The 56,813-nt window shown below is 60.2% G+C and carries 52 protein-coding genes (1 of these 52 running past the window's edge); 23 read left to right on the top strand and 29 right to left on the bottom strand.

Annotated features, from left to right (window positions below):
* The 5 genes from EQV97_RS24245 to EQV97_RS24225 form a co-directional block, all read left to right on the top strand.
* On the top strand, positions 1 to 876 hold the 3' portion of the coding sequence (locus tag EQV97_RS24245; RefSeq protein ID WP_240890223.1) for an ABC transporter substrate-binding protein. Its footprint begins 57 nt before the window's first position; the window shows 876 of its 933 coding nt (coding positions 58-933); the start codon falls outside the window, past its left edge; its stop codon occupies positions 874 to 876.
* Positions 873 to 2,774 carry an ATP-binding protein gene (locus EQV97_RS24240; protein ID WP_122839100.1) on the top strand — a complete coding sequence of 634 codons (1,902 nt, stop codon included), beginning with the start codon at positions 873 to 875 and terminating at the stop codon, positions 2,772 to 2,774. Before EQV97_RS24245 ends, EQV97_RS24240 begins: the two co-directional genes overlap by 4 nt.
* A 248-nt stretch (positions 2,775 to 3,022) precedes the next feature.
* Positions 3,023 to 3,538 carry a 3-hydroxyacyl-[acyl-carrier-protein] dehydratase FabA gene (fabA, locus tag EQV97_RS24235; protein ID WP_010211704.1) on the top strand — a complete coding sequence of 172 codons (516 nt, stop codon included), beginning with the start codon at positions 3,023 to 3,025 and terminating at the stop codon, positions 3,536 to 3,538.
* A gap of 11 nt (positions 3,539 to 3,549) precedes the next feature.
* Positions 3,550 to 4,770: a beta-ketoacyl-ACP synthase I gene (gene fabB, locus EQV97_RS24230; RefSeq protein ID WP_045061767.1), complete on the top strand. Its 1,221-nt coding sequence runs from the start codon at positions 3,550 to 3,552 to the stop codon at positions 4,768 to 4,770.
* 326 nt (positions 4,771 to 5,096) lie between these two features.
* Positions 5,097 to 5,285, top strand: a complete 189-nt coding sequence (locus EQV97_RS24225; protein ID WP_045061768.1) for a hypothetical protein — start codon at positions 5,097 to 5,099, stop codon at positions 5,283 to 5,285.
* A gap of 83 nt (positions 5,286 to 5,368) precedes the next feature.
* Here EQV97_RS24225 and EQV97_RS24220 read toward each other — a convergent pair whose 3' ends face one another.
* The 7 genes from EQV97_RS24220 to EQV97_RS24190 all read right to left on the bottom strand — a co-directional run bounded on the left by EQV97_RS24220 (position 5,369) and on the right by EQV97_RS24190 (position 13,789).
* On the bottom strand, positions 5,369 to 5,911 hold the full coding sequence (locus EQV97_RS24220; protein ID WP_045061769.1) for a DUF2058 domain-containing protein: 543 nt from the start codon (positions 5,909 to 5,911) through the stop codon (positions 5,369 to 5,371).
* A gap of 28 nt (positions 5,912 to 5,939) precedes the next feature.
* Positions 5,940 to 6,773, bottom strand: a complete 834-nt coding sequence (mazG, locus tag EQV97_RS24215; protein WP_122839099.1) for a nucleoside triphosphate pyrophosphohydrolase — start codon at positions 6,771 to 6,773, stop codon at positions 5,940 to 5,942.
* Between the two features lie 143 nt (positions 6,774 to 6,916).
* Complete coding sequence (relA, locus tag EQV97_RS24210; protein WP_045061771.1) at positions 6,917 to 9,160, bottom strand: GTP diphosphokinase; 2,244 nt, start codon at positions 9,158 to 9,160, stop codon at positions 6,917 to 6,919.
* A 74-nt stretch (positions 9,161 to 9,234) separates the two neighbouring features.
* Positions 9,235 to 10,635 (bottom strand): 23S rRNA (uracil(1939)-C(5))-methyltransferase RlmD, encoded by a 1,401-nt coding sequence (gene rlmD, locus EQV97_RS24205; RefSeq protein ID WP_240890222.1) that lies wholly within the window; start codon positions 10,633 to 10,635, stop codon positions 9,235 to 9,237.
* On the bottom strand, positions 10,635 to 11,537 hold the full coding sequence (cysM, locus tag EQV97_RS24200) for a cysteine synthase CysM (protein ID WP_045061773.1): 903 nt from the start codon (positions 11,535 to 11,537) through the stop codon (positions 10,635 to 10,637). Before cysM ends, rlmD begins: the two co-directional genes overlap by 1 nt.
* A gap of 130 nt (positions 11,538 to 11,667) precedes the next feature.
* Complete coding sequence (locus tag EQV97_RS24195; RefSeq protein WP_276614363.1) at positions 11,668 to 13,080, bottom strand: sensor histidine kinase; 1,413 nt, start codon at positions 13,078 to 13,080, stop codon at positions 11,668 to 11,670.
* The gene (locus EQV97_RS24190; protein ID WP_240890221.1) at positions 13,067 to 13,789 is read right to left on the bottom strand and encodes a response regulator transcription factor; all 723 of its coding nucleotides are present in this window, start codon (positions 13,787 to 13,789) and stop codon (positions 13,067 to 13,069) included. Before EQV97_RS24190 ends, EQV97_RS24195 begins: the two co-directional genes overlap by 14 nt.
* Before the next feature lie 216 nt (positions 13,790 to 14,005).
* Between EQV97_RS24190 and EQV97_RS24185 the strand changes: the two genes are divergently transcribed.
* The 4 genes from EQV97_RS24185 to EQV97_RS24170 all read left to right on the top strand — a co-directional run bounded on the left by EQV97_RS24185 (position 14,006) and on the right by EQV97_RS24170 (position 18,695).
* Complete coding sequence (locus EQV97_RS24185) at positions 14,006 to 16,759, top strand: response regulator (RefSeq protein ID WP_122839096.1); 2,754 nt, start codon at positions 14,006 to 14,008, stop codon at positions 16,757 to 16,759.
* A gap of 27 nt (positions 16,760 to 16,786) precedes the next feature.
* On the top strand, positions 16,787 to 17,779 hold the full coding sequence (locus EQV97_RS24180; protein WP_225570867.1) for a 2-hydroxyacid dehydrogenase: 993 nt from the start codon (positions 16,787 to 16,789) through the stop codon (positions 17,777 to 17,779).
* Positions 17,780 to 17,856: 77 nt separating this feature from the next.
* The gene (locus EQV97_RS24175) at positions 17,857 to 18,291 is read left to right on the top strand and encodes a hypothetical protein (protein WP_045061779.1); all 435 of its coding nucleotides are present in this window, start codon (positions 17,857 to 17,859) and stop codon (positions 18,289 to 18,291) included.
* Complete coding sequence (locus tag EQV97_RS24170) at positions 18,291 to 18,695, top strand: META domain-containing protein (protein WP_045061780.1); 405 nt, start codon at positions 18,291 to 18,293, stop codon at positions 18,693 to 18,695. Before EQV97_RS24175 ends, EQV97_RS24170 begins: the two co-directional genes overlap by 1 nt.
* Positions 18,696 to 18,775: 80 nt before the next feature.
* Here EQV97_RS24170 and EQV97_RS24165 read toward each other — a convergent pair whose 3' ends face one another.
* Complete coding sequence (locus tag EQV97_RS24165; RefSeq protein WP_225570868.1) at positions 18,776 to 19,243, bottom strand: TlpA disulfide reductase family protein; 468 nt, start codon at positions 19,241 to 19,243, stop codon at positions 18,776 to 18,778.
* A gap of 114 nt (positions 19,244 to 19,357) precedes the next feature.
* Here EQV97_RS24165 and arsC point away from each other — a divergent pair, with 114 nt between their 5' ends.
* Genes arsC through EQV97_RS24150 form a run of 3 tightly spaced genes read left to right on the top strand, consistent with a single transcriptional unit; the run spans position 19,358 to position 20,731 of the window.
* Positions 19,358 to 19,711, top strand: a complete 354-nt coding sequence (gene arsC / locus EQV97_RS24160) for an arsenate reductase (glutaredoxin) (RefSeq protein WP_122839093.1) — start codon at positions 19,358 to 19,360, stop codon at positions 19,709 to 19,711.
* The gene (gene wrbA, locus EQV97_RS24155) at positions 19,708 to 20,304 is read left to right on the top strand and encodes an NAD(P)H:quinone oxidoreductase (protein WP_045061783.1); all 597 of its coding nucleotides are present in this window, start codon (positions 19,708 to 19,710) and stop codon (positions 20,302 to 20,304) included. Before arsC ends, wrbA begins: the two co-directional genes overlap by 4 nt.
* Position 20,305: 1 nt before the next feature.
* Positions 20,306 to 20,731: a DUF2069 domain-containing protein gene (locus EQV97_RS24150; RefSeq protein WP_045061784.1), complete on the top strand. Its 426-nt coding sequence runs from the start codon at positions 20,306 to 20,308 to the stop codon at positions 20,729 to 20,731.
* A gap of 99 nt (positions 20,732 to 20,830) precedes the next feature.
* On the opposite strand, the gene EQV97_RS24145 is transcribed toward EQV97_RS24150, so the two are convergent.
* A complete protein-coding gene (locus EQV97_RS24145) occupies positions 20,831 to 21,505 on the bottom strand; it encodes a DNA-3-methyladenine glycosylase I (RefSeq protein WP_122839092.1) in 675 nt (224 codons plus the stop codon).
* Positions 21,506 to 21,546: 41 nt separating this feature from the next.
* On the bottom strand, positions 21,547 to 22,371 hold the full coding sequence (ttcA, locus tag EQV97_RS24140) for a tRNA 2-thiocytidine(32) synthetase TtcA (protein WP_122839091.1): 825 nt from the start codon (positions 22,369 to 22,371) through the stop codon (positions 21,547 to 21,549).
* 270 nt (positions 22,372 to 22,641) lie between these two features.
* Between ttcA and EQV97_RS24135 the strand changes: the two genes are divergently transcribed.
* Entirely contained in the window at positions 22,642 to 23,244 is a 603-nt protein-coding gene (locus EQV97_RS24135) for a Yip1 family protein (RefSeq protein ID WP_122839090.1), read from the top strand.
* Between the two features lie 149 nt (positions 23,245 to 23,393).
* A complete protein-coding gene (locus EQV97_RS24130; protein WP_045061788.1) occupies positions 23,394 to 23,888 on the top strand; it encodes a SprT family zinc-dependent metalloprotease in 495 nt (164 codons plus the stop codon).
* A gap of 48 nt (positions 23,889 to 23,936) precedes the next feature.
* Here EQV97_RS24130 and EQV97_RS24125 read toward each other — a convergent pair whose 3' ends face one another.
* Positions 23,937 to 25,118, bottom strand: coding sequence for a CaiB/BaiF CoA-transferase family protein (locus tag EQV97_RS24125; RefSeq protein ID WP_240890220.1), 1,182 nt, complete (start codon positions 25,116 to 25,118; stop codon positions 23,937 to 23,939).
* A gap of 143 nt (positions 25,119 to 25,261) precedes the next feature.
* Positions 25,262 to 26,596, bottom strand: coding sequence for a dicarboxylate/amino acid:cation symporter (locus tag EQV97_RS24120; RefSeq protein ID WP_122839088.1), 1,335 nt, complete (start codon positions 26,594 to 26,596; stop codon positions 25,262 to 25,264).
* Between the two features lie 339 nt (positions 26,597 to 26,935).
* Here EQV97_RS24120 and EQV97_RS24115 point away from each other — a divergent pair, with 339 nt between their 5' ends.
* Complete coding sequence (locus tag EQV97_RS24115; RefSeq protein ID WP_240890219.1) at positions 26,936 to 27,934, top strand: AraC family transcriptional regulator; 999 nt, start codon at positions 26,936 to 26,938, stop codon at positions 27,932 to 27,934.
* 5 nt (positions 27,935 to 27,939) lie between these two features.
* Here the strand turns inward: EQV97_RS24115 and EQV97_RS24110 are convergent, their stop codons facing one another.
* The 3 genes from EQV97_RS24110 to EQV97_RS24100 form a co-directional block, all read right to left on the bottom strand.
* The gene (locus EQV97_RS24110) at positions 27,940 to 29,286 is read right to left on the bottom strand and encodes an ATP-binding protein (RefSeq protein WP_240890218.1); all 1,347 of its coding nucleotides are present in this window, start codon (positions 29,284 to 29,286) and stop codon (positions 27,940 to 27,942) included.
* Positions 29,283 to 29,960 carry a response regulator gene (locus EQV97_RS24105; protein ID WP_240890217.1) on the bottom strand — a complete coding sequence of 226 codons (678 nt, stop codon included), beginning with the start codon at positions 29,958 to 29,960 and terminating at the stop codon, positions 29,283 to 29,285. The genes EQV97_RS24110 and EQV97_RS24105 overlap by 4 nt, the downstream gene beginning before the upstream one ends.
* A 123-nt stretch (positions 29,961 to 30,083) precedes the next feature.
* A complete protein-coding gene (locus tag EQV97_RS24100; RefSeq protein ID WP_122839084.1) occupies positions 30,084 to 30,680 on the bottom strand; it encodes a hypothetical protein in 597 nt (198 codons plus the stop codon).
* A gap of 148 nt (positions 30,681 to 30,828) precedes the next feature.
* Between EQV97_RS24100 and EQV97_RS24095 the strand changes: the two genes are divergently transcribed.
* On the top strand, positions 30,829 to 31,620 hold the full coding sequence (locus EQV97_RS24095) for a dienelactone hydrolase family protein (protein WP_122839083.1): 792 nt from the start codon (positions 30,829 to 30,831) through the stop codon (positions 31,618 to 31,620).
* Between the two features lie 109 nt (positions 31,621 to 31,729).
* Positions 31,730 to 32,455, top strand: coding sequence for a 4'-phosphopantetheinyl transferase superfamily protein (locus tag EQV97_RS24090; RefSeq protein WP_240890216.1), 726 nt, complete (start codon positions 31,730 to 31,732; stop codon positions 32,453 to 32,455).
* A 55-nt stretch (positions 32,456 to 32,510) separates the two neighbouring features.
* On the opposite strand, the gene EQV97_RS24085 is transcribed toward EQV97_RS24090, so the two are convergent.
* From EQV97_RS24085 to EQV97_RS24075, 3 genes are all read right to left on the bottom strand, one after another.
* Positions 32,511 to 34,121, bottom strand: coding sequence for an ATP-binding protein (locus EQV97_RS24085; RefSeq protein WP_122839081.1), 1,611 nt, complete (start codon positions 34,119 to 34,121; stop codon positions 32,511 to 32,513).
* Positions 34,118 to 34,831 carry a response regulator gene (locus tag EQV97_RS24080; RefSeq protein WP_045061798.1) on the bottom strand — a complete coding sequence of 238 codons (714 nt, stop codon included), beginning with the start codon at positions 34,829 to 34,831 and terminating at the stop codon, positions 34,118 to 34,120. Before EQV97_RS24080 ends, EQV97_RS24085 begins: the two co-directional genes overlap by 4 nt.
* A gap of 330 nt (positions 34,832 to 35,161) precedes the next feature.
* Positions 35,162 to 35,425, bottom strand: a complete 264-nt coding sequence (locus tag EQV97_RS24075; protein ID WP_240890215.1) for a hypothetical protein — start codon at positions 35,423 to 35,425, stop codon at positions 35,162 to 35,164.
* A gap of 142 nt (positions 35,426 to 35,567) precedes the next feature.
* On the opposite strand from EQV97_RS24075, the gene EQV97_RS24070 reads away from it, so the two are divergent.
* Positions 35,568 to 38,462, top strand: coding sequence for a ribonucleoside-diphosphate reductase subunit alpha (locus EQV97_RS24070; RefSeq protein ID WP_122839079.1), 2,895 nt, complete (start codon positions 35,568 to 35,570; stop codon positions 38,460 to 38,462).
* 264 nt (positions 38,463 to 38,726) lie between these two features.
* Here EQV97_RS24070 and flgE read toward each other — a convergent pair whose 3' ends face one another.
* The 6 genes from flgE to EQV97_RS24040 all read right to left on the bottom strand — a co-directional run bounded on the left by flgE (position 38,727) and on the right by EQV97_RS24040 (position 43,737).
* The gene (gene flgE / locus EQV97_RS24065; RefSeq protein ID WP_122839078.1) at positions 38,727 to 40,049 is read right to left on the bottom strand and encodes a flagellar hook protein FlgE; all 1,323 of its coding nucleotides are present in this window, start codon (positions 40,047 to 40,049) and stop codon (positions 38,727 to 38,729) included.
* Between the two features lie 31 nt (positions 40,050 to 40,080).
* Entirely contained in the window at positions 40,081 to 40,806 is a 726-nt protein-coding gene (gene flgD, locus EQV97_RS24060) for a flagellar hook assembly protein FlgD (protein ID WP_045061802.1), read from the bottom strand.
* A gap of 15 nt (positions 40,807 to 40,821) precedes the next feature.
* The gene (flgC, locus tag EQV97_RS24055; protein WP_045061803.1) at positions 40,822 to 41,265 is read right to left on the bottom strand and encodes a flagellar basal body rod protein FlgC; all 444 of its coding nucleotides are present in this window, start codon (positions 41,263 to 41,265) and stop codon (positions 40,822 to 40,824) included.
* 3 nt (positions 41,266 to 41,268) lie between these two features.
* On the bottom strand, positions 41,269 to 41,676 hold the full coding sequence (gene flgB, locus EQV97_RS24050) for a flagellar basal body rod protein FlgB (protein WP_045061804.1): 408 nt from the start codon (positions 41,674 to 41,676) through the stop codon (positions 41,269 to 41,271).
* 254 nt (positions 41,677 to 41,930) lie between these two features.
* Positions 41,931 to 42,758, bottom strand: coding sequence for a protein-glutamate O-methyltransferase CheR (cheR, locus tag EQV97_RS24045; RefSeq protein WP_045061805.1), 828 nt, complete (start codon positions 42,756 to 42,758; stop codon positions 41,931 to 41,933).
* 46 nt (positions 42,759 to 42,804) lie between these two features.
* The gene (locus EQV97_RS24040; protein ID WP_045061806.1) at positions 42,805 to 43,737 is read right to left on the bottom strand and encodes a chemotaxis protein CheV; all 933 of its coding nucleotides are present in this window, start codon (positions 43,735 to 43,737) and stop codon (positions 42,805 to 42,807) included.
* Between the two features lie 84 nt (positions 43,738 to 43,821).
* On the opposite strand from EQV97_RS24040, the gene flgA reads away from it, so the two are divergent.
* From flgA to EQV97_RS24020, 4 genes are all read left to right on the top strand, one after another.
* Positions 43,822 to 44,583, top strand: a complete 762-nt coding sequence (gene flgA / locus EQV97_RS24035) for a flagellar basal body P-ring formation chaperone FlgA (RefSeq protein WP_240890214.1) — start codon at positions 43,822 to 43,824, stop codon at positions 44,581 to 44,583.
* A 177-nt stretch (positions 44,584 to 44,760) separates the two neighbouring features.
* Positions 44,761 to 45,087, top strand: coding sequence for a flagellar biosynthesis anti-sigma factor FlgM (gene flgM, locus EQV97_RS24030; RefSeq protein WP_122839076.1), 327 nt, complete (start codon positions 44,761 to 44,763; stop codon positions 45,085 to 45,087).
* A gap of 48 nt (positions 45,088 to 45,135) precedes the next feature.
* Positions 45,136 to 45,603: a flagellar protein FlgN gene (locus EQV97_RS24025; RefSeq protein ID WP_225570874.1), complete on the top strand. Its 468-nt coding sequence runs from the start codon at positions 45,136 to 45,138 to the stop codon at positions 45,601 to 45,603.
* Between the two features lie 92 nt (positions 45,604 to 45,695).
* Positions 45,696 to 46,442: a flagellar brake protein gene (locus EQV97_RS24020; RefSeq protein WP_122839074.1), complete on the top strand. Its 747-nt coding sequence runs from the start codon at positions 45,696 to 45,698 to the stop codon at positions 46,440 to 46,442.
* Between the two features lie 64 nt (positions 46,443 to 46,506).
* On the opposite strand, the gene EQV97_RS24015 is transcribed toward EQV97_RS24020, so the two are convergent.
* From EQV97_RS24015 to EQV97_RS24000, 4 genes are all read right to left on the bottom strand, one after another.
* Positions 46,507 to 47,898 (bottom strand): MFS transporter, encoded by a 1,392-nt coding sequence (locus tag EQV97_RS24015; protein WP_122839073.1) that lies wholly within the window; start codon positions 47,896 to 47,898, stop codon positions 46,507 to 46,509.
* Positions 47,899 to 47,968: 70 nt separating this feature from the next.
* The gene (locus tag EQV97_RS24010; protein WP_163019411.1) at positions 47,969 to 49,210 is read right to left on the bottom strand and encodes a glutamine synthetase family protein; all 1,242 of its coding nucleotides are present in this window, start codon (positions 49,208 to 49,210) and stop codon (positions 47,969 to 47,971) included.
* Positions 49,211 to 49,409: 199 nt separating this feature from the next.
* Positions 49,410 to 50,102, bottom strand: coding sequence for a HAMP domain-containing sensor histidine kinase (locus EQV97_RS24005; RefSeq protein ID WP_225570875.1), 693 nt, complete (start codon positions 50,100 to 50,102; stop codon positions 49,410 to 49,412).
* Entirely contained in the window at positions 50,099 to 51,703 is a 1,605-nt protein-coding gene (locus tag EQV97_RS24000; protein WP_122839070.1) for a tetratricopeptide repeat-containing response regulator, read from the bottom strand. Before EQV97_RS24000 ends, EQV97_RS24005 begins: the two co-directional genes overlap by 4 nt.
* A gap of 207 nt (positions 51,704 to 51,910) precedes the next feature.
* On the opposite strand from EQV97_RS24000, the gene EQV97_RS23995 reads away from it, so the two are divergent.
* Positions 51,911 to 56,044: a CheR family methyltransferase gene (locus tag EQV97_RS23995; RefSeq protein ID WP_240890213.1), complete on the top strand. Its 4,134-nt coding sequence runs from the start codon at positions 51,911 to 51,913 to the stop codon at positions 56,042 to 56,044.
* A 10-nt stretch (positions 56,045 to 56,054) separates the two neighbouring features.
* Here EQV97_RS23995 and EQV97_RS23990 read toward each other — a convergent pair whose 3' ends face one another.
* Positions 56,055 to 56,594 carry a hypothetical protein gene (locus tag EQV97_RS23990; protein ID WP_240890212.1) on the bottom strand — a complete coding sequence of 180 codons (540 nt, stop codon included), beginning with the start codon at positions 56,592 to 56,594 and terminating at the stop codon, positions 56,055 to 56,057.
* Positions 56,595 to 56,813 lie beyond the last annotated feature (219 nt).

The raw sequence follows: 56,813 nt of genomic DNA, 5'->3' as shown, positions 1-56,813 counted from the left end.
TGCCTGGCCATTGGCGGCCTGCTGAACCTGCTGACGGCAAATGCCGCCGATATTCTGCTCACCGGCTCCGACGACAGTCCCGGCATGCGCTCCTTCGCTGCGGCACTGAGCGAGCGGCGGCCGGGCGACCGGGTGCGTTTTGAACCACTGGCCAATCTGCCTGCGCCGGGAAAACTGCCAGGCAACACCCGACTGGTACTGCTCGACCCGCCAAGCCTCGACTGGCGCCTGCAGGATGCCCAAGGCCCGCCCACACTGGTGTTGCGCATCAGTCGTCTGCAGGCACGACAGCGCCTGGGGTCCGCCCTACCCCCGCACCTGAGCCTGCTATGGAGCGATCCGCCCCTTGAACGCCAATTGCGCCTGATCCGCATTCTGTTGCCCCAGGCAAAACGGATCGGCGTGCTCTACGATCAGCACAGTGAGTTCCTGATCAAGGAACTACGCCAGGCTGCGGGCCCCCTGCGCATGGAGATCGTCGCCGAGCACTGGGAAGACATCAACGACAGCCGCCCCCTGCAAAGCCTGTTGAAAAACAGCGACGTATTGCTGGGCCTCGACGATCCGGACCTGTACAACCCCAAGACTGTCAAAAACCTGCTGCTTAGCAGCTATTCACGGCAAATGGCGCTGGTCGGCCCGAACGCCGCCTTCGTCAAGGCGGGCAGCCTCGCCAGCACCTACAGCGACCAGAACGACTGGCTGGCCGTGCTCGACCGGTTGCTCGACCGCTCGCCAGCCACCTGGCCACGCACGCACTATCCCGATCGGTTCAAAGTCCTGAACAACCCGCAGGTTGCTCGTTCATTAGGTATTGAACAGATCAATGAAGCATCTGTCGCAACACAGTTGGCCGAAGGAGTAAGCCGCCCGTGACCTTCCATCGTCGTTGGGACATCAACACCCGCACGCAACTGATCAGCCTCGGCCCTGCCCTGTTGCTGACGCTGCTGTTGATCAGCTTTTTCACCTTCGTGCGCATCCAGGACTTGCGCCAGGAGCTCAATCACACCGGTCAGCTGATTGCCAACCAACTGGCGCCCGCCGCTGAGTATGGCGTCATTTCCGGCAACAACGAGGTGCTCGAAGGCCTGCTTAAAGCCACCCTGGCCACGCCCAATGTGCGTTTCCTTGAAGTCCAGGACAGCGCCAACCGCATCCTGGTGTACGTCGAGCAACCTTCGGAAACCCATAACCGCTCACAGCAGGTCGAGGTGTTCCAGGCCCCCGTACGCCTGCAACGGATCGCGCTCAACAATGATTTCTTCCAGAACAGCCGGGTCGCCAGCATCGCCCCCACCGAGGATTACCTGGGGCGGGTAATCGTCGGCCTGTCGAACGACGCATTCAATCAGCGCCAGCAGGAAATCCTGCTCAAGGCCGCGATCCTGGCATTGTTTGCGCTGCTGTTTACGTTCCTGATCGCCAGGCGCCTGGCAGGCAGCCTGTCGCAACCGATTCGCGACATCGGCAACGCGGTCAAGGCCATCCAGGACGGTGACTACAAGACGCCCCTGCCGATTGTCGATGACACCGAGCTGGGCGCACTGTCCCAGCACATCAACAACCTCGCCAGCGGCCTCGAGCAAGCCAGTCGCGAACAGCACCAGGCAATGGAGCAGTTGATCCAGACGCGCGAAGAAGCGGAAAAGGCCAACAACGCCAAATCCGACTTCCTGGCGATGATGAGCCACGAACTGCGCACCCCGATGAATGGCGTGCTGGGCATGCTGCAGTTGCTCGAAACCACCGAGATGACCGAGGAACAGGTCGAGTATGCAGCGCTTGCTTCGGAGTCCACCGAACACCTGCTCAAGGTGATCAACGACATCCTCGACTTCTCGCGAATCGAGCGGTCGGCGCTGGAACTTGAGCACATCCCGTTCAACCTCGCGGACTTGATCAGCAGTTGCGCCCAGGCATTCCAGCACAGCGCGGCTCAGCGCGGGCTGGAGTTGGCGCTGCTGATTCCCGAAGACATGAAGTCGCTGCAGGTTCAAGGCGACCCGACGCGCATCCGGCAGGTTCTGGTGAACCTGGTCGGCAACGCGCTGAAATTTACCGAGCACGGTCGCGTCAGCATCGAAGCGCAATGGCAATCGCTCGACCATGAGCTGTTGTGGTTCACCTGCACCGTGCGCGACAGCGGCATCGGTATTTCGGCCGAGAGCCTGGAGTTGATGTTCAACGCATTCCAGCAGGCCGACAGCTCCATTTCCCGGCGCTACGGCGGCACCGGGCTGGGCCTGCCGATTGCCCGCACCCTGGCCGAACGCATGGGCGGCACCTTGCGCGCCAGGAGCGAAGAAGGCCTGGGTTCAGTGTTTACCCTGGAAATTCCCCTGGCGCTGTACAAGCAGAAGCTGCCTGTCATCACGCAGCGCCTGCCCGCGGACCAGGGCGGTGGCATGGGACGCAACGTGCTGCTGGTGGAGGACAATCCGGTCAATCAGACCGTCATCGAAGCAATGTTGCGCAGTCTGGGCTTTACTGTCAGCGTCGCCGTCGATGGTGCTCAGGCGGTACGCAGCGCGGAAAGCCTGATGTTCGAGGCCATCCTGATGGACTGCCGCCTGCCGGTCATGGACGGCTACGAGGCCACCCGGGAAATTCGCAAACTGCCCGGCTGCGACAACGTGCCGATCATCGCCCTGACCGCCAACGCCTTGCAGGGCGATCGCGAAGCGTGTTTAACGGCGGGAATGAACGATTACCTGGCCAAGCCCTTCAAACGCAATGACCTACAGCAAATTCTGCAACGTTGGGTGCAGTAGTACAGGCCTTTTGACCATCTGCGACTGGCGTGAAAGGCGAAAGTGCGGCAGTCTTAGGCACCCGAACAGGCCCGAAAAGGGGCTTGAAAAATAATTTCAGTGCACAAGTGTACTTTCATGTCCTTGGTGCTGTGACTTTCACCACAACGCAATAGTCTATGAGTAGGCTGCTGACTCGAGGCATTAAACGCTTCGATCGGCCGGGAAGATTCGCCCCACCTGCCGCATCGGATTATTGAGGAGCTCGCATGACCAAACAAAACGCCTTTACTCGGGAAGACCTGCTGCGCTGCAGTCGCGGTGAGCTGTTCGGCCCAGGTAACGCGCAACTGCCCGCCCCCAACATGCTGATGGTTGATCGAATCACCCACATCAGCGAAGAGGGTGGCAAGTACGGCAAAGGTGAATTGGTCGCCGAGCTGGATATCACTCCGGACCTGTGGTTCTTCGCCTGTCACTTCGAAGGTGATCCGGTGATGCCAGGCTGCCTGGGCCTCGACGCCATGTGGCAACTGGTCGGCTTCTTCCTTGGCTGGCAAGGCCTGCCAGGTCGCGGTCGCGCACTGGGTTCGGGCGAAGTGAAGTTCTTTGGTCAGGTCCTGCCGACCGCGAAGAAAGTTACGTATAACATTCAGATCAAGCGTGTGCTCAAAGGCAAGCTGAACCTGGCCATCGCCGATGGCTCGGTCAGCGTCGACGGCCGCGAGATCTACACCGCCGAAGGCCTTCGGGTCGGCGTATTTACATCCACTGACAACTTCTAAGGGTTATCCGCATGCGCCGCGTCGTTATCACTGGTCTGGGCATCGTTTCGTGCCTGGGCAATGACAAAGAGACCGTCTCCGCTAACCTGCGTGCAAGTCGCCCGGGCATCCGGTTCAACCCGGAATATGCCGAAATGGGTCTGCGTAGCCAGGTTTCCGGCTCCATTGACCTTCCTCTCGAAGAACTGATCGATCGCAAGATCTATCGCTTCGTTGGCCACGCGGCGGCTTACGCCTACCTGGCCATGAAAGACGCCATCGCCGACTCCGGTCTGACCGATGAGCAGGTCTCGAACCCGCGTACCGGCCTGATCGCCGGTTCCGGTGGCGCCTCCACGCTGAACCAGATGGAAGCGCTGGACATTCTGCGCGAGAAAGGCGTGAAGCGCGTCGGCCCGTACCGTGTCACGCGGACCATGAGCAGCACCGTTTCCGCTTGCCTGGCCACCCCGTTCAAGATCAAGGGCCTGAACTACTCCATCGCTTCTGCCTGTGCTACCAGTGCTCATTGCATCGGTACCGCCATGGAACAGATCCAGATGGGCAAGCAGGACATCGTGTTCGCCGGCGGCGGTGAAGAGGAGCACTGGAGCCAGTCGTTCCTGTTCGACGCCATGGGCGCACTGTCCAGCCAGTACAACGAAACCCCGGAAAAAGCTTCCCGTGCCTACGACGCCAAGCGTGACGGTTTTGTCATTGCCGGCGGTGGCGGCATGGTCGTGGTCGAGGAGCTCGAGCACGCTCTGGCGCGCGGCGCGAAGATCTATGCGGAAATCGTCGGCTACGGCGCGACCTCCGACGGCTACGACATGGTCGCTCCGAGCGGCGAAGGCGCCATCCGCTGCATGCAGATGGCCATGTCCACCGTTGACGCCCCGATCGACTACCTGAACACCCACGGCACGTCGACTCCAGTCGGCGACGTCATGGAGATGAAAGGTGTACGTGAAGTGTTCGGCGACAAGGCCCCGGCCATCAGCTCCACCAAGAGCCTGTCGGGTCACTCCCTGGGCGCCGCCGGCGTTCACGAAGCGATCTACTGCATGCTGATGATGGAAGGTAACTTCATGGCGGGCTCGGCCAACATCGACGAACTGGACCCGGAAGTGGCAGACATGCCGATCCTGACCAAGACTCGCGAAGACGCCACCATCAATACCGTGATGAGCAACAGCTTTGGTTTCGGTGGCACCAATGCCACCCTGGTACTGAAGCGCTGGTCGGGCAAGTAATACGCCCTACCGCTGCTGCGCTACACAAAAAACGCCCCGACTGGTTCGGGGCGTTTTTTTGGTTTGGGCGCCGCCATTCCCTGGGAGCGCAGGCTTCGCCAGCTCCTACGGGCTATCGTGGGTCAACACCCTCTTTGAACATGAAGCTTTTGTCATGAAACCAAACGCCCTGCGACTGAATGTCGCGGATTTAAAGGGCTGCAGGGCTTTCTCGATTTTCATGAAAAACTGTTACCCAAATGGCCTGTTTACTTAGCCTGCTATCAAAACTTATAACAGAGACCTGCACATGCCTTGGTGCAGGTAACTGAAATTGGAGCAAGCAGATGACTGTGAAAGTAACTGAACGCGACGATTCACACATGTCCCATGAAGGTGTAGCCGCCGGCATCCGGATCTGGGATGTGCATCAGCAGGACCTGCTGGTCGGCATGTTCCACTCAGAGACCGACGCGCACAACTACAAAGCCGAACTGGAAACACTGGAGCAGCAACGCGAACTTCGTTCCGCCTAGGCGCTGCGCCTGAGTCACTACAGCATTGAAAACGACAAACCCCGCCATGAGCGGGGTTTGTCGTCGTTGGGTGCCCTAACGGCTTACCACATCAAATCGTCAGGGATCTGATAGGCCGCGTATGGATCGTCCTCGGCAGCGACTTCTTCGGTCTGCACATTCATGTAGACGATACGTTGCGGATCCCGCTCCTGGATCTTCAGGGCTGCTTCACGCGGTATGACTTCATAGCCGCCGCCGTGGTGCACGATCGCCAGCGAACCGCTGCTGAGCTTGTTGCGCATCAGCGTATTGACGCAGATCCGCTTGACCTTCTTGTCGTCAACGAAGTTGTAGTAGTCCTCGGTCGTCAACTTGGGCAGGCGCGAGGCTTCGATCAATTGCTTGACCTGTGCGGCACGGGCCTTGGCCTCTACTTTCTCTTGCTGCTGACGATTGAGCTCCTGGTCACGCTTGACCTTTTCGGCCTGCGCCTCCTGGGCCAGGCGCTGCTGGGTATCATCCTGCTCGGCCTGACCTTTATGGACCAGACGCTGCTGCTTCTGCTTTTCTTTGCCGACCTGTTTGGCCTGCTTCTGGTTGACCAGCCCTGCTTTGAGCAACTGGTCGCGAAGGGAAATGCTCATGGTGCTTAGTACTCACTTAGGCAACTGCTCAACCGCAGTTGGGCATATTCTTTTCCTGGCGTTTGGCTTCGCCCCACAAGGCGTCCAACTCTTCGAGGGTGCAATCTTCCATGGGACGGTGGGTGTCGCGCAATGCCTGTTCGATGAATCGGAAGCGTCGTTCGAATTTGCCGTTGGCGCCGCGCAGTGCGGTTTCCGGATCGACCTTGAGGTGGCGCGCCAGATTAACCACGGAAAACAGCAGGTCGCCAACCTCATCGGCCACCGCCGCAGGGTCGTTATCGGCCATGGCCTGGAGCACTTCATCGAGTTCTTCACGAACCTTGTCCAATACCGGCAAGGCGTCCGGCCAGTCGAAACCGACCTGCGCTGCGCGCTTCTGCAATTTTGCCGAACGGGACAGTGCGGGCAACGCGGCAGGCACGTCATCGAGCAGTGACAGCTGCTGGGGCGTCGTGCACTGCTCGGCGCGCTCTTGGGCCTTGATCTCTTCCCAGCGCTGCTTGACCTGTTCCTCGCTCAAGCGCGGAACATCCAGTGGCGCGTACAGATCGCCAGTGGGGAACACGTGGGGATGACGGCGAATCAGCTTGCGGGTGATGCTATCGATGACGCCGGCGAATTCGAAGCGCCCTTCTTCCCGGGCCAGCTGGCTGTAGTAAACCACCTGGAACAGCAAATCCCCCAGCTCACCCTGCAAGTGGTCGAAGTCACCCCGCTCGATGGCATCAGCCACTTCGTAGGCTTCTTCGAGGGTGTGCGGGACGATGCTGGCGTAGGTTTGCCTGATGTCCCAAGGGCAACCGAACTGCGGGTCGCGCAGGCGGCTCATCAGGTGCAGCAGATCTTCAAGTGAATACATCAATCAATCTCTATCCGCTCTTTGTAGGAGCGAGCTTGCTCGCGATGAACATGAGAGCGACGTGTTCATCCAGACAGCACGCGTTATCGTTGACGTCCATCGCGAGCAAGCTCGCTCCTACAGTAAAGAGTCAAGCCCCCAACTCAGGGGGTACGGTTACGCCGGGTTTCGATGATGTTCGGCAACTGGGAAATCCGCCCCAGCAACCGACCCAATGCATCCAGCCCCGGAATCTCGATGGTCAGGGACATCAGTGCGGTGTTGTCCTCTTTGTTCGAGCGGGTATTGACCGCCAGCACGTTGATCCGCTCGTTCAGCAAGACCTGGGACACGTCACGCAGCAGACCGGAACGGTCGTAGGCGCGAATGATGATGTCCACCGGATAGGTGAGCACCGGCACCGGGCCCCAGCTGACCTGGATGATGCGCTCCGGCTCGCGCCCGCCCAGTTGCAGCACCGAGGCACAGTCCTGACGGTGAATGCTCACGCCACGCCCCTGAGTGATGTAACCGACGATGGCATCCCCCGGCAACGGCTGGCAGCAACCGGCCATTTGCGTCATCAGGTTGCCGACGCCCTGGATCTGGATGTCACCGCGCTTGCCCGGTTTGTAGCCGGTGGCTTTGCGCGGGATCAGTTCCAGCTGCTCGTTGCCGCGTTCCGGCTCGACCAGTTGCTGCGCCAGGTTCACCAGTTGCGCCAGGCGCAAATCGCCGGCACCCAGGGCAGCGTACATGTCCTCGGCGGTTTTCATGTTGGCCTTGTCGGCCAGCTTGTCAAAATCCACCGCTGGTAGACCGAGGCGATTGAGTTCGCGTTCGAGCAGGGTTTTACCGGCAGCGACGTTCTGGTCGCGCGCCTGCAATTTGAACCAGTGAACGATTTTCGCCCGCGCCCGCGAAGTGGTCACGTAACCCAGGTTCGGGTTCAGCCAGTCGCGGCTCGGCGTGCCGTGCTTGCTGGTAATGATCTCGACCTGTTCGCCGGTCTGCAGGCTGTAGTTAAGCGGTACGATGCGCCCGTTGATCTTCGCGCCACGGCAGTTGTGACCGATTTCGGTGTGCACGCGGTAGGCGAAGTCCAGCGGCGTCGCGCCCTTGGGCAAGTCGATGGCGTGACCGTCCGGGGTGAAGATGTAGACCCGGTCCGGCTCGATGTCGACCCGCAGCTGCTCGGCCAGACCACCGATATCGCCCAGCTCCTCATGCCACTCGAGCACCTGACGCAGCCAGGAGATTTTCTCTTCGTAGTGATTGGAACCGGACTTGACGTCGGTGCCCTTGTACTTCCAGTGCGCACACACGCCCAGCTCGGCTTCTTCGTGCATGGCGTGGGTGCGGATCTGCACTTCCAGCACCTTGCCCTCGGGGCCGATCACCGCAGTGTGCAGCGAACGGTAGCCGTTCTCTTTCGGGTTGGCAATGTAGTCGTCGAATTCTTTCGGGATGTGCCGCCACAGGGTGTGGACGATGCCCAGCGCGGTGTAGCAATCGCGCATTTCCGGCACCAGCACTCGAACCGCACGCACGTCGTAGATCTGGCTGAACTCCAGGCCTTTGCGCTGCATCTTGCGCCAGATCGAATAGATGTGTTTGGCCCGGCCACTGATGTCGGCATCGACACCGGTCGCCTGCAGCTCGACCTTCAGCTGGTTCATCACGTCGGCGATGAACCGCTCGCGATCCAGCCGGCGCTCGTGCAGCAACTTGGCAATCTGCTTGTACTGATCCGGTTCCAGGTAACGGAAGGACAGGTCCTCCAGCTCCCACTTGATATGGCCGATGCCCAGGCGATGGGCCAGCGGCGCGTAGATGTCGAACACCTCGCGGGCGACCCGGTTGCGTTTCTCGTCGTCAGCGGTTTTCACCGCGCGGATCGCGCAGGTGCGTTCGGCCAGCTTGATCAGTGCCACACGGACGTCGTCGACCATCGCCACCAGCATCTTGCGCAGGTTTTCCACCTGGCCCTGGGTACCCAGCACCAGGGATTGCCGGGGGCTCAGGCTGGCGCTGATCGCCGCCATGCGCAGCACGCCGTCGATGAGCTTGGCGACCACCGGCCCAAACCGCTGGCTGACTGCCGGCAGCTCGATCTGGCCTTCGCGCACGCCGCGGTACAGCACCGCAGCCACCAACGAGTCCTGATCAAGCTTGAGGTCGGCGAGAATTTCGGCGATTTCAAGCCCGGTGCGAAAACTCGACGTGCCTTCGGACCACAGGTTCTTCGCCGCATTGGCCTGTTGCTCGGACGCGCGGGCGAACTCGCACGCTTGCTTCAAGGCTTCGCGATCCAGTGCCAGATCGACACTGACCGCATGATCGAGCCAAGCCTCGAGATTGATACTGCCGTCGGTGTTGATCGGCTGGTGTGCTCTCACCTGTACCATCTTGCTTACCTTCCCTACGACGCAGATTCAATGCGTCAAATCGCTGACCTTTATTGCCGGGTACGCTCGTGGGGCTAATTCGAGCGCTGTACGGGCGGGTCAGTCGGACCAGACGAGCCGTCCTGGCTCGCTTCAAATAACGCCATGGCCTCGACATGTGCCGTCTGAGGAAACATATCGAGAATCCCGGCACGTTTTAACCGGTAGCCCTGCTTGATCAATTCGACCGTGTCACGCGCCAGCGTTGCCGGGTTGCACGACACATACACCAGACGCTTGGCGCCCAGCGCCTTGAGCTTGCGCACGACCTCGTAGGCACCGTCACGCGGTGGGTCCAAGAGTACCGCACAAAAGCCTTCGACTGCCCACTCGGCATCAGTCAAAGGCTGGGATAAATCGGCCTGAAAAAAATGAGTGTTATGCAGATTGTTGCAAGCTGCGTTGGCGGCTGCACGCTCGACCATGGTCTGCACACCCTCCACCGCCACCACTTCGCGTACCACCTTGGCCAATGGCAGGGCAAAGTTGCCCAGGCCACAGAACAGGTCAAGTACCCGCTCATCCGGCTGCGGCTTGAGCCAATCCAGTGCTTGGGCGACCATGGCCTCGTTGACGCCGGCATTGACCTGGACGAAGTCGCCGGGTCGGTAGGCCAGTTCCAGATCCCAGCGCTCCAGGCGATAGCCCAGGGACTGATCGGCATTCACCGGTTGCGGTTCGCCTTCACCCTGCAGCCACAGTTGCGCGCCATGGAAAGCGCAGAACTCCTTGAGAATGGTCAGGTCCGCCTCGGACAACGGCGCCATATGCCGCAGCAGCACCGCCAGCGAGGATCCACTGAACAGTTCGACATGCCCCAGCGCCTGAGGTTTGCTCAAGCGCCGCAACATTTCCGGCAATCGCGTCATGATCGGTTGCAAGGGCTGTACCAGCACCGGACATTCGCTGATTGCAACGATGTCCTGGCTGCCAGCAGCACGGAAACCGACTTCGAGTTTCCTGGCTTTCATGTCCCAACGCACCGCCACTCGGGCGCGACGTCGGTAACCGAATTCCGGACCGCTCAACGGCGCTGCCCACTCCTGAGGTTCGACACCGGCGACCTTGGATAATTGCTCGGCCAGCATGCGTTGTTTCAGTGCAAGCTGTTCGTCATGGGGCAGGTGCTGCACGCTGCAGCCGCCACAGCGACCGAAGTGTGGGCAAGGTGCAGGGCGGCGCAGCTCACTGGCCTGGAACACCCGCTCGGTTCGCGCCTCCACCACCTTGCCGTGAGTACCGAGCACTCGCGCTTCAACTTCTTCACCCGCCAAGGCCCCCAGGACAAACCAGGTGCGACCTTCGAAAAATGCGATCCCGCGGCCGTCATTGGCCAGGCGCTCGATCGTCAGACGCTGCTTCTTGCCCGTCGGGATCTGGGGTGACTTGCTGCCGCCTGTCGGCTGGAAGCGCAGGCCTCTCTCGTGCTTGGCCATCAGTTGGCCGCGTCGAAAATGCCGGTCGACAGGTATCGGTCGCCACGGTCGCAGATGATCGCAACGATCACCGCGTTTTCAACTTCTTTGGACAGGCGCAGCATCGCTGCCACCGCACCGCCCGAGGACACGCCGCAGAAAATGCCTTCTTCACGAGCCAGACGACGGGTCACGTCCTCGGCTTCGGCTTGCGCCATGTCGACGATGCGGTCCACGCGATCAGCCTGGTAGATTTTTGGCAGGTATTCCTGCGGCCAGCGGCGAATACCTGGAATGGCCGAGCCTTCCATGGGTTGCAGGCCGACGATCTGCACGCTGTCGCTCTGCTCTTTGAGGTAGCGCGAAACGCCCATGATGGTGCCGGTGGTGCCCATGGAGCTGACGAAATGGGTAATGGTGCCTTGGGTCTGGCGCCAGATTTCCGGGCCGGTCGTGGTGTAGTGCGCTTCAGGATTGTCGCCGTTGGCGAACTGGTCCAGCACCTTGCCCCGACCTTCGGCTTCCATGCGCTGGGCCAGGTCACGCGCGCCTTCCATGCCTTCTTCCTGGGTTACCAGAATGAGTTCGGCACCGTAGGCGGTCATGGCGGCCTTGCGTTCGGCACTGGAGTTGTCCGGCATGATCAGGATCATCTGGTAACCCTTGATCGCGGCCGCCATCGCCAGCGCGATCCCGGTATTACCCGAAGTCGCCTCGATCAGCGTGTCGCCAGGCTGAATCTGCCCGCGCAATTCGGCACGGGTAATCATCGACAGCGCAGGACGGTCTTTGACCGAACCCGCCGGGTTGTTCCCTTCCAGCTTGAGCAGAAGAGTATTGCTGGTGGCGCCAGGCAGGCGCTGCAAACGAACCAGCGGGGTGTTGCCGACGCAATCGGCGATGGTTGGGTACTGCAATGTCATGGCGTATTCGCAATCCAGACTGCGGGGGCGCCCATCATACCGGCAAACCCGCAAAGGCCATATCACGCAAAGTGCAGTGCTTATGGCTTGTGGGAATAAGGCCGCTATTCAGTTTGCCTCCACACATCATCTAGACGACACAAATCCCCGTGGGAGGGGGCTCGCCCGCGAAGACGGCTGCGCTGCCCGCGCCTTCATCCGCCACCAGTCGCATATTAAGGCGCAAACCAGTCCCGGTATTCTGCGCCCAGATAATTCCGCCCTGGCGCTGCACGGCATTGCGCGCGATGCTCAGGCCCAGGCCGAATCCGCCGTTGCCCGGGCGCGAACCGTCGAGCCGGGTGAAGGGTGAGAAGATTCGCTCAAGATCGGTGTCAGCCACGCCGCCGCCCTGATCCTCCAGCCACAGATGCCAGAAGTTGCCGTCGCGCCGGCCTCCCAGGGTCACCACTGCTCCTTGGGGCGAATGGCGGATGGCGTTGCGCAGGATATTTTCCACCGCCTGGGCCAGGGTGTTGAGGTTGCCACGCACCCAACAGGAGGCATCCACGGTGCACACCAATTGCCCGCTCGGCCAGCAACTCTCGTAGCAGGCATTTTCCGTGAGCATCTCCCACAGTGCCTGAATCTGGATCGCTTCATCGGGCAACGGCGCGCGCTCTGTGTCGAGCCAGGCCAGCTGCAGGGTGTCCTCGACCAGCCGCTGCATGCCATCGACTTCCCGACCGATTCGCTCGCGCAATTGCGCCAGGTCCTGCTCGCTGTCGCTGGCCACCCGCAGGCGGCTCAGGGGCGTACGCAATTCATGGGACAGATCGCGCAGCAGTTGTTGTTGCAGGGCCACTGTGCCCTGCAACCGCTCGGACATGTGATCGAAGGCGCGGCCCAGCTCCCCCAATTCATCCTGTCGATCAGTGGTGCGGCTCGACAGGCGCACGCCCAACTGGTCGGCACGCCAGGCATTGGCCTGTTCATGCAGGTTATTCAGCGGTACGACCAGCAGGCGATACAGCCCGACGCACAGCAGCAAAGTGAACAGCCCGGGAATCACGCCATTGGTGATGACCCGCCAAAACAGCCGATACTGGCCAGGTACAAAACGTTGCGGCAACTCGATCACCAGGCTGCCCGCGGACGAGTCGCCAGGAAAGGGTACTCGCAGCCACGGCAGGCCTTTCTTGTGGATGGGCCAGTCGAGGCCGCGCAGAAAAGTCAGGTGCTGGATCTCTTTGTCCGTCAGCTCCTGGCTGCTTAATGACTGCAGATCCCCACTGATGACGCCGACCCACCCCGCTTCACGCTGGCGCATGCCCTGCAACCAGCTATCGACGCCGGTCTGCTGCCCCTGCTCCCAGGCGCGCTCGGCCTCGGCGGCGTAGCGCGTCAAGGTGCCTCGGGCGTCATCGGAGAGAAACTGATTGCGCTCTTCCATGTAGCGGCCCCAGGACCAGCTCAGCCAGATCATCAGCAAGCAGAACGCCACCAGCAAAAACGCCAGTTTCCAGAACAGCGAATGCCGCCCCGGCAGGTCAGACCACTTCATCAGCAGCACTTAACACATAGCCTTTGCCCCAGACCGTGCGCACTTCGCGTTCCAAATAGTCGATGGCCTTGAGTTTGCGGCGAATCTGGCTGATGTGCATGTCCAGGCTGCGATCGTGGGCGGCATAGCCGCGCTGCAGGACTTGCTGATAAAGGAAGGCCTTGCTCAATACTTCATCGCCGTTGCGGTTCAAGGTTTCCAGCAGGCGGTACTCGCTGCGAGTCAGGCCTGCGGCCCGATCCCGATAGACCACGTCAAAGCAGCCGTCGTCGAACCGCAGGCAGTCGGCCGCAGGCGCAGGGGCGACCGGCGCCGGTCGACGGTCCAGCGCCACCCGCCGCAATATCGCTTCGATACGCACCCGCAACTCCGCCATGCTGAACGGTTTGGGCAGGTAATCATCAGCCCCCAGCCGAAAGCCACTGATGCGATCGGCTTCCGCCCCGAGCGCCGACATCAGCAGCACCGGAGTCGAATGGCTCTCGCGCAACTGGGTCAGCGCCTTGAGCCCGTCCAGGCCTGGCAGCAGAATATCCATCAGCACTACGTCGAAGCGTTGCTCACGCGCCAGGTCCAGCCCCTCCTGGCCGTTTTGGCACCAGGTCACCTGGAAGCCGCTGCGCCCAAGATGCTCGTGCACATAGGCACCAAGAACAAGGTCGTCTTCGATGGAAAGTATGCGCGGATGATCGCTAGAGATGGGAGTCATGAGTATCTGCAAATAATTCTCAGTTGACCGATTATTCAAGATTGCCTCGCCAGGGGCAACACAAGCTTCACTCCGGACCTCAATAGGCTGAGCGGGCCGACGAATGACCGGCACAATTTTTACGGGGATCGGCCGCGAGCAAATCGCTACACTGCGCAGGTGGCGCGTACCGGACGTAAGCGCAGGTCATTAAATCGCTGGATGCAGGAGAGATGCGTGCTCAAGAAACTGGGAATAAAAGGCCGTGTATTGCTGCTGACGCTGTTGCCGACCAGCCTGATGGCACTGGTGCTGGGCGGCTACTTCATCTGGATGCAGCAGTCCGACCTGCAAACCCAGCTGATGCAGCGCGGCGAAATGATCGCCGAGCAACTGGCGCCACTGGTCGCCCCCGCCATGGGGCACCACAACAACGAGCTGCTCGAACGCATCGCCACCCAGTCGCTGGAGCAGCAGGACGTGCGCGCGGTCACCTTCCTCGCCGCCGACCGCACGCCGCTGGCTCACGCCGGCCCGACCATGCTCAATCAGGCCCCCCTGGGCGACGGCTCGCAACTGCTGCGCCGCAGCGGCAATGACGCGACGCGCTACCTGCTGCCGGTCTTCGGCAAGCATCGTAACCTGGCCGGCGACCTGATCCCCGACGAGGCTGATCGCCTGCTCGGCTGGGTCGAACTCGAACTGTCCCACAATGGCATGCTGCTGCGTGGTTATCGCAGCCTGTTTGCCAGCCTGCTGCTGATTGTCGCGGGCCTGGGCGGTGCGGCGCTGCTGGCCTTGCGCATGGGCCGTACCATCAACCGCCCGATCGGCCAGATCAAACAGGCCGTGGCGCAACTCAAGGACGGCCACCTGGAGACGCGCCTGCCCCCCCTCGGCAGCCAGGAGCTGGACGAACTGGCGGCGGGCATCAACCGTATGGCCGGGACCCTGCAAAACGCCCAGGAAGAACTCCAGCACAGCGTCGACCAGGCCACCGAAGACGTGCGCCAGAACCTGGAAACCATCGAAATCCAGAACATCGAGCTGGACCTGGCGCGCAAGGAAGCCCTGGAAGCGAGCCGGATCAAGTCCGAGTTCCTGGCCAACATGAGCCATGAAATCCGCACCCCGCTCAACGGCATCCTGGGTTTCACGCACTTGCTGCAAAAAAGCGAATTGACCCCGCGGCAACTCGACTACCTGGGCACCATCGAAAAGTCCGCCGACAGCCTGCTGGGCATCATCAACGAGATTCTCGACTTCTCCAAGATCGAAGCCGGCAAGCTGGTGCTCGACCATATTCCGTTCAACCTGCGCGACCTGTTGCAGGACACCCTGACCATCCTCGCCCCCGCCGCCCACGCCAAACAGCTGGAGCTGGTCAGCCTGGTTTATCGCGACACGCCGTTGTCGCTGGTAGGCGATCCGCTGCGACTCAAGCAGATCCTCACCAACCTGGTGAGCAATGCGATCAAGTTCACCCGCGAAGGCACCATCGTCGCCCGCGCCATGCTCGAAGACGAGCATGAAGACAGCGTGCAACTGCGCATCAGTATTCAGGACACCGGCATCGGCCTGTCCAGCCAGGACGTACGCGCTTTGTTCCAGGCCTTCAGCCAGGCCGACAATTCACTGTCACGGCAACCCGGTGGCACCGGCCTGGGCCTGGTGATCTCCAAGCGCCTGATCGAGCAGATGGGCGGCGAGATCGGCGTCGACAGCACCCCGGGCGAAGGCTCGGAATTCTGGATCAGCCTGAGCCTGCCCAAGACCCGCGACGACGCCGAGGACCTGCCCGGCCCGCCGCTGCTGGGGCGCCGTGTTGCGGTATTGGAGAACCATGAGCTGGCGCGCCAGGCCCTGCAGCATCAGCTGGAAGACTGCGGTCTTGCGGTGACGCCTTTCAACACGCTGGAAAGCCTGGCCAATGGCGTGACCGGTGTGCACCAGACCGAGCAGGCGATCGACCTCGCTGTGCTGGGCATTACCAGCAAAGACATGCCACCCGAACGCCTCAACCAGCACATCTGGGACCTCGAACACCTGGGCTGCAAAGTGCTGGTGCTGTGCCCGACCACCGAACAGACGCTGTTCCACCTGTCCGTGCCCAACCCTCACAGTCAGCTCCAGGCCAAACCGGCCTGCACCCGCAAACTGCGACGGGCGCTGTCCGACCTGGTCAACCCGCGCCACATCCGCAGCGAGCCGGACGAGCCGTTGTCCAGTCGTGCGCCCAAAGTGCTGTGTGTCGACGACAACCCGGCCAACCTGTTGCTGGTGCAAACCCTGCTCGAAGACATGGGCGCCAAGGTGCTGGCGGTGGAAAGTGGCTTTGCTGCAATCAAGGCGGTGCAGAGCGAGACCTTCGATTTGGTGCTCATGGATGTGCAAATGCCCGGGATGGATGGGCGCCAGAGCACAGAAGCGATTCGCCAATGGGAGAGTGAGCGCCACTGCACGCCGCTGCCGATCGTCGCGCTGACCGCCCATGCCATGGCCAACGAAAAACGCGCCCTGCTGCAAAGCGGCATGGATGACTACCTGACCAAGCCGATCAGTGAGCGGCAACTGGCGCAGGTGGTGTTGAAGTGGAGTGGCCTGGCCCTGCGCAATCAGGGGCCCGAACGCGCGGGGGATCGACACGGCGGCGCCCCGGAACTGCAGGTGCTCGATCACGAGGAAGGCTTGCGTCTGGCTGCCGGCAAGGCAGACCTGGCGGCGGATATGCTGGCCATGTTGCTCGCGTCCCTGGAAGCCGACCGCGAAGCCATCCGGTTTGCCCGGGACATCGACGACCACAACGCGCTGATCGAGCGGGTCCACCGCCTGCATGGTGCGACCCGCTACTGTGGCGTGCCGCAATTGCGCGCCGCCTGCCAACGCAGCGAAACCCTGCTCAAGCAGCAAGACCCGCGCGCCTACAGTGCCCTCGAGGAACTCGACCGGGCGATCAATCGCCTGGCGGCACAGGCCCGCATCAACGCCTGACCGAACGCTGATCAACCGGAGGATCCGATGCGCACCCTTTTATTCAGCAGCCAGACCTACGACCGCGACAGTTTTCTCGCCACCGAGCTCCCCGTCGACCTCGAACTGCAGTTTCAACCCGCGCGCCTGAGCATCGATACAGTGGCCCTGGCAGAAGACCACGAGGTGGTTTGCGCCTTCATCAATGATGACCTCAGCGCGCCCGTGCTCGAACGCCTCGCTGCGGGAGGCACGCGCCTGATCGCGCTGCGCTCGGCCGGCTACAACCACGTCGACCTGGCCGCTGCCAAACGTCTGGGCCTGCCCGTCGTGCGCGTGCCGGCCTACTCGCCGCATGCCGTGGCCGAACACGCGGTAGCGCTGATCCTGGCGCTCAATCGGCGCCTGCACCGCGCCTACAACCGCACCCGCGAAGGGGATTTCAGCCTGCACGGCCTGACCGGCTTCGATCTGGTGGGCAAAACAGTCGGCATCGTCGGCACCGGGCAGATCGGTGCGACTTTGGCGAAAATCATGCACGGGTTTGGCTGCCAGCTGCTGGCGTATGACCCCTACCCCAACCCGCAGGTCGAAGCCCTCGGCGCTCGCTACCTGGGCCTGCCGCAATTGCTCGCAGAGTCGCAGATCATCAGCCTGCACTGCCCGCTCAACGACCAGAGCAAGCACCTGATCAACCGTGAATCACTGGCGCACATGCAACCCGGCGCCATGCTGATCAACACCGGGCGCGGCGGCCTGGTGGATACGCCGGCACTGATTGACGCACTCAAGGATGGGCAACTGGGTTACCTGGGCCTGGATGTCTATGAAGAGGAGGCGCAACTGTTTTTCGAGGACCGCTCCGACCTGCCGTTGCAGGATGACGTGCTGGCGCGGCTGCTGACCTTTCCGAACGTGATCATTACCGCGCACCAGGCCTTCCTGACCCGCGAAGCATTGGGCGCGATTGCCGCCACTACCTTGCAGAATATTGCCGCGTGGGCGGCCGGAACCCCGCAAAATCAAGTGGATGCCGGTTGAACCGGATCGAAGGTCGAAGGCCCACAGCATGATCGGCGGATGTCCGTGCTAGCATGCCGCGCATATTTGGAGGACCCATGGTCGAACACGATTTCCGCTATACCCTGATGAACCCGCAGCACACCCTCACCGAATGCCGCGCCCTGGTCCCAGGGCGTTATCAGGTCACCGGCAACGGTGGCTCGATTCGCAACAATGACGTGCTGGTCGTGACGCTCAAAGGCAGCAAGGACCTGGCCATGCGCCTGACCGTAGAAACGGTTCGCCACCTGATCAACCCACCCGGGCAATGGGTGGCGGTGGCCAGTGGCCCGGTGTTCGGCGAACTGGCGATCCACACCTGGAAAGTCAACTGCGACAGTTGTGCCAAAGAGCTGAGTTTCGAGTTTGCGGTCGACGCCAAGCTGGGCAACAAGGCTGAAAAGCCAGCTGCCACTGCGCGGATCGCCGAGTTGGGCTGGAGCACTGTCGGCCAGAAGCACCTGTGCCCGAAATGCCAGGAGCCTGCGTGATGAAACGCCTTGCCCTGACCGCATTGGTTGGCGCCAGCCTGCTGGGCTGCGCCGCTCAACCGGTGCAACTGCAACAGAACCGCAGCTACATTCTGGAGTGGATCGGCGAACGTCCTTTGATGGACTACAGCCACCTGACCATCACCCTGGGTGAAGACGGTCGTGCCTATGGCAATGGAGGCTGCAACCACTGGTTCGCACCCTACACCCTGGAAGGCGACAAGCTGAGCTTCGGCAAGGTCGGCAGCACCCGCAAACTCTGCGCGCCGGCGCTGATGGAGCAGGAGAAACGTTTCCTCCAGGCCCTGGAGCACGTGCAGCGCTGGGATGTGTCACCGATCGACCAGGTGCGCTTCTGGCCGGCTGAAGGCAAGCCGATGCGCTGGTGGCTTGAAGAGGGTTAAATCCTGAAAAGATCGCAGCCTTCGGAGACCGCTGAACACCGTAAGAGCTGCCAAAGGCTGCGATCTATTCCTGAGACCTCTTAATTCCTGGCCTGCAACGCCGCCAGCTTCGCCAGCAGCCCCGCCGCTGTCTGCTCACCCATCAATTGCTCACGCACCTTGCCCTTGTCGTCGATGATGTAGGTCACCGGCAACGCCTCGCTGCGCGGCACCTCGAACAGCTCTGCAGGATCCTGTGCCAGCACCGTGAAGCCGATGCCCAGCTTCTCACTGGCGCTTTTCAGTTCTTCGCCCTGCACGTTATCGAAGTTGACCCCGAACACGCCGATGTTTTTGTCCTTGAGCTGCTCGGCCAGGGCATTGAGTTCCGGAATCTCCGTGCGGCACGGCCCGCACCACTCGGCCCAGTAGTTGAGCACCAGCCATTGTTTGTCCAGACGCTCGGCAGCCACTTTCCGGCCGTTCTGGTCGACCCCGTAATCGTTGCCACACCCCCCCAGCAATAACGTGCCGATGATCACCAATGTCGCTGCCAGTCGTCTGTTCATGTCGTGATCCTTGTCAAAAAAAGAATACTGCCGCGACCCATTGCCTCCCGAGGTTCTGGAATACGCGCCGCACAGTTAGAATAGCCGCCACCTTACGCAAGATGCGACCCGCACATGACCGATCTGACGCTTTATCACAACCCGCGGTGCTCGAAATCCCGCGGTGCGCTCGAACTGCTCGAGGCCCGAGGCCTGACACCTGAGGTAGTGCGCTACCTGGAAACGCCGCTGGACGCCGCGCAAATCCAGAGCCTGCTGAAAAAACTCGGCATCGGCGCCCGGCAACTGCTGCGCTCCGGCGAGGACGAATACAAGACCCTCAACCTGGCCGACGCCAGCCTCAGCGAAGCACAATTGATCGCAGCCATCGCCGCGCACCCGAAGCTCATGGAGCGACCGATTCTTGAGGTGGGCGACAAAGCCGTGATCGGCCGACCACCGGAGAACGTGCTGGAGTTGCTGCCGTGAGCGCGCCGTACATTCTGGTGCTGTATTACAGCCGCAGTGGCTCGACCAATGAAATGGCCCGGCAGATCGCCCGTGGCGTTGAGCAGTCCGGGATGGAGGCTCGCTTGCGAACGGTCCCGGCGATCTCCACTGAATGCGAGGCCGTATCGCCAGATATTCCGGCAGAAGGTGCGCTGTATGCGAGCCTCGATGACCTGAAAAACTGCGCAGGCCTGGCGCTTGGCAGCCCGACTCGCTTTGGCAACATGGCCGCGCCGCTCAAGTATTTTCTCGACGGCACCAGCAACCTTTGGCTGACCGGTGCTTTGGTGGGCAAGCCGGCCGGGGTGTTCACCTCCACCGCCAGCCTTCATGGCGGCCAGGAGACCACGCTGCTCTCGATGATGCTGCCGTTGCTGCACCACGGCATGTTGATCACCGGTCTGCCGTACAGCGAATCGGCCCTGCTGGAAACCCGCGGAGGCGGTACGCCCTATGGTGCCAGTCACCACGCCGGGGCCGATGGCAAAAGCGGCCTGAACGAACACGAAGTGGCGCTGTGCCGCGCGTTGGGCCTGCGCCTGGCAAAGACTGCGCAAAAGCTGGGGAACTGACGTGGCGAAAAAGCCGAAGGTATTGCCGTCCATTGAATGGCTCGAACCGCGGGTTCGGGCCATGCGAGTGATCAGCCTGCTGTGCTATCTGGGGCTGGTGGGCTTGCTGTGCGTTTATTACCTGCTGATCGCCGACCTGCATGGCGCGCGGCCGTGGGTGATCCTGCTGATCGAGCTGGTGCCGCTGTTGCTGCTGGCACCCGGGATGATCCTGGGCAGCGCCCGCGGGCATTCGTGGATGTGTTTTGTAGTGAACCTGTATTTCATCAAGGGCGCACTGGCGGCCTATGACCCGAACCGGCAATTGTTTGGTCTGTTGGAGATGGGCGCGAGCGTGGCGGTGTTCTGCTCGGCACTGATGTATGTGCGGTGGCGGTTTCAGCTCAATCGCAAGTTGGCGGGTGAAGGTGACATCTCCGTCGCCTGATAGACCGCCTTCGCGGGCAAGCCCGCTCCCACAGGGGATTTGCGCACAACCCGAATCCCCTGTGTGGGCGGGCTAGCTCGCGAAGGACTCAACTCGGTCTTAGTGATTCACGGTATATGCCAGCATCATCGAGATCTGGCTCATCGCCCGCCCGCCACTCTGCTCATGCCACTGGTTGAACACATCCTGCACCAGGGCCAGGTCGCGCTGGCTGGTCGGGACCTTGTCGACGATTTTTTGCGCATTCAACCCCGCCACCACGTCATAGCTCGGCACGAACGTGTCCTTGCCGACCATCCGCAGGAATCGCGGCGCCGACAGCCCGCCCAACTGATGGCCACGCTTTTTCAGGAAGGTCCACAGCCCGACGATATCGGTCACCGGCCAATCGGCAATCATCGACCCGAAACTGCCCTGCTCGTGTGCGACATCGAGGATGAACTGCGCGTTGCGCGGCACGCTCTTGAGTTTGCCCAAATGCCGGATGATCCGCGCATCCTGCATCAGGCGCTCCAGATGTTCGGCACTCATCAGCACGACTTTTTCCGGGTCGAACCTGAAGAACACTTCCTCGAAGGCCGGCCATTTGGCGTCCACCAGACTGTGCTTGAGCCCGGCGCGGAAAACGCGCAAGGCCATGGTGGACAGGTAACGATCATCACTGATCTTGCGCAACTGCGCAGGTGACTTGGGAACGGGCAGATGGGCTTCCAGTTCAGCTGCCGAACCGAAGCGGTTCAGGCAGTATTCGTGTAGCCACTTGTAATCGCGCATGCCCTCTCCTGAGGATTAAAAAAGTAAAACCGGTGTTTTGATCAGAGGTTGACGACGTTGACGAACCGCGACGCGGCGGTTTCATCGATCTTGAGACTGGTGAAGTCGAACAAGGTGCGATCGGCCAGCTGTGACGGGATCACATTCTGCAAGCTGCGGAAAATGCTCTCGGTACGCCCCGGGGTCTTGCGCTCCCACTCCTGCAGCATGTCCTTGACCACCTGACGCTGCAGGTTCTCCTGAGAACCACAGAGGTTGCACGGAATGATCGGGAATTGCTTGAAGTCCGAATAAGCCTGGATGTCCTTTTCATTGCAATACGCCAGCGGGCGAATCACCACGTTGCGGCCATCATCGGCGCGCAATTTTGGCGGCATGGCCTTGAGCGAGCCATTAAAGAACATGTTCAGGAAAAACGTTTCGACAATGTCGTCGCGGTGATGACCGAGGGCCATCTTGGTCGCGCCAATTTCATCGGCAAAGGTGTACAGCGTGCCACGGCGCAAGCGCGAGCACAGCGAGCAAGTGGTCTTGCCTTCCGGGATCAGTTCCTTGACCACCGAATAAGTGTCTTTCTCGACGATGTGATACTCGACGCCCAACTCTTTCAAGTAGGCCGGCAAGACATGCTCGGGGAAACCCGGCTGCTTCTGGTCCATGTTCACGGCGACGATGTCGAACCTGATCGGCGCCACCTTCTGCAAATGCAGCAGCACATCGAGCATGGTGTAACTGTCCTTGCCGCCGGACAGGCACACCATCACCTTATCGCCATCTTCGATCATGTTGAAATCGGCGACAGCTTCACCCGCCTGGCGGCGAAGGCGCTTCTGCAGTTTGTTCTGGTTGACGGTAAGAGTGCCCATGACGCGAAATCCGTGAGGTGTGACGAAAGGCGAGCATTTTACGCAAAAAGCCGATCTTGGCGTAATACCCCGGCCAACACTCAAACCCATCGCGATTAAGTCGGGCCTTTACAGCGCAATTTGCTCTAAGCCCTATCACCTCTACGGTTAACTCCTTCCTATACTGCGACATAAGGTCGCATGACTATCCAGACCTATCCCTTACTTGGCCACCTTGGCCCGTAGGCGCTCCACCGGGGGGCGATGGTAAAAACAAGAGGAGTGACTGGCATGATCCATCACGTAGTGGGGCTCTTCACCCACCCTGACCAAGAATGGAAAGAGATCCGTGGCGACCAGGAGGAAAGCATCAGCCACATGTACCTCACCCACACCCTGATTCTCGCGGCGATTCCGGCCGTGTCGGCGTTTATTGGCACAACCCAGGTGGGTTGGGTCATCGGCAACCGGGCACCCGTGATGCTGACCCAGGAAAGCGCGCTGTGGATGACCATCATGTCTTACCTGGCGATGCTTGGCGGCGTGGCCGTGATGGGCGCGTTTGTGCACTGGATGGCTCGCACCTACGATGCCAACCCGAGCCTGGCCCGTTGTGTTGCCTTTGCGACCTATACCGCAACGCCGCTGTTCATTGGTGGCCTGGCGGCGCTGTATCCGCACATGTGGCTGGGAATGATCGTTGGCACCGCAGCCATTTGCTACACCGTGTACCTGCTGTATGTCGGCCTGCCGACCTTCATGAACATTCCATCGGACGAAGGTTTTCTGTTTTCGAGTTCTGTACTGGCCGTAGGGTTGGTGGTGCTGGTGGCCATCATGGCGTTCACGGTGATTGTTTGGGGACTGGGCGTGGGGCCCGTCTATACCAACTGACTTCTAATAAAAAATATCTGCCAATACAGGCCGCCGTAAGGCGGCCTCTTAATGTCCGGGAATTGATCGGCCACGACCATTCGGCGCCCGGACGATTCGCAACCACCCGGGGTTGCGGCATACTCGACGTCTCTGGAGACCCATCAAGCATGCCCGAGCAACTCAATACCCGCGTCGAAGATTGCTACCAACTCGCTGAATCCTTCTTTAAACGTTCATTCAAACGCCCCGTGGTGAGCCTAAAGCTGCGCGGGCAGAAAGCCGGTGTCGCGCATTTGCACGAGAACCTGCTGCGCTTCAACCCGCAGCTTTATCGGGAAAATACCGACGATTTCCTCAAGCAGACCGTGGCTCACGAAGTGGCGCACCTGATTGCCCATCAACTGTTCGGCGACCGCATCCAGCCCCATGGCGAAGAGTGGCAGCTGATCATGCGCGGGGTTTACGAACTGCCGCCCAACCGCTGCCACACCTATGACGTCAAACGCCGCAGCGTCACCCGCTATATCTACAAATGCCCGTGCGCCGACAGTGATTTCCCGTTTTCTGCCCAGCGTCACGGGCTGGTGAGGCAGGGCCGTCGGTATCTGTGCCGCCGGTGCCGCAACACCTTGGTGTTCAGTGGGGAGATGCGGGTCGAGTAGTACCGTTTTTTTGCAGTGACAGTGCCGGCCCCATCGCGAGCAAGGCCGCTACAGAACCACCTTGGCACGCCGTAAGTCCAGGATCCGCTCGGCGCTGAACCCCAACTCCCGCAACACCTCATCCGTATGTGCCCCCAGCTGCGCGCCGATATGCCTGGGCTCCGGCAAGCCTTCGGAGAACTTCAGCGCACAGGCGATCTGCGCCTGGGTCGTGCCATCTCCCCGGGGCACCTGCGTAACCACCTGACGCGCTTGCAGTTGCGGATGCCGAACCGCCTCACCCAGGCTCAATACCGGCTCGACGCATGCATCGAGCTCGGCAAATAGCGCGCTCAATTCGGCAAAGTCGTGTTTCTCGAATTCAATCCTCAACGCGTCCTTGAGCTTTTTCTGATGCTCCGGTTGTGGTGACAGCCCCAGTTTAGCCATGTCTTCCAGGCCCAACGCCGTACACAACTGCTTCATGAACGCAGGCTCCAGGCTCCCCACCGACAGCCAGCGTCCGTCGCGAGACCTGTAATAGTCGTAGAAACTGCCACCGTTAAGTACCTGGTTTTCCCGCGCCGGCTCCTCACCACAGGCCAGGAAACCCGAACCAGACATGGCATTCAGGGTGAACGCGCAATCGGTCATGCTGACATCCAGGTATTGCCCGTGCCCCGTCTGCTGCCGCGCAATCACCGCAGCCAGCAGGCCGATCACACCATGCAGCGAGCCTCCCGCGATGTCGGCCACCTGCATGCCCAGTGGCAATGGCCCACTGTCGGCCCGGCCGGTATGGCTGGCCAGCCCCGCCAGCGCCAGGTAATTGATGTCGTGGCCGGCGCGGTCCTTGTAGGGGCCGGTCTGGCCGTAACCGGTGATCGATACATAAATCAGCCTTGGGTTGATTGCCTTGAGGGCTTCATAACCCAGGCCCAGGCGCTCCATGACCCCAGGGCGAAACTGCTCGAGCAGGATGTCGTGGTCGTGCAGCAACTGCCTGATGACTTCCAGGGCTTCAGGCTGCTTGAGGTCCAGCGCCAGGCTGCGCTTGTTTCGATTGAGATACGCATGGCTCGCCGACACACCCTGGTCGTGCGGTGGCAAGACCCGGAGCAGGTCCATGCGAGTCGGCGACTCGATGCGCAACACGTGCGCCCCCATGTCCGCCAGCATCAGTGAGGCGAACGGCCCCGGTAACAGCGTGGAAAAATCCAGGATCTTCAGTGAAGCCAGTGGCCCGAACATGAGTAACCTCCAATGCGTTCCCCCAAGCCTAGGCAGACGATGGCATTGCAGCAATTACCGGATGCATAAGTCGCAGTGACCGTTGCGCTCAAATCCCAACCATGAAAAAACCCGCCGAAGCGGGTTTTGTCAAAACAGCAGTCTTATTTGACGTTGCTTGGGGTCGGACCTTCGGCTACGCCCAGGTCGTCTTCTTCACGTTCGTCGGCAATACCACGACCGCCGGAAGCCAGTTCGGCTTGCATGACATCGACGTCCAGTTCCTTGACCCACTTGGCCACGACCAGGGTCGCAACAGCGTTGCCCACCAGGTTGGTCAGGGCGCGGGCTTCAGACATGAAGCGGTCGATACCAAGGATCAGCGCCAGGCCGGCAACTGGCAGGTGGCCAACGGCAGACAAGGTCGCGGCCAGCACGATGAAACCACTCCCGGTCACGCCGGCAGCCCCTTTGGAGGACAGCAGCAACACCACCAGCAGCGTGATCTGGTGGGTGATGTCCATGTGGGTATCGGTTGCCTGGGCAATGAACACCGCAGCCATGGTCAGGTAAATGGCAGTACCGTCGAGGTTGAACGAGTAGCCGGTCGGGATCACCAGACCTACCACGGATTTCTGAGCCCCCAGGCGTTCCATCTTGATCAGCATGCGCGGCAGTACCGATTCCGAAGAAGAAGTACCCAGCACGATCAGCAGTTCTTCACGGATGTAGCGAATCACTTTCAGCACGCTGAAGCCGTGGGCGCGGGCGATACCGCCCAATACGATCAGGATGAACAGCAGGCAGGTGATGTAGAAGCAGGCCATCAGCTGACCCAGCTGCACCAGCGAGCCAACGCCGTAGGCACCGATGGTGAACGCCATCGCACCGAAGGCACCGATGGGCGCAAGCTTCATGATCATGTTGATGATGTTGAACATGACATGGGCAAAGCGATCAATGAAGTCCAGCAGCGGCTTGCCGTAGGCACCCAGGCGATGCAGGGCGAAACCGAAGATCACCGAGAACATCAGCACTTGCAGGATGTCGCCGGTCGCGAACGCACCAACGATGGTGGACGGGATCACATTCAGCAGGAAGCCAACGACGCTTTGATCAGCACCGGCCGCTACATACTGGGCGACTTTGGACGCATCCAGAGTGCTCACATCGATGTGCATGCCGTTGCCTGGCTGCACGATGTTCACCACCACCAGGCCAACCAGCAGGGCGATGGTCGAAACGATTTCGAAATAGAGCAGCGCGTAACCGCCAGTCTTGCCGACCGACTTCATGTTTTGCATGCCAGCAATACCGCTGACGACGGTGCAGAAGATGATGGGGGCAATGATCATTTTGATCAGTTTGATGAACCCGTCACCCAGCGGCTTGAGGGCTACGCCGGTCTGCGGGTAGAAGTGACCGAGCAGGATGCCGATGGCGATGGCAACGATCACCTGGAAATACAGGGATTTGTACAGTGGCTGACGAGTCGTCATTGCAAAGTTCCTCAAGAGTGCCCGCGAACAACATCCATCTGTTGTCCATGACACCTGAATTGCGAACCCTCCTGCACTGGAGGGATTTGTTTTTTCGAGCTGCGCGATGGCAGACATCTACGCGTTACATCGCAAGGCCCGTGCCACCTTTATAAAACTGCCTGCAAGCCGTTGGGCATCAAGCCTTGCAAGTTTTTCAGCGTGCCCGGGGCGCCGGGCTGAAGTGGCGGATTTCCGCCCATCAGCCCGATCACGTCCGGTAAATTGGCGGATATCCGCCTTGTTGAGACGCCACTCTCGTGTCTACTATCCGCCGTTCAACGGACGGACTTTCACTCTATGCGCGAACGCACCATCGCCAGCCATTTCGCCCGTGCCGCCCTCGGTGGTGCTCGCCGAAGCGGGTACGATTATTCAGGCCTGCTCCAGCAATTGGGCATTAGTCCCGAGCTGCTTGAGGAGCCCCGTGCGCGGATTGCCCCCGAGCAATTCACCCGATTGCTCCAGGGACTGTGGGCAGCGCTGGATGACGAATTTCTCGGTTTCGGGCCAACAGTCAGTCGGCCCGGCAGCTTCGCGATGATGTGTCACGCCCTGATCCACTGCCGTAGTCTGGATAAGGCCCTGCATCGCGGCTTATTGTTTTATAGCCTATTCCCCGACGGCCCGCGCCTGACGATCAGCCGCGAGGGCGAAATGATCCGCCTGAGCCTGGACGATTCGCAGTTCCGTGATCCGGACCACTTCCTCACCGAAAGCCAGCTGATGGTCTGGCATCGACTGGGTAGCTGGCTGATTGGCCAGCGCATCCTGCTGGAACAGGCGACATTCAGCTATCCGCGTCCCGACCACGGCGCCGAATATGACCTGCTGTTCTCCTGCCCCCTCGAATTTGCCGCCAGGCAGAGCAGCCTGGTGTTCCACAGCCGTTACCTGGATAGGCCGCTGTTGCAGGACGAGCGCACCCTCAAGCACTTTCTGCAGCGCTCGCCTGCCGACCTGCTGGCACGCCCCGACGATGGCAACAGCTTGAGCAGCCGGCTGAGACGACTGCTCAGTCGGGACAGTTCGCGCTGGCCTGACCTGGAAGCAGTGGCCGCGCACCTGAACATCAGCCCGCAGACCCTGCGCAGGCATTTGCGCGAGGAAGGTACAAGTTTTCAGGGGTTGAAGGATCAACTACGCCGGGACATCGCGATTTACCACCTGAGCCGCTCAGACCTGTCGTTGCAACAGATCGCCGAACAACTGGGATTCTCCGAGCCCTCGGCGTTCCACCGGGCGTTCAAGAAATGGACCGGATTGACGCCGGGAGCCTATCGGGCGCAGGAAAACTGAGCACTCTAGACCACCGGAAAATGAATCCGGAACGCCGCCCCACCCATCGGCGAGTCGTCGAGGGTGAGCTTCGCGCTGTAGCTTTCGATGATGTCCTTGACCACGGCCAGGCCGATCCCCTGCCCCGGATGCTGACGATCCAGACGCTCGCCACGCCGCAGAATTCGCGCACGCTGGTCCGAAGGCACACCGGGACCGTCATCCTCGACGCACAATTCGATGCCCTCTGCGGTGTCGCGCATGCTGACTCGCACCTCACCCAGGCACAGGCGATAGGCGTTCTCCAGCAGGTTGCCCAACATTTCCAGCAGCGCCCCCTGTTCGATTGGCACATAGCAAGGCTCTGGCAGGTCAAAGGACACCTGCACACGCTTGTCGCGATACACCTTGTCCAACGTGTCACACAGGCTTTGCAATACCGGGCGCAAGAGCACCTGATGGCGTACCAGGCCACTTTTGCGCAGGCTGGCCCGTTGTAACTGGTAGCTGATCTGCTGGCTCATGCGCTCCATCTGGGTTTGCAGCACCCGGGCCTGTTCGCGATTTTCAGGACGCTGCGCCATGTCTTCGCTAACCCCTTGAAGAACAGTCAGGGGCGTTTTCAAGCTATGGGCCAGGTCATCGAGGGAATCACGGTAGCGACTGCGCTGCTCACGTTCACCGTGCAGCAAACGGTTGAGGGAGCCGGTAAGGCGCAGCAGTTCACGGGGGTGTTGCTCACTGAGGCTTTCACGGGTTCCGCCTTCGATTTCGTCCAGTTCCTGGCTCAGCCGGCGCAACGCGCGCAAGCCCCAGGTCAGGCCGATCCACAGCAACGCCAGCAGGACCAGCAGTGCAGCGCCGAAGCCCAGGTAGAGATTTTCCCGCAGCCCGTCGAGGGTGACCTCGTACTCACGTACCGGCTGCAAAGCGACGATACTGAACGCCGCGCTCTGGCCGCCGAGCAACTTGACCTCGACGTCGTAGACGAAGAACTCCTGGCCATTGGCTTCGCGAATTCTGGCGAACTCGTTGCCGCGCCCGTCGTAACGGGGCGTGTAATTGATGTGTTCCTCCTGGGTACCGTTCGAGCGCCAGACCAGGAGACCATCGCGATCGTAGATGTAACCCAGCAGCCGGCCGTCAGTCAGGTTGAAGCGCTCGTCAGGCAGCTGCTCCGGCATCTTCAGTCGGTTGTCTTCAACACGGGCGGCAGAGATCAACGTGGTGACGTCCGACGCCAGTCGCTGTTCGATGGAGTCTTGCAATGCCAGACTGAAAGCGCCCTGCATCGCCGGCAGTAACGCCAGCATGAACAACACTGCCAGGATCGTGGCAGCGAGCATCAAGCGCACACGTAGCGAACGAATCAAGTGCAGCGCTCGGTAAACAGGTAGCCGAGGCCACGGACGGTATCGATCGGTTTAAATCCGCCAGGCCCCTCGAGCTTGCGGCGCAGGCGTCCCACCAGGACTTCAATGACGTTCGGATCGCGCTCGTCATCATCAGGGTAGAGTTGCTCCATCAAGCGGTCCTTGGGTACCACCTGCTGATGGTGGCGCATCAAATACTCCAGGATGCGGTACTCATAGGCGGTCAGTGCCAACGGTTGATCATCCAGGCTGGCCTGCTTGCGATTGAGGTCGAGCAGCAACGGCCCAGCCACGATCGTTGACTGGGTAAAGCCACTGGAGCGGCGCAACAGGGCATTGAGCCGGGCGTCCTGCTCCTCGAACTGAAACGGCTTGACCACGTAATCGTCGGCGCCGGCGGCAAGGCCTTCGACTTTATCCTGCCAATTACCGCGGGCGGTCAGAATCAGGATGGGAAAGACCCTGCCCTGCGAACGCAACTGGCGAATAAGGTCGAGCCCGCCCATGCCTGGCAGCCCCAAGTCGATCACCGCGAGATCATGGTTGAATTGCTCGGCCTGGTAGAGTGCCTCTTCCGCGTTGGCCACGGACTGCACCACATGACCACTGTCCGTGAGGCGGGTTTGCAGGTGATGGCGCAACAGCGCTTCATCTTCTACGACCAGCAATTTCATAACGCCCTCCCAGGCACACATCAACATCTGCCGAGGCACGACAGCGCACCTCGATGGTTAACACAGCGACGCCGAATCCACCTGTTCAGGTTGATCCGGCGCAAACCTTTCGCGACGTGCCGCTTAAAAAGCGTAGTTCGCCGCCAGATACGTCTGGGCACTGCTGGTCAAATCCACCGAGCCCTTCTTGCTGCCGCCACGGCTCAATTCGGTGCTGGCATTACTACGTAGATAACGGTAACCCAGTTCCAACGAGGTGTTTCGAGAAACCTGTTGCAAGATCCCCATCTGCCCTCCGATGGCATAACCAATGTTGGTGTCGCGGCTATAGCCTGTTGTTTCCTGCGACAATTTGGCCAAACCGGCCGTGGCACCGCCAAACAGCTTGGTGTTACCACCCATCGGGTAGAACACGTCATAGCTACCCAAGAGGTTTTCCTGGCGCAGGTTCAAGCCGTCATGGCTCCTGCCCGACACGTTGTCGTAAGTGGCGTAGTAGCGACCTTGGCTGTTTTGCTGACCCAGGCGAACGCCAAAAGTAGTGCTTTTGTCGATCGCGACGGCGCTCGGATGGTTGAAGTTGTCATTCATGGCACGGGACTTTTTGATCTTGTCGCTGGTCTGTCCAAGAGTAAAGCTGGCGAAGGTGTCATTGGCCATGGCAGCGGTACTCGCGCCCATAACGGTGATAGCCAGCAGCAATTTTTTGAATCCAGTCATTGGGTGTTTCCTTGTGTTGTCATGTGCTTGTTGGGTATGGGAGAAGATTACTCAGCTCGCCCTGAACTCACCCTGAACGCCTTCTGAACCTGGGCTGAACCAGACAGAACCGACCTTTTTCGATGACTGACTTGCGGGAGATCCAACCATGCGTGCGTTTCTTGCCCTCGTATTAATCGCCTTGAGCGGACTCAGCCAGGCGGCCATCCAGACCCGGGAAATCCCCTACCAAAGCGCCGACGGCACCCGGCTCATCGGTTATTACGCCTACGACGACTCGATCAAGGGCCCGCGCCCGGGGGTTGTGGTGGTGCATGAATGGTGGGGACTCAACGACTATGCCAAACGCCGCGCCCGGGATCTGGCCGGCCTGGGATACAGCGCCCTGGCCATAGACATGTATGGCGACGGCAAGAATACCGAGCACCCCAAAGACGCCATGGCCTTCATGCAGGCCGCTCTCAAGGACAGCTCGGTGGCGAGTGCGCGCTTTCAGGCCGGGCTTGACCTGTTGAAGCAGCAACCGCAGACCGACCCACGAAAACTCGCGGCCATCGGTTACTGCTTCGGTGGGGCGGTGGTGCTCAACGCCGCACGCCAGGGCGTGCCGTTAGCGGGTGTGGTGAGCTTCCATGGTGCGCTGGCAACCCAGACGCCGGCGACGCCCGGAGCCGTGAAGGCGAAAATCCTGGTGGAACACGGGGCATTGGACAGCATGGTCACTGCCGACAACGTCGCGGCGTTCAAGACGGAAATGGACAAGGCCGGCGCGGACTACCGCTTCGTCAGCCTGGAAGGCGCCAAGCACGGCTTCAGCAATCCGGATGCCGATCGCCTCGGTCACGGCGAGCATGGCGGGCCGGATATCGGTTACAACAAGGCTGCGGATGTAAAATCCTGGGCGGACATGCAGGCCTTTCTCAAGAAAATCTTTTCCTGACTGAAAGGTGAGCAATGTCTGGGTGGCGAGGCAGCGTCCTCGTCACCCAGGGCAGACAAAAGATCTTCAACTCTACCCAGCCAGGAGGCAACCCGGCAAAATGCCTGACATGAACCATTCCCCCGCCCTGCCCGCCTGCTGCACGCTACTCGACGCTCATTGGCCGCTGCCGTTTGCGCTGCCCGAAACTGTCCTGCTCAGCACTCACTTCGACAGTACGCTGCTGACCAACGATGACTTTGCACGCAGTGCCATCGCCGCGCCAGCCAGCATCCAGCGCTCGGTCGCCAAGCGCCAGGCGGAGTTTCTCGCCGGGCGGGTGTGTGCCCGAGCGGCGTTGCAGCAACTGGAGGGGCTGGATTTCAGCCCGGCGATAGGTGAAGACCGGGCGCCGGTCTGGCCGGCGCACATCAGTGGTTCGATCACCCACAGCACCGGGCGTGCAGCAGCGATCGTCGCGAAAAAAGCCCACTGGCGCGGCCTGGGCATGGACCTGGAAAATATCCTGAACCCGGAGCGAGCCGAACGGCTGGCCGGGGAAATACTGACGGCACCTGAGTTAAAGCGCATGGCGGCCGGTCGGCGCGAGCAGCTGGCGATACTGGTGACGCTGACGTTCTCGGTAAAGGAAAGCCTGTTCAAGGCCTTGTATCCGATCGTGCAGCAGCGCTTTTACTTCGAGCATGCCGAAGTGCTCGAGTGGAGCGAAGCCGGGGAGGTAAAATTGCGATTGCTCACGGACCTGTCCAGCGAATGGCGTAACGGGGCCGAGCTGCAAGCGCAGTTTGCGGTGATGGACGGGCAGTTATTGAGCCTGGTCAGTATCCAGGCCTGATGGTTTCAGCGCTCGAGAGGACCCCATCGCGAGCCAGCCCGCGCCCACAGGGGTCTCAACGCTTTTCCTGATGCCTCGGCCAGCTCAGGCTGAAACAGGCGCCGCCCAGGCTCTTGCTCTTGCCGATCAGCGCACGGCCATCGTGCCAATGAATGATCCGCCGGACGATCGACAACCCCAACCCATGCCCGCCCGAGGCCCGGGTGCGACTGTCGTCCAGGCGCAAAAACGGAGTGAAGATGCGTTCCCAGGCCACCTCCGGCACGCCGGGCCCGTCGTCCTCGACATCGATCCGGCAGCGCTGCTGCCCCACCTGATAGCTGACAGTCACCCTGGTCGTTGCATGCCGCATGGCATTACTGACCAGGTTCTGCAAAGCACGATGCAGGTAACGCGGTTCGGCCTCGACCCAGGCGTCATCACAATCGGCGGCAGACAGGCACAGACCTCGTTGCACCGTGACACCGGCCCGCAGTGGCGCCAGCTCCTCGATGACCTGGCTGACCAGTGCATCCAGATCGATCCGCTGAAAATTCAAGGCCGGGGAACCCTGCTCGAGGCGCGCGTAGGTAAGCATTTCGTCCACCAGCTTATCGAGGTCCTCGATGTCGTGGTCCATGCCCTCACAGTACTTGTGCAGCGCCTGAGGCGTCGTGGCCGAGCCGATCATCTCCAGGCCAAAGCGCAGGCGCGCCACTGGCGTGCGTAGCTCGTGGGACACCGCACGCACCAGTTCCCGCTGAATCGCCAGCAACTGTTGCAAATGCTCGGCCATGCCATTGAAGGCCGACGCCAGGCGCCCTACCGAGTCCGCACCGCGAGCTGGCACCCGGGTTTCCAGGCTGCCCTTGGCGATGCGGGTGGCGGCGGCTTCCAGCCCGCGCAAGCGGCGTTCCAGCTGACGCACCAGCAGGTAGACAATCAGGCCGATCAGGCTCAAGCCGAGGACCGCGATCAGTACCAGCCACTGTGCGGGGTAAGGGTTCATCTGGTACAGCGGACCGATCTCCAGCACCCACGGGGTACCGACCATGCCGGCAAACACCCGGATCGAATCGCCCTCCTTGCCCAGCGCCATCACCGTGTCGCCCTCGGACACCCGCCGACTCTGGTCTTCGTCCATGTCCGCCTGATCAACGGTGACCAGCCGCAAGTCGAAGCCAAAGCCCTTGTCCTCCTTGAGCTCGGCCAGCCGTCTGGGCTGCTCGGCCACCGGAACGCGCACCAGTTCGTCAGCCAGCAGGTAGATGGTCGCCCGGGCCAATTGCTCGCTGATCTGCTGCACCTCCCCGGTCAGCATCAACTGTTCCTTGTCACTGACCAGCCTGTACACCCTCGCTGCGTGCGGTCCGGTCTGCTCCACCAGCGCCTGGCCGCGGAGCACGCGGGTACGCTGGGTTAGATCGAGGTCGGTCTGGGCAAACGTCTTCAGCGTGAGTGGAATACCCAGCAGGCGCTCCCAGACCAGCAGCGCCCGGTGGCGCTCGGTCTGGTTCATCGGTTGCAGGTTGTCAGCCATCAGCGAGAATGTGCCATGGGCCAGGCGTTCACGGTATTGCTCGCTGCGCACCTCGTTAAGCAGGTGCAGGGCAAGCACGCCGAGTACCGCCACCAGGATCAGTGCTGCGCACATCCCGCCGTAGATTCGCAGGAAGATCGAGTTCACAGGGTGCAGGCTTCCGGAACGAACAGATAACCCTTGCTACGGATGGTTTTGATCAATCGCGGGTGGTCCGGGTCGTCGCCGATTTTCGGGCGGATACGCGAGATGCGCACGTCGATGGAGCGGTCCTGGCCGTCATAGCCGATGCCGCGCAGTGCGGTGAAGATCTCTTCCCGGGACAGAATGCGCCCGGCGTTGTCCACCAGCAGCCACAGCAGATCGAATTCGGCGCTGGTCAGTTCGATGCTGACATCACGCAGCCAGGCTTCGCGCAAGGCGTTGTCCACCACCAGCGGACCGAATTGCAGGCGGCGTTGTTTTTCCGGGGCCACTTCCGGCCCTTCGCTGCGGCGCAACAACGCCTGGATACGCGCCAACAGCAGCCGCGGCCGGACCGGTTTGCACACATAGTCATCAGCCCCCAGATCGAGGCCCAAAATCTGATCGGTGTCGTCGGTGCGCGCGGTCAGCATCAGGATCGGCCCGTCGTAGCGGTCGCGGACCTTGCGACAGATGCTCAAGCCGTCCTCGCCGGGAAGCATCAAGTCAAGGATCACCAGGTCAGGCTGTTCCTTGAGGATCCGCGCTGCGGCCAGCGCGCCATCGCCCTCGATCGAAACGCGCAGGCCGTTGGCTTCCAGGTAATCGCGGGTCAGTTCGGCCAGACGCTGATCGTCCTCCACAATCAATACCTGCCAGGCTTCTTGCTCCACGGTGACCTCTGCTTGCCGAAACGCTCATAAAGGAAGGCTCCCCCCGTCTTTTTGTAATGAATAGGGAGGAAAATAATGCGTGTGTACAGGCCGATTGTATAAACGGCGGCCACCGAGAACACAAGCTGGCAAATGCGTTCGGATATGACCATTTTTTGTGGTAGGGTTCGCGCCCTTAAAAAACCACCCGGCTGTATTCGACCGGCAAAAAACCATGACAAACGGTCTGGTCCAGCAGGGTCGCGGGCTACGGGCGCGTTCCAGGTTTCACGCACAATATACGCACAGGTTTATCCACAGGTAGTACGTTGCAACACCCTCAAAAACGCTCTATCTTGTAGCCCGACAGAAAAAAAACCCTACATGTAGGGTTTTGCAGGAAAAACCAAACACAAACCGGATATCAAATTCAAGCGCTTTAATCGCCTCTGTCTGGTTGATTTTTACGTATTTATGAAAGACCAGACCGTGCAAGCGGATGGCTACTGTTTTTGGGCCGAAATCGGCAAAAGCGGTACGGGTGTTGCAGTCGTCAACTGTCACCCAAATGGAATGCGGATCCAGGTTCAAGACCTGGACCCAAGACTTCGGCATGGAAGCGGCGCCCCAATAGCCCCTTCCTGATCTGTCCCGAAGTTGTATGCCCGGCGGCTCGCCGGTTGTAGTGCTTCAGGACAGAACGGTGGGCACCGTGATGGTGCCCAAACAAACATAGAGAATGTGGAGACAACCCCCCATGCAAACCGACACAACTCGCGAGAACCCGCAGGGCTCCTTGCCGCAGGCCGCTGATTCGACTTCGGATCTGTCCGCCACCGCGCCTGGCCAGCTGCGCGTGATCAAGCGTAACGGCACTGTCGTTCCTTATACCGACGACAAGATCACCGTCGCGATCACCAAAGCGTTTCTCGCAGTTGAAGGCGGCACCGCTGCCGCTTCGTCGCGAATCCATGACACCGTTGCGCGCCTGACCGAACAGGTCACTGCAACTTTCAAGCGTCGCATGCCATCGGGCGGCACCATCCACATCGAAGAAATCCAGGACCAGGTCGAACTGGCCCTGATGCGTGCGGGCGAGCAGAAAGTGGCTCGCGACTACGTGATCTACCGCGACGGTCGTTCGAAAGAGCGCGCAGCCCACGCCCCTGCCGAACAATCGGTCAACGCTCACCCGTCGATCCGCATCACCCGCGCCGATGGCACCTTTGCGCCTCTGGACATGGGCCGCCTGAACACCATCGTCACCGAAGCGTGCGAAGGCCTGGAAGAAGTAGACGGCGACCTGATCCAGCGCGAAACCCTGAAGAACCTGTACGACGGCGTGGCCCTGACCGACGTCAACACCGCCCTGGTAATGACCGCCCGTACCCTGGTCGAGCGGGAGCCAAACTACTCGTTCGTCACCGCGCGCCTGCTGATGGACACCCTGCGTGCCGAAGGCCTGGGCTTCCTGGGCGTCGCCGACAGCGCGACCCACCACGAAATGGTCGACCTGTATGCGCAGGCCCTGCCTGCCTACATCGCCAAGGGTATTGAATTCGAATTGCTGAACCCGATCCTGGCCACTTTCGACCTGGAAAAACTCGGCAAGGCGATCAACCACGAGCGCGACCAGCAGTTCACGTACCTGGGCCTGCAGACCCTGTACGACCGTTACTTCATCCACAAGGACGGTATCCGCTTCGAACTGCCGCAGATCTTCTTCATGCGCGTGGCCATGGGCCTGGCGATCGAAGAGAAGAACAAGGAAGATCGTGCGATCGAGTTCTACAACCTGCTGTCGTCCTTCGACTACATGTCGTCGACCCCGACGCTGTTCAACGCCGGTACCCTGCGTCCACAGCTGTCCAGCTGCTACCTGACCACCGTTCCGGACGACCTGTCGGGCATCTACCACGCGATCCACGACAACGCCATGTTGTCCAAATTTGCCGGTGGCCTGGGCAACGACTGGACCCCGGTGCGTGCCTTGGGTTCGTACATCAAGGGCACCAACGGCAAGTCCCAGGGCGTCGTGCCGTTCCTGAAAGTGGTGAACGACACCGCCGTTGCCGTTAACCAGGGTGGCAAGCGCAAAGGCGCTGTATGTGCCTACCTGGAAACCTGGCACATGGACATCGAAGAGTTCATCGAGCTGCGCAAGAACACCGGTGATGATCGTCGTCGTACCCACGACATGAACACTGCCAACTGGATCCCTGACCTGTTCATGAAGCGTGTCTTCGATGACGGCAAATGGACCCTGTTCTCGCCATCCGAAGTGCCGGACCTGCATGACCTGACCGGCAAGGCCTTCGAAGAGCGTTACGAGTACTACGAAGCGCTCACCGAGTACCCAGGGAAGGTCAAGCTGTTCAAGACCATCCAGGCCAAAGACCTGTGGCGCAAAATGCTGTCCATGCTGTTCGAAACCGGCCACCCATGGCTGACCTTCAAGGACCCGTGCAACCTGCGCAGCCCGCAGCAGCACGTGGGCGTGGTCCACAGCTCGAACCTGTGCACCGAGATCACCTTGAACACCAACAAGGACGAGATCGCCGTTTGCAACCTCGGCTCGATCAACCTGCCGAACCACATCGTCAACGGCAAGCTGGACACCGCCAAGCTGGAACGTACCGTGAACACCGCCGTACGCATGCTCGATAACGTTATCGACATCAACTACTACTCGGTGCCACAGGCGAAGAACTCCAACTTCAAGCACCGTCCGGTCGGCCTGGGCATCATGGGCTTCCAGGATGCGCTGTACCTGCAGCACATTCCTTACGGTTCCGACGCGGCCGTCGAGTTCGCCGACAAGTCGATGGAAGCGGTCAGCTACTACGCGATCCAGGCTTCCTGCGACCTGGCAGACGAGCGCGGCGCCTACGAGACGTTCCAGGGTTCGCTGTGGTCCAAGGGCATCCTGCCGCTGGATTCGCAACAGATCCTGATCGAGCAACGTGGCCAGAAGTACATCGACGTGGACCTGAACGAATCCCTGGACTGGGCACCGGTTCGCGCCCGTGTACAAAAAGGCATTCGTAACTCCAACATCATGGCCATCGCACCGACCGCGACCATCGCCAACATCACTGGCGTTTCGCAGTCGATCGAACCGACCTACCAGAACCTCTACGTGAAATCGAACCTGTCGGGCGAATTCACCGTGATCAACCCGTACCTGGTTCGGGACCTGAAGGCTCGCGGTCTGTGGGACGCGGTCATGATCAACGACCTGAAGTACTACGACGGTTCGGTACAGCAGATCGAGCGCATCCCGCAAGAACTCAAAGAGCTCTATGCGACTGCCTTCGAAGTGGACACCAAGTGGATCGTTGACGCCGCCAGCCGTCGCCAGAAGTGGATCGACCAGGCTCAGTCGCTGAACCTGTACATCGCCGGCGCTTCGGGCAAGAAGCTGGACGTCACCTACCGCATGGCCTGGTACCGTGGTCTGAAAACCACTTACTACCTCCGTGCCCTGGCCGCCACCAGCACTGAAAAGTCGACCATCAACACCGGCAAGCTGAACGCTGTTTCCAGCGGCGGCAACCACGGTGACGATTCGGTCCTGGCAGCGCCAGCCGGCCCTGCTCCAGTGCCGAAGGCTTGCGCCATCGACGAGCCGGATTGCGAAGCTTGCCAATAAGCTGAGCCCGTAAGCGCTGAAAAGCGCTTAACCGAGAACCCCCGATCAGTCCTCTGGATTGCCGGGGGTTTTCTTTTGCCTCGTGTAAATGCTTAAAAGATCGCAGCCTCGTTGCACTCGGCAGCTCCTACATTGAAATGCGATTCATGCAGAAACTCTGCAGGAGCTGTCGAGTGCAACGAGGCTGCGATCCCTTGACCGACACCTGCCACCCATAAAAAAAAGCCCCTCTATAGAGAGGGGCTCCTGTCCAGCACTGCACCATCAGGTCATCTGAATAATGGTCTGCATCAAAGTACTTTGGGTCGAGATGGTCTTGGCGTTCGCCTGATAGTTGCTCTGCGCCTTGATCAGGTCGACCAGCTCGTTGGTCACGTTGACGTTGGACTCTTCCAGCGAGTTGGAGCGGATCGTGCCCAGGCTGCCGGTTTCCGGCGAATCGTAGCCTGGGATACCCGACGAGTAGGTCTCTTTCCAGCTGGTGCCGCCTACCGCTTGCAAGCCTTGTTCGTTGGTGAAGCTGGCCAGGGAAATCTGACCGATCGGCTTGGTCTGGTAGTTGCTGAAGTTGGCCAGCAATACGCCGCTGCCGTCGATGGTCAGGTTGGTGATCTGGCCGGTGGCATAACCGTTCTGCACTGGAATCGAACGGGCTGTGTCGGCGTTGTACTGCGTGGTATTGCCCATGGCGATAGTCATGCCATCAGGGTTGGCGGCTGCGCCGTTGGCCGTCCAGACGCCGTCGGTGACGGTGCCCGGCACCCAGTTGGTCACCTTCAGGTCATTGCCGAGAGTCGAGGTTGGCGGTGTGGTCGGCGGAGTCACGGGCGTGCTGATTTGGGTCAGCTTGCCGGCAGAGTCGAAACTCAGGGTCGAGGGCTGCGGAGTGGACAGGCTGCCGTCCATGTTGCGGCCATCGATCAGGGTGTAGTTGTCCCAAGTGTTCGGACCGGTCTTGACCATGAATTGCTCCATGACGTGGGAATTGCCCTGGCTGTCGTAAATCGGCGTGTTGAATTTCTTGCTGTAGGTTTCGGCCTTGGTCGGATCGAACTTGTTCGTGGCGATCGTCTGGTCGATTACCTTGTCCGTGGAGTTCAGGTTGATCGTGGACGAGATCGCGTCGGTGGTCTTCGGCGCCAGGTTGGACGTGTCGATACGCAGATCAGTCAACATGCCGTTCTGGATCTTGCCATTGGCATCCACGCCATAGCCCTGCAGGCGCGCAGTGCCGTCGGTGTTGGTAACGTAGCCTTCGCTGTCGACCTTGAACGTGCCGGCGCGGGTGTAGGACAGCGAACCGCTGTCGTTCAACACGAAGAAACCGGAGCCGTTGATGCCCATGTCCAGCACGTTGCCGGTGTTGGTGATATCACCCTGGGTGAATTGCTGCGACACGTTGGCCAGGCGTACACCGCTGCCTACGGTCTTGCTTCCGGAACCCAGCTTGCTCGCCGAGTAGACATCTTCGAATTCCGCACGTGACGACTTGAAACCTGTGGTCGCGACGTTGGCGATGTTGTTGCCGGTCACGTCCAGTTGTTTGTTGGCTGCAAAGAGACCGCTAAGGCCGATATTGAAAGACATGGTTCACTCCTTTATGCCGGGTTAGTCGGCTTTACATACCAATAGTTTGTACTTTGGACAGGGCGATGCTGCCCAGGCCCGCCAGGTTGAGCATCAACTCACCACCGGTCTGGCTGATGGTTACGCTGTTGACGGTGGCCGGCAGGTTGGTGACCAGGGAAACCGCCTGACTGTCGATGGTGGCCGATGCCGCAAAAGTGTAAGTACCCGATTCGACCGTCTTGCCGGCGTTGTCCTTGCCGTCCCAGATGAAGCTCGCGTTGCCGGCGACCTGGCTGCCCATGTCGATGGTGCGCACGACCGTGCCGTCCTTGTCGGTAATCTTCAGCGTGGCGGCCGGCACGGACGTCGGAATGGCCACGGTGCCCGTCATGCTCTTGGAGGTATCAACCACGGCCTTGTCGCCCGGGGCGATCACCGAACGGCCCACCAGCGACGAGGCCTGCAGCGCCTGCGACGAGTTGTAGTTGCCGGCAATGCCGCTCACGGTATCGTTGAGCGTGGTGATGCCTTCCAGGCTGCTGAACTGCGCCAACTGGGCGACGAACTCGCCGTTGTCCTGAGGCTCGAGCGGGTTCTGATTCTTCAGCTGGGTGACCAGCAATTGCAGGAACGCATCTTTGCCCAGGGCCTTCTTGCCGGCGGCACTGCCGGTGGCCGAGGCCAGGCCATCACTGGTGGTGGAGGTGTTCTTGACGGAGGAGTTGGCCAGAATGTCGTTGAGGCTCAAGCTGCTTGTCGTATCGGTAACACTCATCTGAGTTGCCCCTTATCACTGACCGAGCGTCAGGACCTTCTGCATCATGGTTTTGGCGGTGTTCATCATTTCGGCGTTGGTCTGGAACGAACGACTCGCGGAAATCATGTCGGCCATTTCCTCCACCACGTTGACGTTCGGGTAGTAGACGTAGCCCTTGGCGTCAGCAGAAGGATGGTTGGGTTCGTAGCGCGCTTCCAGATTGCTCTGGTCCTCGACCACGCCCAGCACCTGCACGCCCTGACCGGCCCCGTCCTGGTTCTGGAACAATGAATCGCTGCCGCCGCTCTGCGCACCCTGGAACATGGTGGCGAATACCGGGTGCCGTGCGCGGTAGGTCTGGTCCAGGCTGGACGACACGGTCTCGGCGTTGGCGATGTTACTGGCGACGGTGTTCAGGCGAGTGGTCTGGGCACTCATGCCGCTACCGGCAATGTTGAAAACACTGGACAGGGACATGATTTATTCTCCTCGCAAGGCTGAAATCAGCCCTTTGAATTTGCTGTTGAGCAGGGTGAAACTGGCCTGGAAGTTGACCGAGTTCTGCGCGTAGTTCGACTGTTCGAGCTGGGCGTCCACGGTGTTCTGGTCAATCGATGGCTGCATCGGCGTGCGGTACAACAGCGACTCGTCGCCGCTGCCCAGGCCCTGGGCCTCGATATGCCGGCTGTTGGTCATGTTCAGCGCAAATCCGCCGCCCTTGGTTTTCTCGCTCTGCTCGGCGAGCACTTTGGAGAAGTCCAGGTCCCGTGCCTTGTAGTTCGGGGTATCGGCGTTGGCGATGTTGTTGGCCAGGACTTCGGCACGCTGGGCGCGGAAGTTCAACGCCTGTTCGTGGATACCGAGCGCTTTATCGAAGCTGATGCTCATGTCGGGAAACCTTCGGGTGACCGGATTTTCGTAGGATGGACATAGCAAGCGGCGTGCCAATTGAAAAAAGCCCGTAAACCGGGGCTTTGCGGGCACGGGCCCCGGCGGCAACGACAGAAAAGCGGCAACGGGTTTCCGCTGCCTGCCGCTTTTCTGCCGCTTGTTCGAGTTAGACATCCCCACGTGATGCAAAGCGGCAGGCAAAAAAAAACGGGAGTCCTCCAGGACTCCCGTTTTTTGCCTGCCGCTTTGCATCACTTCGCCTGGTAAATAATCCCAGGGCTGCACTGAACCATCTGGTAATGATCCGGCAAACCATTGAGCGCCTCGGAAGCGCCCAGGAACAAATACCCACCCGGTTTCAACGTACTGTGGATCCGCAGCAGAATGTCCTTCTTCACCTCAGCGGAAAAGTAGATGAGCACATTGCGACAGAACACGATGTCGAACTTGCCCAGCGCCGCATAGCTGTCCAGCAGGTTGAACGAGCGAAACTCCACCCGGCTCTTGATGGGCGCCTTGATGGCCCAGCGCCCCGGCCCTTTCGGGTCGAAATAGCGCTGCAAACGTTCCGGCGACAGGCCGCGACCGATGGCCAGACTGTCGTACTCGCCCGTCTTGCAGTTGGTCAGCATGGTGCCGGAAAGGTCGGTGGCAACGATCTGCACCCCCATCTTCAACTGACCCAGGTTGACCCGCTCGAATTCATCGATCGACATCGACAACGAGTACGGTTCCTGCCCCGACGAACAGGCAGCCGACCAGATCCGCAGGCGCTGGCCAGGAGCGGCTTTGATCGCTTCCGGCAGCACCTTGTTCTTCAGCACTTCAAACGGATAAGTGTCACGAAACCACAAGGTTTCGTTGGTCGTCATGGCATCGACCACCATCTCGCGCAGACCACTGCGCGGTTGGGTCTGGATGCGCTGGACCAGCTCCCCCAGGGACTTGATGCCTTGCTGCTCCATCAGTTTGTTGAGGCGGCTGGACACCAGGTACTGCTTGTTTTCACCGAGCAAAATGCCACAGGCTTTTTCCAGGAATACCCGGAACTGTTCGAAATCCAAATTACCCGTAGACAATGGTGCCGCCTCTTAACTCGTATTGATCGCCAGGAGCAAAAGGCCCCTAGCTGATATCTGCTGCTTTGATCCGGTCGACTACCCGGGATGCCAGGTCATCAGGACGGAATTTGGCCAGGAAGTCATCGGCACCGACTTTCTTGACCATCGCCTGATTGAACACACCCGACAACGAAGTATGCAGGATGATATGAAGCTTTTGCATGCGTGGGTCGCTGCGGATCTCGGCGGTCAGGGTGTAGCCGTCCATTTCCGGCATCTCGATGTCGGAAATCATCATCAGGAACTCTTCTTCCGGCTTCTTCCCTTCGTCCACCAGCTTGCGCAGGTAATCCAGGGCCTGCCGACCGTCGTTCAACGCCACGACTTCAACGCCGACCGTCTGTAGACAACGCGATACCTGCTTGCGTGCCACGGACGAGTCATCAACCGTCAGCACCCGCAAAGACAGGGCCTTGTGCTGGGTCTCGACGTCCACCACACCAACGGAAATCGCTTCCGGCGTGGGTGCCACTTCCGCCAGCACTTTCTCCACGTCGATGATTTCGACCAACTGATTGTCGACCCGGGTCACAGCCGTCAGGTAATGATCGCGGCCGGTGCCCTTGGGTGGCGGATGGATCTCCTCCCAGTTCATGTTGACGATGCGCTCCACCGAGCGCACCAGGAAACCCTGCGTCTTGGTGTTGTACTCCGTGATAATCACGAAGGGATTGCTTTGATCCAGCAACCGACCGGCACCGGTCGCCATCGCCAGATCGAGAATCGGAATGGTTGCCCCCCGAATACTCGCTACACCGCACACGACAGGATTGGATTTGGGCATCACGGTCAGCTTGGGGCATTGCAGCACCTCACGAACCTTGAATACGTTGATCCCATAGAGCTGCTGGCCGTCGAGACGGAACAACAACAGCTCCAGGCGATTCTGCCCTACCAGTTGCGTGCGCTGGTTTACCGAATCCATTACACCAGCCATGCCCAGACTCCCTAACACCAACGCTTAAGTGTGTTGCGACGCACATTCATTGCTAAACGGCACGGCGCTTGCTTTTTAACTCTTATGAGCACAGAACCGACATTTTTCCGACGCCTGACCGCACATTTGCACACATTGTTGTGCGCGACGGCGGCTGCCTGCCTGTTTAACGCTGGCAGCCCTGCCCTTGCCGACTCGGTTACCTTGCCTGACATGCTTATCGGCGTGACTCAGGGTTTTCTTGAATTCACCGTGGAAGACTATTTGGCGACCAGTCAGACCGAGGGTCGATATGAAATCGAAGTCAACCAACTCGACCCGCGCCTGCGCATGCCGATGTGCGACAGGGAATTGACAGCCAGCCTGGAAAGCCCGGCCAGGCCCTTGGGGCGTGTCACGGTCAAGGTTCGTTGCGAAGGCGCCTCGCCGTGGACGGTTTTCGTGCCGGCGCAGGTCCGCCTGTTTCGCGAAGTCGTCACCGCCACTCGGCCGCTGCGACGCCTCGGGGTGATCGAACCTGAAGACGTCATGTTGCGCGAGCGCGACATCAGCCTGATCAGCCAGGGCTACCTGACGTCCCTGGACCAGGCGATCGGACAGAAGTTGACCCGACCAATGGTCGCCGATCAGTTGGTCACCCTGGTGAACATCGAACAGGCGCAAGTCATCAGCAAGGGTGACCAGGTGGTGATCACCGCCCGCAGCGGCACGCTCAGCGTACGCATGCCCGGCGAGGCACTGTCCAATGGCGGGTTGCGCGATCAGATACGCGTGAAAAACCTCAACTCCCAGCGAGTCATCAAGGCGCAAGTGATCGCGCCCGGCCAGGTGGAAGTCGCCATGTAGAGGCCAGGCCTTGCAAGCAGCCGCTTGAAGAGATGGCGCACCCTGCGACTGTTCCCTAAACTAGGGTGTGCAGGGGCCAGCGCTGACGCGCGCAAGCTCATTGATAAATGGGCCTAAAGTTTTCTCGGGTATGGCCGAAAACATGGCAAGCGTCCAAATACCCAGAGGTTTTTTATCATGGTCATCGACTTCAACCGATTAAACAGCTCTCCGTCACTTACGGGCAGTACACGTACCAGCGCCAGCAAGGAAGCGGCTGAAAATGCCAAGGCTGCGCCGCTGAATACCCCGGCACCGGAAGCCACTACAGTGAAAAGCGGAGAATCGGTACATCTCAGTAATGAGGCCCAGCAGTTGCAGAAGGTCACTGACAAGCTGCGCGATCAGCCTGAAGTCGACAAAGCCCGCGTGGCCGAGTTGAAAGCAGCGATTGCCGATGGCAGCTATAAAGTCGACAGCAACCGCGTAGCCAGCAAACTGCTCAACTTCGAAGCCCAGCGCTAGGCTCCGGTCTGCGCCAGGCTTTTGGACGCTTAAAACCCAAGGCCAGCCATGCACGATACCCAATTACTGCAACTGATCATCGACGACTTTGCCCCAGCGCAACAATTGCTCGAGCTACTGCAAACCGAGTCCCTCGCCTTGCATGGTCGCGACATGCGCCTGCTCGAGGACATTCTGGCGCGCAAGCAGGCACTGATCATTTTGCTGGAACAGCATGGCCGCAAGCGCAGCGAAATCCTTGCCAGCCTCAACCTGCCGCTCAACCGACAGGGGCTGGAGCAGCTGGCCAGCCAGTCAAGCGTCGGCGAGCGCCTGTTGTCGCAAAGTGATGTGCTGACCGACCTCCTGGCCCAGTGTCAGGACGCCAACGTGCACAATGGCCGGTCCATCATGATGCAACAGGCCGCCACGGCCACCCAGCTGAAAATCCTTCATGGCGGCGACACACCCGCGCTGTACGACGCGCGCGGTTCAACCTCCACCCTGGCGAAACGGGGTCCCCTCAGTCAGGCCTGAACCTGACATCGAGCCCGCACTATCAAGACGAGAAACATGCTGGCAAAATGCCGGCAAGCAGCTGTCAAATTTTGTCTGGAGATTGATGAACCGTGTTCAATGCCTCAAGCGCGGATGATGCTCCGCAGCCACCCAAGGTGCTCACCACGCCCCTTGAGATCTCCGGCACCCTACGTCAGCTGCAAGACAGCCACGACCCGCTGATCATCACGTTTCACGAGCGCACCCAACGCTTCCAGAGTTATCTGGTGGGTATCGACCGTGACAACGGCACCATGGCCCTGGACGAAATGATCCCCCGTGACGGCGAGCGTTTCCTGCTGGCGGGCGAGCCGTTCAAGGTCGAAGGCTTTCACGATGGCGTGCGAATCGCCTGGGAAAGCAACGGCGCGCTGACCATCGACGAAACCGGTGGCAGCCGCTGCTATCATGGCCCCCTGCCGGACGAAGTGGTTTACCACCAGCGCCGCAACGCCTTCCGCGCGGCATTGAAGCTGGCGCAACTGGTGGACGTCGACCTGGACGGTGAAAAGCTCAAGGCGCCGATCAAGGGCAAATTGCTGGACATCTCCGCCACCGGCTGCAAATTGCGTTTCGACGGTGACATCGGCGGCAACCTGCAACTGGGCCAGGTCTATGACCGTTTCATGGCTGCCCTGCCGTTCGGCAAAATGACTGCCCCGGTTGAACTGCGTTACCTGCATTTCGAAGAGAAAATTTCCACCACCTTTGCCGGCGTGCGCTTTCACAACATGAGCGGCCTGGTACAGCGCCAGGTCGAGCGCTTTGTCTATCAGCTGCAGCGCGAAGCCCGCCGATTCGATAAAGACGATCTCTGATACAGGCGCCAATAAAAAACGGGCAGTCCCTTGCGGTGACTGCCCGTTTTTTTATGCGCCGAACTTAAGGACGCGCCTCGGTAAAGCTCTGTTCACGCCCCTCATCCGGGTCATCGCCCGAGGATTCATCCGTTTCGGATTTGGGCTCTGGTTCCAGCTCTGGTCCCACCTCGGGCTCAGGCTCAGGCGCAATCGGATTCTGCATCTGGTCCTGCACCACCTGCTCATCCACCCGCGGATCGAGCGCCGCTACCAATGGCGAACTCGACATGCTGTCCGGCATCGCCACGTGATGCAGCGGCGCGTCGTCGACCTGGTGCAGGTTGGTCACCGCTTTCGGGCGGATTCGCCACACCAGCACCAGCGCGAAAAAGCTGAAAAACGCATACAGCATCTGGCTGCCGAACAGCTTCATCAAGACCCCTGCCACCAATGGCCCGATACTCGCACCCACGCCATAGGTCACCAGCAGCATCGCGGTCAGGGAGACCCGGCGATCACCTTCGACGTGGTCATTGGAGAAGGCCACAGCCAATGGATACAGGCAGAACTGCACCAGCGAGCAGAAGAACCCGGCGATGAACAGCACCTCCAGCGGCACTTGCTTGAGGATCGCCAACGGCAACGCGGCCACCGCCAGGCTGAACGCAAAGCAGCGGATCAACAGCGCCCGGTCATAGCGATCGGACAGCCAGCCCAGCGGCCACTGCACCAGCAGGCCGGCAAAAATGCAACTACCCATGAACAGACCGACCTGCTCGGTGGACAGCCCTTGCTGCGAGGCATACAGCGGCGCCAGGCCGTAGAACGAACCGACGATCAGGCCCGCGCCCAGCACCGTGCTGAGTGACTGCGGCACCCGCTTGATGAAGAACCGTGGCTCCATGGGCGCCGGATGCAGGGGGGCCGGGTGAATCCGCCGGGTCAAGGCCACCGGCACCAGGCACAGGGCGAAGCACAGGGCGACCAGCATCAACAGCTCCAGGCCCAACGCCGGGTGCATGACCAGGATCAACTGACCCAGCACCAACCCCAGGTACGAGGCAATCATGTAACCGCTGAACACCAGGCCACGCTGCTTGGCTTCGGCCTGCTCATTGAGCCAGCTTTCGATGACCATGTACTGGCACATCATGCCCAGGCCGACAATCACCCGCAGGAACAGCCAGGCGGGCAGCCAGTCGATCAATCCATGACCGAGCACCGCAGCGCCGACGATACCGGCACAGGTCGCATAGGCTCTGATATGCCCGACCCTCGCGATCAGACGGTGGCCGATCTTGCCACCCAGCACCAGGCCAAAATAGTTGGCCGCCATCAAGGCACCCACCCACAGGCTGTCGACATTGTCGGCGGCCAGGCGCAGGCCCAGGTAAGTACTCAACAAGCCTGAACCGATCAACATCATCAGCGAGGCAAAATAAAGCGCTCGAAAGGATTTCCAGATTTGGCGCATCGGCGTTCCGAGCGGCTCCTTGCAGTAAGTGTCGGGCTGTCCGAAAAGATAGCCCGATGGCGCTGATTCGTCAGGCCTGGGCGGCCAGGACACGACGCTCCCAGGGCGTAATTTCGTCGAAGAAGCTGGTCAACTCAAGGGTCTTCGAAGCGACGTAGCCTTCGATGAACTCAGTGCCAAACAGTTCCTTCGCCAATCGACTACGTTTCAGACGCTCGAGAGCGGCATGTAAGGTACAGGGCAACGAAAGATTATCCGGCACCTGGAATTCACCCTGGATCGGCTCGCTCGGTTCCAGCTGGTTTTCAATGCCATGCAGCCCCGCGGCCAGGCTCGCGGCGATGGCCAGGTACGGGTTGGCATCCGCCCCCGGCAAGCGATTCTCGACCCGACGGGCGACCGGTGAACTGGCGGGAATGCGCAAGCCTGCCGAGCGATTGTCATGAGACCAGCACGCATTGTTCGGCGAAGCAAACGGATGGCACAAGCGCTGGTAGGAATTCACATTTGGCGCAAACAACGCGGTGAAATCCGCCATGCCCGCCTGCTGCCCCGCAATAAAATGACGGAACATCGCCGTCGGCTCGCCCGCCTCGTCACTGAACACATTTTTGCCACTGCCGATCTCGACGATGCTTTGATGAATATGCATCGAACTGCCAGGGGTGTGCGCCAGCGGCTTGGCCATGCACACCACGATCAGGCCATGCTTGAGCGCGACTTCCTTGAGCAGGTGCTTGAACAGGAACGTCTGGTCGGCCAGCAGCAAGGGATCGCCATGCAGCAGATTGATCTCGAACTGGCTCACACCCATCTCGTGCATAAACGTATCGCGCGGCAGGCCAAGCGCGGCCATGCATTCGTAGACCTCGCTGAAGAACGGTCGCAGGCCGTTGTTGGAGCTGATGCTGAACGCGGATTGTCCGTCCTCGCGACGTCCGTCCAGGCCGGCCGGTGGCTCAAACCCCAGCGTCGGATCAGGGTTGGGCGCGAACACGAAAAATTCCAGCTCGGTTGCCACCACCGGCGCCAGGCCCAAGGCGGCATAACGAGCGATGACCGCCTTGAGCTGGCCCCGGGTCGACAGGCTCGAGCTTTCGCCACTGAGTTCATCGGCATCACAAATGGCCAGCGCTCGCGGATGCTTGCTCCAAGGCAGGCGATGGATCTGTGCCGTATCCGGCACCAGCGCCAGGTCGCCGTCATCACTGCCGTAGAAACGCGCAGGCGGATAACCGCCCATGATGCATTGCAGCATCACCCCCCGCGCCAGCTGCAGGCGTCGACCTTCGAGGAATCCCTCCGCAGTCATCACCTTGCCCCGGGGAACGCCGTTCAAATCCGGCGTGACACATTCGATTTCATCAATGCCCGTCAGTCGCTGTGCGAGTGAGCGCTGGCCATCGGTTGTCATGACGCAATCCTTGTTGTTGTGCGAGCCACGAAGGGCAACCCGTACAAAATAGGCTCCGCGTGTTCGGAATATCAAGCAGCGCCAGGCAAAAATTACCTCAGGGCAGATAGAGGCTGAACAAACCGCCGCCCAACGGGCCGCCGTTGCCGATCTCGGTGCGCCCTTCCACCCCATTACGCTGGTGCAGTGCAGCAATCCGCGCGGCAAAATACAGGCCCAGGCCGGTACTGCCGGTGGTGTGGTTGATGCCCTGAACATAATTGGCCTGGTGTTCAATCATCTGCGACGAATACCCCTCCCCATCGTCATTGACCGTGATCACCAATTGCCCAGCCGTATCACTCACACTGATCAGCACCGCCTGGCGAGCGTGACGGATGGCATTGTTGATGCAGTTTCCCAGTACCGAGGCGATCAGTTCGCGGTCGAAGAAACCCAGGGGGCTCAACGGGTCCACTTCAAAGGTGGCCATAATTCCGCGACTGGCGAACACGTCCTGATGACAGGCCAGTTGCGCCTCAATGAAATCGTCCAGCTCATGATAGGCCGGCTGCAAAGGCAGCTGGTTGATGCCTATTTTGTAAAGCCCCAACAGTTGCACCAGCATGCTGTTGAGGTGGGCGAACTCGAATTCGATCACACCCTGCTCCGGCGCCTGCCGCGCGGGGGCCGGCAAGCGCCCCAACCATTGGCTGTGCGCCTGCATCAGCATCGCCAGGGAGTTCTTCATGTCGTGCACGGTGGAAGCGATTACCGTGGAAAAGTCCAGTGCCGGGTCGTTGTGGTTCATGCGCCGAACGCCTTGGTTTTCAGTTTCTGGTAGCGCGGGAAGCGCGGATCGGAATCGGGCATCAGGCCAACCATTTTCAGGCAGGTCCGGCACTCGATGAGCTCGGCCGAAGGCAGGCTGGTATCGGTGCCATGCAGCAGTGACTGCGCCATGTTGAGTGCGATACTGATGTTCTTCGGCTGCAACCCCAGGGCTTTGCGAAACACCGCACGGGCTTCCACCAGGTTGCCGGTCTTGTACACCCGCACGCCCTGACGGTTGAGGTCGGCGGCCAGGTTGCCGGAATTGAGAATGGCCGGGTCATCGGTCAATTTGGCGATGCCCTTCATCACCGCCGGATCGTCGCCGTAGATTTCCGCACAGTTCTTCAACATGCTGGCGCCTGCATCGGGCTGTCCGAGCATCTGCAACTGCTTGGCCACCAGCAGCGCCGCCTCGGCGCTCATGAACTGCTCCATGCCATCGAGCCGCTGCATGGCCTGCTCGGTGAGCTTCTCGGCCGTCTCGGCATCGTTAAGCAACAAGCTGGTGGCCTTCATCAGGCGCGCACGGATCTGCAAGCCGGGGTCGGACGGGTTGTCCTTCGCCACGGCACTCAGCGTGGTGTTGATTTCCAGGCGGGTGCGGGTATCCAGGCCTTTCTCGCTGCCTTTACTGATCAAGGCATGGGCCAGGCCGAGATTACTCTCGGCGTCCTTGAAGCGAGACTGTGCACCTTGCGCCACCGCCTGGCGATAGGCCTTGGAAGCCGTCTCGAAATCCTCGTTGGTCATCGCCAGTTTGCCCAACTGCGCCTGCCTGCGAACCGCCAGGGGCGAGAGGCGGATCGCATCTTCCAGCACCCGCTGGGCGCCGCGAGTGTCTCCTTCGGCCGCCAGCACATCGGCCATTCCGTCGTAGAGCGCGGGCATCATCGGAAACGCTTTCAGGGCCTTCTCGTACACGCCCTTGGCCTGGGTGATCTGGCCGCGCTTGAACAACAGCTTGCCCAGACCGGCGAACGCCCAGGGCAACGGTCGGTCGGCAATGATGCTGTCGTACAGCCGCTCCAGCGCCTCGTTCTGGTTCAGATCGCGCAGTGCATCGGCTCTATAGCGCAGGCACAGGGGCGAGTAGCGGATGTCTTGCTTGCACAGGGCAATACAGGCATTGAGCACCTCCAGCGGCTTGCCGCGATCAAGGGCCTGCAGGATCGGCTTGAGCAGGGTTTTGCGCTGCACCAGGCGCTCCAGACGCTGGGCCAGGCCGGAGCGGTTGAACGGCTTGGTCAGGTACGCATCGGGCTCGTGCTCCAGGGCGCTCAACACCATGGCCTGGCTGGTCTCGGCAGTGACCATCACGAACACACTCTCATGACTGATCAACTTCTCGACCATCAAGTCTTCGAGCACCTGTTGCCCGTTTTTCTTGCCGTCGCCCAGATGGAAGTCCTGCAGGATGAAATCGTAGGACTTCTGCGAACACATGCGCAGCGCCTGCTCGCCGGTATCCGCGGTATCCACGTCCTTGATCCCCAATTCCCGGAGCATCGACCTGACCGAGCTGCGAAAGTCCGAGAAATCATCGACGATCAGGAACCGCTTTTGGTGATACGACAGCATCGAGGATTTCCAGGCAGTTTTAGAAAATGACATTGGCCGTCCGGGTTATCGGCCAGATGTGAAGTTCTCTTGAGAGCAGGGATGTGAGCGCGAGGTAAAAAATAACCAGTGCACCGGGAAAACAGGATTATCCTGAACTTCTATCCGGAACAGGCTGGCCCTCAAACCAACTTCCGGCGCGCCGCCCGACTCCGCCTAAGGCAGAACATGACCTCCAATCCCCAGCACCCCGCCTCCAACGCGCCTGCGAGCAAGGCGTTGCGTCCCAGCACCCTCGACTTTGCGGTGGTGGGGATCGGTGCCTCGGCGGGTGGACTGCAGGCGATCAAGCTGTTTTTCGAGAACATGCCCCAGGACAACGGCATGGCCTTCGTGATTGTTCTTCATTTGTCCCCTGATCATCAGAGCATTGCCGACAGGATCATCCAGGAATCGACCAGGATGCCGGTCCTGCAGGTGACGCAAACCGTGCCCATCGAAAAGAACCGGGTCTATGTCATTGCACCCGGCAGGCGCCTGACTATGAATGACGGGCTGCTGGAAGTCAGTGCGGCAGACCCGGGCGAAGGTCGCCACTCACCCATCGATCTGTTTTTTCGCGATCTGGCGGACGTGCACCGTGAGCGCGCCTTTTGTCTGGTGCTGTCGGGCACCGGTTCCGATGGCGCAGTGGGCCTGTCGCGCATCAAGGAGCAGGGGGGTGTCACCCTGGCGCAGGCGCCGCAAGACGCTGAATTCGACGGCATGCCGCGCGCCGCCATCGATACCCACATGGTGGATCTGGTGCTACCGGTCGTGGAAATGCCGCAGAAATTGCTGGAACTGTGGCGCAACTCCCGGGAAATCCGCCTGCCAACCGCCGATGATCCGCAATTGCAAACCATTGCCTCATTCTCAGAGCGCGAGACCGCGCTGACCGAGCAACTGCTGTGCGACATCCTGATTCAACTGCGCACGGGCACTGGCCACGATTTCAAGCATTACAAACGCGCCACCGTGCTTCGCCGCATTGAACGCCGCATGCAGGTGACCGGCCAGCCGGATCTCGCCGCCTATTATCAATACCTGCAGGCCAACCCTGATGAGACCAAGGCGCTGCTGGCCGACATGTTGATCGGTGTGACCAACTTCTTCCGCGATCGCGAAGCCTTCGAAGCGCTGGAGCGCGATGTCGTGCCACAACTGGTCGCCGCTACCGCCTCTGCCCAGCTGGAAAAAGAAGAAATCCGCGTCTGGTCCGCCGGCTGTTCCACTGGCGAGGAAGTCTATAGCCTGGCCATGTTGCTCACCGACCAACTGCAACTGGATGCAAGCAGCGCATCGCTGCAACTGTTCGCCACCGACATCGATGAACGCGCCATCAGCGTGGGCAGGGCCGGCCTGTACCCGCAAGCCATCATCACCGATGTGCCGCCCGCGCGGCTGCGCCACTATTTCATCAAGGAAGACGACCACTACCGGATCCGCAAAGAGATTCGCGAGAAGGTGTTGTTTGCCAAGCACAGCCTATTGTCCGACCCGCCTTTTTCGCAGATTGACCTGATCGTCTGCCGCAATTTGCTGATCTATCTGGATCGCGAAGTACAGCGCGAGATCCTGCAGATGTTCCACTTCGCCTTGCGCCCCGGTGGTTTTTTGTTTCTTGGTTCTTCGGAAAGCGCGGACGCCTGCCAGGAGCTGTTCACGCCGATCGATAAACGTAACCGGATCTTCCGGGCCAAGACCGGCACCGCCAGCAGTCGTCGTACCCCTACCATGCCCCGGGGCGGCTATGTACGCAGCAGTGTCTCCCGGGACATACCGCAGAACAGTGTGCAGCGTAAGTCTTCATTTGCCGACATTCATCAACGGGCCCTGGAACAGTCAGCCCCTCCCAGCGTGATAGTCGACGCCAATGCCGACATCCTGCACATGAGCGAAAGCGTCGGGCGCTTCCTGCGGCATGTGGGGGGTGAGTTATCGCGCAACCTGTTGACGCTGATCTTGCCAGAGCTGCGCCTGGAGATTCGCACGACGTTGTTCCAGGTACAGCAGAGCGGCCTGTCGGTGAAGTCCCGGGAGGTGCCGATCAAGCGCGATGATCACCGTTACCTGATTGGTCTGGTGGCCCATCCCTACCGGGAAGGCGATTCGGACGGCGAGTACATCCTGGTGATTTTCGAAGAGGTGGAAGTCGATCCCTCGCAAATGGCGGCCACAACCGTGCTGCAGACGGAAAGCCAGGTGCTGTCCAACCTTGAGCGCGAACTGCAACGGACCAAGTTGCATCTGCAGGACACCATCGAGCAATCGGAAGTCTCCAGCGAAGAACTCAAGGCCTCGAATGAGGAAATGCAGGCAATCAATGAAGAGCTGCGCTCGGCCACCGAAGAGCTGGAGACCAGCAAGGAAGAGCTGCAGGCGATCAACGAAGAGCTGTTGACCGTCAACTTCGAGCTGAAAACCAAGGTCGAGGAAACCGACAAGATCAACGACTACCTGACCAACCTGATCGCCTCGACCGACATCGCCACCGTGTTCGTCGATCGCAGCATGCGCATCAAATGGTTTACCCCCCGCGCCACCGAAATTTTCAGCATGTTGCCGGTGGACACCGGACGCTCCCTGCTCGACATCACCCATCGACTCGATTACGAAAACCTCGCAGGCGACGCAGCGCTGGTGTTCGAGTCGCTGAACATGATCGAACGGGAAGTCAGCAGCATCGATGGACGCTGGTACATCGCCCGCCTGCTACCGTACCGTTCCAGCGAAGACCATATCGATGGCACGGTGCTGACGTTCATCGACATCACCAAACGGCGGGCTGCGGAAGAGGAATTGCGCCTGGGTGAAGAGCGCATGCGCCTGGTCGCCGAAAGCACTCGCGACTACGCCATCATCACCCTGGATGAGGGTGGTGTGATTACCAGCTGGAACAAGGGTGCCGAACTGATCTTTGGTTACAGCAAGGCCGACACCGAGGGTGCCTATTACGATTTCATCTTCCCGGCGAAGGACCGTGCCGCCGGCGTGCCCGAAAACGAACTTGAGGCAGCCCGTACACACGGTCGCAGCGAAAATGAACGCTGGCACCAACGCAAGGACGGCAGCCGGTTCTACTGCAGCGGCGAAGTGACCTTGCTCAGGGGCGATACCCTCAAGGGCTTCGTCAAGATTGCCCGGGACCTGACCGGGCACCAGCGTCAGAATGAGGCGCAGAGCCAGGAGCTGGCCGACACACGTAATACCAATTACCTCAAGGATGAATTCTTCGCGGTGATGTCTCACGAGCTCAAGCATCCATTAAATCTGATTCAGCTCAATGCCGAATTGCTGCGCCGCCTGCCGATCACCCGAACGGCTGCGCCGGCGGCCAAGGCAATCAATACCATCTGCGATGCCGTCAACAGTCAGGCGCGGATCATCGACGACTTGCTGGATGTGGCCCGCGTCAGGACGGGCAAGCTCAAGCTCAAACCGGTCGCCGTGGACCTGTCCAAAGTACTGCAAGACATCTACAGCGTGGTGCTCAACGAGCAGCACGACGTCACGGTCGAACTGCTGGTGCCGACTGGCGCCCTGTTCATACGGGCTGACCCCACGCGGCTGGAACAGATTATCTGGAACCTGGTGAATAACGCTTTGAAGTTCACTCCACCCAAAGGCCGGGTGCAGCTGATCGCCAGCGAGGCCGGGAAAATGGCGCGCCTGGACATCAAGGATAACGGCGCCGGGATTGCCGCCGAGCATCAGGAGCATGTGTTCGATTTGTTCAGCCAGGCCGAAAAACAGCACGCCACTCACAACCGCGAAGGCCTGGGAATCGGTTTATCCCTGGTCCGCCAGCTGACCGAGGCGCAACGCGGGACGGTTGAAGTGCACTCAGGTGGATTAGGCGCCGGTTGCACCTTTACCGTGTATTTGCCGTTGATCCAGAACGAACCGGGGCTTGAGCCCCAAGCCCACGCCGAAGAAACCACGGGAAGGCTGAGCGGCTTGACCATCCTGCTAGTCGACGACTCGGCAGACGTACTGGAGACCTTGAAAATGCTGCTGGAGATGGAAGATGCGCAGGTCATTGCCTTCGATCGTCCAGTGGAGGCTCTGGATGCCGCCAGGAGCACCTCATTTGACCTGATCATCTCAGACCTGGGCATGCCAGTCATGAACGGTCACGAGTTGATCAGCGCCTTGCGCCAGTTACCTCTCATCAAAGACGTTCCTGCCATTGCGCTCACCGGCTACGGCGCCCATAGCGACATCCAGAAGTCCCGCCAATCGGGTTTCAACCAGCACATCGGCAAACCCGTGTCCTATGATGAGCTGATTGAGACGATCGAAGAACTGAGACGCACTTGAAGAACAAGGGTCAGCGCAGATAGGCCCTCTGAACGCTGACGCGACGGTCGATGGCCTGTCTGAGCCGCTCCTTGTGCTCGGCCCACACCTTGGCGTCGACCTTGCTGGAGCGCATTAACTCGAGCATGGCGGCCTTGGCCGCCATGTACTCCACCCAGGCATCACTGGACTTGAGCTTCAAGATCTCGCGCTCATTCATCTCCATCTGCCGCAGGGCTCTGACCGACTCGTCGGTAATGACCATGCTCAAGGTCAGCTGGGGCTTGTGCGGGGCCACAAACTGGCGAGAGTCGATCACGATCTCCCGCGCGCGTTGAACGCCCCACTTCAATGCCAGGCAGCCCGGCTCAGCGCCTTGCCGATCGTGAAACTCCTCGCGCATCAACCAGCCGTCCGTGTCGTAGACACCGATGAACAACTGCGTGATGCCTTCGAGACTGACCCTGGCCTGCACCTCTATCTGCACTCCATCGCCGAGTACCTCTTCGTGGGTGTGCAGCGGCAACCGACGATTAATCCATAACCAGTATTTGGCGCCTCTGTGTCGCATGGCCGTACTCCATTAACACTGCCTGGAGTAAGGCACACCACTGAATGCCCCGCCAATGTCGGTCGTCGGGCCAATAACTGAGGGTATTTTCCTGCGGACAAAAACAAAACCCCTACCTGCATACGCAGATAGGGGTTTCGGAATTTAATCTTGACGATGACCTACTCTCACATGGGGAAACCCCACACTACCATCGGCGATGCATCGTTTCACTGCTGA

Origin of the sequence: Pseudomonas sp. TMW22090 (assembly GCF_022496665.1) — a bacterium.
Taxonomy (GTDB): domain Bacteria; phylum Pseudomonadota; class Gammaproteobacteria; order Pseudomonadales; family Pseudomonadaceae; genus Aquipseudomonas; species Aquipseudomonas gregormendelii.
Note: the sequence above shows the minus strand (reverse complement) of the source record. Positions and strands in the feature narration are given on the sequence as shown.

What these genes read in the sequence shown, in the direction of transcription:
- fabB (WP_045061767.1), top strand. Translation starts at nt 3,550, where the DNA reads ATGCGCCGCGTCGTTATCACTGGTCTGGGCATCGTTTCGTGCCTGGGC.
- EQV97_RS24010 (WP_163019411.1), bottom strand. Translation starts at nt 49,210, where the DNA reads ATGACTGCGGAGGGATTCCTCGAAGGTCGACGCCTGCAGCTGGCGCGG.
- ttcA (WP_122839091.1), bottom strand. Translation starts at nt 22,371, where the DNA reads ATGGGCACTCTTACCGTCAACCAGAACAAACTGCAGAAGCGCCTTCGC.
- EQV97_RS24005 (WP_225570875.1), bottom strand. Translation starts at nt 50,102, where the DNA reads ATGAACCACAACGACCCGGCACTGGACTTTTCCACGGTAATCGCTTCC.
- EQV97_RS24130 (WP_045061788.1), top strand. Translation starts at nt 23,394, where the DNA reads ATGCCCGAGCAACTCAATACCCGCGTCGAAGATTGCTACCAACTCGCT.
- EQV97_RS24095 (WP_122839083.1), top strand. Translation starts at nt 30,829, where the DNA reads ATGCGTGCGTTTCTTGCCCTCGTATTAATCGCCTTGAGCGGACTCAGC.
- flgM (WP_122839076.1), top strand. Translation starts at nt 44,761, where the DNA reads ATGGTCATCGACTTCAACCGATTAAACAGCTCTCCGTCACTTACGGGC.
- flgC (WP_045061803.1), bottom strand. Translation starts at nt 41,265, where the DNA reads ATGTCCCTGTCCAGTGTTTTCAACATTGCCGGTAGCGGCATGAGTGCC.
- EQV97_RS24000 (WP_122839070.1), bottom strand. Translation starts at nt 51,703, where the DNA reads ATGCTGTCGTATCACCAAAAGCGGTTCCTGATCGTCGATGATTTCTCG.
- EQV97_RS24175 (WP_045061779.1), top strand. Translation starts at nt 17,857, where the DNA reads ATGGTCGAACACGATTTCCGCTATACCCTGATGAACCCGCAGCACACC.
- EQV97_RS24225 (WP_045061768.1), top strand. Translation starts at nt 5,097, where the DNA reads ATGACTGTGAAAGTAACTGAACGCGACGATTCACACATGTCCCATGAA.
- EQV97_RS24145 (WP_122839092.1), bottom strand. Translation starts at nt 21,505, where the DNA reads ATGCGCGATTACAAGTGGCTACACGAATACTGCCTGAACCGCTTCGGT.
- EQV97_RS24190 (WP_240890221.1), bottom strand. Translation starts at nt 13,789, where the DNA reads ATGACTCCCATCTCTAGCGATCATCCGCGCATACTTTCCATCGAAGAC.
- rlmD (WP_240890222.1), bottom strand. Translation starts at nt 10,635, where the DNA reads ATGGCCAAGCACGAGAGAGGCCTGCGCTTCCAGCCGACAGGCGGCAGC.
- cysM (WP_045061773.1), bottom strand. Translation starts at nt 11,537, where the DNA reads ATGACATTGCAGTACCCAACCATCGCCGATTGCGTCGGCAACACCCCG.
- EQV97_RS24220 (WP_045061769.1), bottom strand. Translation starts at nt 5,911, where the DNA reads ATGAGCATTTCCCTTCGCGACCAGTTGCTCAAAGCAGGGCTGGTCAAC.
- EQV97_RS24165 (WP_225570868.1), bottom strand. Translation starts at nt 19,243, where the DNA reads ATGAACAGACGACTGGCAGCGACATTGGTGATCATCGGCACGTTATTG.
- EQV97_RS23990 (WP_240890212.1), bottom strand. Translation starts at nt 56,594, where the DNA reads ATGCGACACAGAGGCGCCAAATACTGGTTATGGATTAATCGTCGGTTG.
- fabA (WP_010211704.1), top strand. Translation starts at nt 3,023, where the DNA reads ATGACCAAACAAAACGCCTTTACTCGGGAAGACCTGCTGCGCTGCAGT.
- EQV97_RS24195 (WP_276614363.1), bottom strand. Translation starts at nt 13,080, where the DNA reads ATGAAGTGGTCTGACCTGCCGGGGCGGCATTCGCTGTTCTGGAAACTG.
- EQV97_RS24070 (WP_122839079.1), top strand. Translation starts at nt 35,568, where the DNA reads ATGCAAACCGACACAACTCGCGAGAACCCGCAGGGCTCCTTGCCGCAG.
- EQV97_RS24100 (WP_122839084.1), bottom strand. Translation starts at nt 30,680, where the DNA reads ATGACTGGATTCAAAAAATTGCTGCTGGCTATCACCGTTATGGGCGCG.
- mazG (WP_122839099.1), bottom strand. Translation starts at nt 6,773, where the DNA reads ATGTATTCACTTGAAGATCTGCTGCACCTGATGAGCCGCCTGCGCGAC.
- EQV97_RS24170 (WP_045061780.1), top strand. Translation starts at nt 18,291, where the DNA reads ATGAAACGCCTTGCCCTGACCGCATTGGTTGGCGCCAGCCTGCTGGGC.
- relA (WP_045061771.1), bottom strand. Translation starts at nt 9,160, where the DNA reads ATGGTACAGGTGAGAGCACACCAGCCGATCAACACCGACGGCAGTATC.
- EQV97_RS24090 (WP_240890216.1), top strand. Translation starts at nt 31,730, where the DNA reads ATGAACCATTCCCCCGCCCTGCCCGCCTGCTGCACGCTACTCGACGCT.
- EQV97_RS24125 (WP_240890220.1), bottom strand. Translation starts at nt 25,118, where the DNA reads ATGTTCGGGCCACTGGCTTCACTGAAGATCCTGGATTTTTCCACGCTG.
- flgE (WP_122839078.1), bottom strand. Translation starts at nt 40,049, where the DNA reads ATGTCTTTCAATATCGGCCTTAGCGGTCTCTTTGCAGCCAACAAACAA.
- EQV97_RS24120 (WP_122839088.1), bottom strand. Translation starts at nt 26,596, where the DNA reads ATGACGACTCGTCAGCCACTGTACAAATCCCTGTATTTCCAGGTGATC.
- arsC (WP_122839093.1), top strand. Translation starts at nt 19,358, where the DNA reads ATGACCGATCTGACGCTTTATCACAACCCGCGGTGCTCGAAATCCCGC.
- flgA (WP_240890214.1), top strand. Translation starts at nt 43,822, where the DNA reads ATGAGCACAGAACCGACATTTTTCCGACGCCTGACCGCACATTTGCAC.
- EQV97_RS24115 (WP_240890219.1), top strand. Translation starts at nt 26,936, where the DNA reads ATGCGCGAACGCACCATCGCCAGCCATTTCGCCCGTGCCGCCCTCGGT.
- EQV97_RS24040 (WP_045061806.1), bottom strand. Translation starts at nt 43,737, where the DNA reads ATGGCTGGTGTAATGGATTCGGTAAACCAGCGCACGCAACTGGTAGGG.
- EQV97_RS23995 (WP_240890213.1), top strand. Translation starts at nt 51,911, where the DNA reads ATGACCTCCAATCCCCAGCACCCCGCCTCCAACGCGCCTGCGAGCAAG.
- EQV97_RS24075 (WP_240890215.1), bottom strand. Translation starts at nt 35,425, where the DNA reads ATGCCGAAGTCTTGGGTCCAGGTCTTGAACCTGGATCCGCATTCCATT.
- flgD (WP_045061802.1), bottom strand. Translation starts at nt 40,806, where the DNA reads ATGAGTGTTACCGATACGACAAGCAGCTTGAGCCTCAACGACATTCTG.
- EQV97_RS24135 (WP_122839090.1), top strand. Translation starts at nt 22,642, where the DNA reads ATGATCCATCACGTAGTGGGGCTCTTCACCCACCCTGACCAAGAATGG.
- flgB (WP_045061804.1), bottom strand. Translation starts at nt 41,676, where the DNA reads ATGAGCATCAGCTTCGATAAAGCGCTCGGTATCCACGAACAGGCGTTG.
- EQV97_RS24015 (WP_122839073.1), bottom strand. Translation starts at nt 47,898, where the DNA reads ATGCGCCAAATCTGGAAATCCTTTCGAGCGCTTTATTTTGCCTCGCTG.
- EQV97_RS24105 (WP_240890217.1), bottom strand. Translation starts at nt 29,960, where the DNA reads ATGAAATTGCTGGTCGTAGAAGATGAAGCGCTGTTGCGCCATCACCTG.
- EQV97_RS24025 (WP_225570874.1), top strand. Translation starts at nt 45,136, where the DNA reads ATGCACGATACCCAATTACTGCAACTGATCATCGACGACTTTGCCCCA.
- EQV97_RS24180 (WP_225570867.1), top strand. Translation starts at nt 16,787, where the DNA reads ATGCGCACCCTTTTATTCAGCAGCCAGACCTACGACCGCGACAGTTTT.